We start from the raw sequence: 57,671 nt of genomic DNA on the forward strand, positions 1-57,671 counted from the left end.
TTTACAAGAATATCTCTGTCTGTCAGGCTGTGAATCGTCCTTGCCTTGGCGGGTTATGTCTGAGCTGGCACAGTGTGGGCATTTCACCCCGTCAGGCCAGCGAATCTGGCGTATCTGTTCAAAGCACTTGGCGTTGTCGAGGAGGTCATAAAGTTTCATGACACTTTTGTACAAGAAAACGTCTTCTATTCATAGTCAAATAACTCGTCCTCAACCAGCTCCCCAGAATCCATTAAGAGCCAATATTAAATAGTGGCATCAAGTGCAGGAGGCATGTCATGGCACAAAGTATGGAAGATTTTATGTCCGGTAAGGGGTTGAATATGAAAGCCGGAACCAAGAGCGATCAGGACGCTTTTATCAGGCGTCAGGAAGCTGTTTTCAGTCAGGCTGCAGAGCACTTTTCTTCGGATGAGTTTATTTCAGAAGCACTCAGAAAAAGGTTGGAAAGGTTAGTGGATTCAGGCCTTGGAGAGAGAGGTTTGAAGTCCGGGTTCCGGATTCTGGATGTCGGGGCGGGGTGCGGTGCACTTACAGATGTTTTTCTGGCAAAGAATCCGTCGGCTGATATTACCGCAGTGGATCTATCCGAAAATATGCTGAAAGTGTTGTCCAGTCGTTATCCCTCGGTCAAAATCGTGAGGGAAGATATTCTCAAGTTCTCCTCACCCGTCGATTTTGACAGTGTCTGGTTTAATGCCTGTTTTGGGAATCTGTTTGACCCAGCTCAGGTCCTTCGTCATATCTCTGCACAAATGACTTATGGGGCAAAACTTCATATCAGTCATCCGATGGGCAGGGCCTTTCAGAAAGGGCTGCACAGGAAGTATCCGGATGTCGTGCCGCACTTGTTGCCCGCTAATGAAGAGGAGGCTGTAAAGCTGGTAAAAGGGACAGGGTTAGTAGTGGAGCAAATGGTGGATGAGAAGCAGCTGTATCTTTTGTCATTTCGTTTGGCTTGAAATGAGCGGACTCAGGAACCTGAATAAGAAAGTTATCTCTGAACAGGCTCCTGAGGCTTAATTTGGCGAGTGGGTCAGGCTACGGCTGCCAGCTTGCCGGTATGCATTTCCTGAATTCTTGCGTCCAGCTCAGCGAGTACCTGAGCCATCTTTCTTCTTTCATTTTCCTGAGTTTCGGCGCTACGCTGGGCACGCTGCTTTCTGTGTCGCTCAATCGCTTCGCGAATCCGAAGCTCTTTCGGGCAAATGGGCTCCGCGACAATAATTTCTTTTTCAATAATCGCCGGTTTGGCAACCGCTTCTTCGGGTTGTTGGGGTGGCTCTTCAGCAACAGATTCCTGAACTTCCAGTTGCGACAGGGCGCTGTTATCACCTGCCAAACAAGCGTCTGCTGCTGCAGTGATAGCGGCTAGCTGAGCAGTGATGTCATCGCTCATTTCAATGCTATTCATCTGAACCATTGCATTGGCTCTGGAGCCAGCTTTTTTGGCTGCATCCGGCTTGGGCTGTTCAGTTTCCTGCTCTTGAGCCGCTTCTGCTTTTGCTTCAGCAGTGCTCAGGGCTGCATTGTGTGTGGTGATCTGAGCTGAGGCTGCGTTTATCCCTGCTGTTGACTGGACAGGTGCTACTGCAACAGGTTTGGCTTCAGGTTGTCCCGACTTTTTGGTTGTTTCAGATGTTGCATCACCTGATTTGATAGCCAGGCTGGGTGGTGCGTTGCTATCGCCGTCACTGATTTCTGCAAATATCGAAGCCAGCTCTTTTTCAATGCTGGACTTGCGAGTACGTTTCTTCTTTTTGGGCAGAATTTTAACGGTACTGGTTTTGTGGCCTCTGAGGCTTTCGGCGCCAAAAAAATCTATAGCGTCCTGTTCCAGTTCTGCCAGTTCTTCGCGAGACTCAGCTCGGTCCCACTCTTCTACGGTAAATTCATCTTCACCATGGATGCGGATCTCTCTGTACAGCGGGTAGTCCAAATCCTGGTGTGCAGCTGCCACCATTCTCTCCCACTGGCTTTCAAGGTCATTGCGAGTGGAACCTACATAAATTTGTTTTGTAACTTTGTTGGTGACTGTGAAGATAATCAACGCTGGATGACCTTTCTACTGACGATGACAGGCGCGCAATTATACCTGCCGATTTTCTCCTGTGTAGTGGGTAATTGTGCACTATTCAAAAACTGTTTTGACGAATACCGGACTGAGGCTGCATTGATTTGGCCAAAATGGTAGGAAAATGCCGAAATTCGTAGGATTTATACACTTTTTCATTTGGCTTTGCGGGGAACAGATTTGTTAACTTTTTCATAAGTTATCGTTTTGACAAAGGAGGTGGTTCAGCTAATGTCAAAATATGCACTAAGGATGGTGGCCCGATTATGGAAGGTAGGTGGAATTACAAAAAAGGACAGGTAGTATTTCTCTTCTCTTTATGGATATTTTATCCGCTGTGGGCACTCCCCATTTTTTTCTCGCCAACTTCCCTGTCAGAAGTGCCAGATAATAATCTGATAGTTGAGCGCTTTGCCAACCGTTTCTTTCTTCAGCAGGAAGACAGCCTTGAGCAGGTAAATAGTCTTGATTGTCTTGAGCTGGAAGTTAAGGGCATCGAGTTCAAAACCTGTGTTTCTGTAGATTCAGAGCCAGAAGGGCTTTGCTATCCCAGAAACAGGGTGGTGATTAAGCCCTGCGATGAAACGTCTGAATCTCAGAAGTGGCACTACAACTTTCAGAAGAAAACGGTCCACTACCCGGGCTACTCCACCAGTATGTGCCTTTCCCGAATGATCGAAACACTGGAGGTTTTGCCCTGTATAGAGGCAACCAGTGCTCAACTCTGGCTGTTTGATGAACAAGGGCGAATGTTCAGTGCTGTAGATGGCCAGGAAAAAAAGAGCTTTTTGAGTCTGATCGATAAAAGTGATGATCCTGCGCCTTTGGCTTATCGGTATCTTGAATCCGATATGGGGGAGCGCAGGTGCTATAAAAACTTACACACTGGACAGATTGTTTGTGAATATGAGTCCTCGGAGCCAGACCCTGATACAAAGCCAGAGCCTAAGCCGGAAGAGAGTGAAGCAGATGAAGCTCGAACCGGTGATGAACCGGTAGTTCCTGAGGAAGAAGAGGAAGAGGCTCGGCCAGAAAAGCCAATTCCTCCAGAAGTGATAACACCTCCTGTTGAGGAGGAGCCTGTACTTGGCTGGGAAGATAAGCCTGAAGAAGCTTTTTGGGTGTCAGAGCGAGTGACAGAAGATCTTATTCTGACTCATGATAATCCCAAAGTTTGTATGCAGGTAAAAGGACTGGATAACTGTTTGTCTGAGTCAGTTGATAAAAACAGTTGCTATGCTGCTGCTCCCATAGAGCTCACGACCTGCGATGGACAGGTCGGTCAGATCTGGCGTCATGACCTGCAAACCAAGAGGGTTTTTAATCGTGCTGCGGGTTATCGATTCTGTCTGACCTGGGGGCAGGAAGTACTGTCGCTCTTGCCCTGCTTTCCAGGCGGAAGTCCTTCTCAGAAATGGTATTTTGCTCAAGGGAAGACTCAAGCCTCATTGGAAAGAGGGCAGTTGAGAACCATGCTCAACGGAATTAGGGAGCCATACTCATTTCATCAAGCGTTGAAGTTACCTTCAGTGGATGCAAAGCCTGGAAAAAAGAAAACTCAATCACTTCGGATTCGTTTCGAATGGCTGCAGGGTGGGTGCGGTTGGCACCCTGTAACGGGGTATTGGCAGGGAGAGTGTTAATCAGTAATGCTCAAATCCAGGGCCATCACAATGGCATCTTCCGCTTTGTGGCCTTTTCCAGCCGGGTAGTAATTTTTGCGGCGGCCAATTTCGCTGAACCCGGCTTTCAGGTATAGGTTGAACGCTTTCTGATTGGATTCTCGAACTTCCAGAAACAGTGTGTCTGCCCGTTGGCTTGAGTCTTCAATCAATTGATTCAGGATGGCTACTCCATAACCCTTTCCCTGCTCTGCACGAGCAACAGTAAGAATGAGCAGACTGGCTTCGTTAGCGGCCAGCATGACAACACCCTGCGCTACTATTTTTCCTTCGCACTCAGCCACAGTACACAGGTAGCCAGAATCAATGCTGTCCCTGTAGTGCTTCTGGTTCCATGGGTGAGGACCAGCTTCCTGTTCGATAGCGGCCAGCTGGGGAAGATCCTTGTGGGTCATTGCTCTATACGACAGCATATTATGACGGGTTCAGCTCTTTGATAATGGGGGCAATATCTTGCCAGGCTTCTGATTTAAGGGCGGGAAGTTTCATCAGTTCATTGAGGCCGTGGGTAACCACAAAGTGTTGATCTGAATGAAGGCCTTTCTGCAAGCCTCTAAGATCGCTGAAGGAGCGATTCGGATCTATAACGAAACGGGCGGCCGCCTGGCCAAACAGCAAGACTACTTTTCGTCTGGCAAGGCCGAACTGGTTACTGAGGTAAGCGCAAACAGCATCTGCAGCAGCCGAGTCGTCCTGGCTCAAATGTTCCATCAAACCTATGTTGCCCAAAGGCCAGATGAACTCACTGAATGGAAGAGAGTCGGACTCTGCTGGCATTTTAATGGCACGAAGAATGTCATTGAGCAGGCGCTGGTGGAAACGGGAGAATTGATTAAGGCCTGAGAGGGGCATTTCTGCAACAACCAGACAGTGCTCGTTAGCTGGCAAGGTCACCAATCTGAATTTGCTGGTCTCAACGGGTTTGGCTTCAGCAATGGGTTTTGCTTCTGGCTTCTCTTCTGTTTTCGGTTTAGCCGTTATTCCCGTACTGATACCCAGTAAATCTTTCGCTGTTGAAACCCCTATGTTGCTGGTTTCCGGCAGGCTGCTTGATTCCCCGGGTTCGCTAACACTAACCTGAGTCAGAGACTCCGGCTCTTCTTCCGGGAAGTCAAATTCTCTGGGGGGCAGGGCATTAGGCAGGATCTGCCGGGGAAACCAGGTCTGGATTCCCATGGCATCAAGATAGTTTTGTCTTGTTCTCTCGTTGATCCTGCCTTGCATATTTTCTCCCGCTACCGGCGTTTAAACGTTTCCTGTTTGTGGATTGGTTTTTGGACGATCAGCGTTCAGCAAGTTCAAAGCATTGATGTAAGCTTTGGCTGAAGCTACCACGATATCGGTGTCGGCACCGGAACCGTTGACGATGCGGTCCTGCTTTTCCAGACGTACGCTGACATCACCCTGAGAGTCTGTGCCGCTGGTAATAGCGCTGACATTATACAATGCCAGACGAGCACCGGAATCAGCAATACTTTCTATAGCCTTGAATACAGCATCTACCGGACCGTCACCCGAGCTGCGGACTTCTTTTTCCTCGGAATCCACGGCAATAACCAGCCTGGCTTCAGGTGTCTTGCCTGTGCTGGAGCCGGCTTCCAGTTCAACCAGGCGGTATTTTTCTTCCTCATTGCTGGAGCGAACATCGCTGACCAGAGCCTGAAGGTCGTCATCGAAAATTTCGGATTTCTTGTCGGCCAGAATCTTGAAGCGGTTAAAGGCTTCAGTCAGTTCATCACGGTCAGCAAAAGTAATACCGAGCTCTTCCATACGGGACTTGAAAGCACTGCGACCAGACAGTTTACCCAGGGTCAGGCGGTTGGTGTTCCAGCCAACATCTTCAGCCTTCATGATTTCATAGGTTTCACGGTTTTTCAGAACGCCGTCCTGGTGAATACCAGACTCATGGGCAAAAGCATTGGCACCCACAATGGCTTTGTTGGGTTGAACCGGGAAGCCAGTGATACCGGAAACCAGTCTTGAAGTGGGAACGATGTGCTGGGTATTAATGCCGGTTTCTACCTTGAGATCGTCCTGACGGGTGCGGATAGCCATTACGATTTCTTCAAGGGAGGCATTACCTGCTCGCTCACCCAGACCGTTGATGGTGCATTCCACCTGACGGGCGCCATGAACGACTGCGGACAGAGAGTTTGCAACGGCGAGACCCAGGTCGTTGTGACAATGAACGGAGAAGATGGCTTTGTCAGAGTTCGGAACGCGCTCAATCAGCTGGGAAATCATGTTGCCGTATTGATGTGGCAGAGCGTAACCCACGGTGTCAGGAATATTAATGGTGCGGGCACCCGCGTCAATGACGGCTTCGATCACACGGCACATAAAGTCGATGTCAGAGCGACCGGCGTCTTCACAGGAGAATTCAACGTCATCGATCAGGTTGCGGGCCTGTTTTACAGAAGCAACTGCCTGCTCGAAAACCTGGTCAGGGGTCATGCAGAGCTTGTGTTTCATATGTAAGGGGGATGTTGCAATGAAGGTGTGAATACGACCTCTGGCTGCAGATTTCAATGCTTCAGCAGCTACATCAATATCCTTGGGCAGTGCGCGGGAGAGGCTGCAGACGGTGCTGTCCTTGATGGTTTCAGCAATGCTCTTTACCGCATCGAAGTCGCCTGGGCTGGCAATGGCAAAACCCGCTTCAATAACGTCAACCTTCAGCATTTCCAGAGACTTGGCGATACGGACTTTCTCGTCCTTGGTCATCGCTGCGCCCGGGCTCTGCTCACCGTCTCTCAAAGTGGTGTCGAAAATAATTACCTGATCGTGGTTCATCGCTGTTGCTCCAGCTGTCCTTTCTATGGGCTCAGGGCTGTGATCAGCTCAAGGCCGTTTTCTTAATTAGCTCAAGGCTGTAATAGCTCAAGGCTGTAATAGCTCAAGGCTGTAATAGCTCAAGGCTGTAATAGCTCAAGGCTGTAATAGCTCAAGGCTGTAATAGCTCAAGGCTGCTCATCACTGCTCAAGATCGGTCTGAAAATGCCTGGATGAAGATTCCTGTGTCACGACAGGCAGCATTTTCTGCGCTTGGCAGCTTGGTTTTTTTAATTCGAAAATTGTTTTAACGCCTGGGCGAGGTTAAGAATCACTGCGCTCACGGCTGTTTAAATGTAATTGTTTTTCTGACTTCTTGAGTCAGAGGGCCAGACGGCCGGGGTCGAAGGTGAAATTAAATAGTCTGCTCAAGGCAGTAGGAGTAGTAGGCGGGCAGGGCGAAATATAGACTTTGGTGTGTGCACAACAGTTTCAGGGAAAAGGGATACACTGGCGTTGTTATCGCTTGTGTCAGAGGCCTGGATCGAACCGGGCTGGTGTTTCGTGGCTATATGCATCACGTTCATCGTTCTGAATCAGCGCAAAGTTATTTTATGGATATGTGATCTGCACTATATCCTCAATGAACGGCTTTGCCAAGCCGGTTGATCCGGTTTTCCAGAGTGGATAGGATTCGTATCGAACATAATTTCTTTCGTTATGATTTTCTTCGCTATGGGCATCTCGCCCATCAAAGGATAGCCGGACACATGAAAAAAGCGTCAGTCATATTACTGGGAGCCCTGGCATTGGGTGGGTGTGCATTGAGCCCTCAGGAAGTGGGTGTGAATCCCAGAGTGGCGGTTGAAAAGCCTGTCAAGCAACTACAGGGTACGGTCAGTGTCACCGTTTATGACGAAAGGTTGTCCCGTTCCCTGGGTAGTCGAGGTGGTGTCTACTCCAGTACCAATGCAATCACAACCAATGACCGGTTAACTCTGGCTGTTCGTTCAGCGGTTGAACTGGGCCTGAGAGAGTTAGGGCTGAGAGTGACGGAGTCAGAAGAGGTTCCTCAATTTCAAGTGTATCTGGATGATCTGGAGTACCAGGTACCCGAAGGCAGCTACATCACTCAGGTTGATCTGAAATCGAAAATTCGGGTTCGCATTCTGAATAATGGACAGCGTTTTGAGGGTACTTATTCCAGCGAAATGACTGAGCGTGTACCCAAGGCTCCATCGGATGAGAAGAATGAAGAGTTGATTGATAAAGTCCTGAGTGATGTTTTGAGTCGTGCTTTGGCTGATCCAAGATTGCTGGACTTTTTTAAGCAGGAATAAGCCTAAACCGCGCTAATGCAGAGGGGCGGTGTTTGAGAGGTCTGAGTCTGGCGCGCTTTAGTAAAGGCGCAAGCGCCTGATTTGGTTCGGTCAGAATTTGTCGCTAAAGTTTGGCTGCACAGTTCAAGAGAACTTGTCTGGGAGACAGGAACCATGAGTGTTGAGCCTTCAAACAGAGCCGTTTTTCTTTCGCTATGGGCTCTTGTTTGAATCTCTAAAGCCTTTCTTGTCAAGGCGCTTGCGCCCATTCTTAAGCGTGCCCTGTATAGTTTTACCAAACTTTATTCCTCTAGCTGGGCACGCTTTAGTTCTGAAGAGGGTTCTCAAGCCAGTGGCTGACTACCTTTGCCCAGGCTGGGTGAGTATTCAGGCAGGGGATGAGCTCGAGTGATTCTCCACCCGCAGCGATGAAGTCCTCTTTTGCTTCCATCCCGATCTCTTCCAGCGTTTCCAGGCAGTCTGCAACAAATGCAGGGCAAATCACCAATACCTTTTTTATCCCTTGTTGGGCCAGTGATTCCACCACGCTGCTGGTAGATGGTTCCAGCCATTTGTCCCGCCCCAGTCTTGACTGGAAGGCCACGGTGTATTTATCCACGGGAATATCGGTTTTTTCAACAAAACTGGCAGTGGTTCTGTAGACCTGGTGTCGATAGCAGGTTTTATGAGCCGGTGATGCTTTTTGACAGCAGTCGTCTGACTTCAGGCAGTGGTTGCCCGTACAGTCATCCTTGCGAATATGTCTTTCAGGAACGCCGTGATAACTGAAAACAATGTGGTCGTATTCATCCCTGAGATAATCTTTTGCACTTTCTACCAGAGCGTCGATGTAGGCATCGTGATCGTAGAAAACAGGATGGACTTTCAGTGTGATCGGAAGCTTGTGCGCTTCTATAATGCTTTCCGCTTTCTCTATAACCGTCTTAACCGTAGACATGGCGTAGTGTGGATAGAGCGGGAAAAGCAGAACCTCATTAATCTCCGGTTTGCTGGCCAGCCTTACCAGGGCACCTTCCATGTCGGGCTTGCCATAACGCATGGCCAGTTCAACAGGCATGGAAGTCAGTTTTTGCACCTCTTCCTGCAGACCTTTGCTGATACTGATCAAGGGCGAGCCTTTTTCCGTCCAGACAGAAGCGTAGGCTTTAGCAGATTGGGCCGGTCTTTTGGGAAGTACAAACAGACTGACGATCATGCGACGAATCAGCCAGGGCATGTCGATGACATTGCTGTCCATCAGAAACTCATTCAGATAGCGTCGTACATCTTGTTCGTGCGGGCTATCCGGGGAGCCCAGATTCACCAGCAATGCTCCGGTATTTTTCATCCCTACTTCCTGTTTGAGTGTTTGCGGCTTGGAAGATACGGCAGTATAACCAAACCTTGGCGCATGGGAAATGCAGCTTTCCGGATGGGAAAGCTGCATTCGGATCAAGAGGAAACGGGCTGTTTACCACCGGCTTTGAAAAGGATGAGATAGCCTGTCACGGCCGAGATAAAGGAACCTGCAAGGATGCCAATACGGTCTGTGGTCAAATACTGGGGAACGTCCTCAAAGGCCAGAGAACCAATGAACAGGCTCATGGTAAAGCCAATACCGCAGAGCATGGCAAGCCCGTAAAGCTGGGTCCAGTTGGTGTTGACGGGCATTTTGGCCATGCCGGTTTTGATGGCGATCCAGCAAAAACTGAATACTCCCAGTTGTTTACCTATAAACAGGCCCAGCATGATGCCCAGTGGAATGGGATCGGCGAGGGTGGCAATCTGTTTGGCTGACAATTCCAGTCCGGCATTGGCAAAAGCGAATACAGGCAAAATGAAATAATTTACTTTTCCATGCAGTTGATGCTGCAGCTTTTTCAACGGTGAGCGTCCCCTGCTGTCTCTCAGATCCAGAGGGATCGTCAGTGCCAGGATGACTCCCGCCAGAGTGGCGTGAACACCAGACTTCAGTACGCAGATCCAGAGCAGGGCGCCAATCACCAGGTAAGGGGTGGTTTTAGTGACGCCCATCCTATTCAGAATGACCAGCATGGCGACAAAAATTGAGCCCAGAATCATTGAGGTGATGGACAGGTCGCTGGTGTAAAACAGGGCAATAATGATGATGGCGCCCAGGTCGTCCAGAATGGCCAGTGCCAGCAGGAAGACTTTCAGGGCCGGAGGAACCCGCTTACCCAGCAGAGCCAGAATACCAACAGCAAAGGCAATATCGGTCGCTGCCGGAATAGCCCAGCCTTTTATGGCCTCAGGGTCGGTAAATGTCAGTGCTGCATAAATCAGGGCAGGAACAACCATGCCGCCAACTGCGGCAAAGCCGGGAAGAGCAATCTGGGCAGGAGTGCTCAGGTCACCTTTCATCACTTCATATTTAACTTCCAGTCCGATCAGCAGGAAAAAGATGGCCATCAGACCGTCGTTGATCCACAGAAGCATGGGTTTGTGGATATCCAGGGGGCCCACGGCAAAGCGGACAGGGGTTTGCAAAAACAGGTCGTACAGACTTGCAAGGGGCGAATTGGCTGCAATCATTGCCAATACCGCAGCAATTATCAGCAGCACACCAACGGCATACTCCTGATACAAAAATTGCTGAAACCTTCTTAGGTGCATGGATTCTTCCGAAGAAATTCTAATGGGCGAGCAGACTCTACGTATCCTGAGGGTAGGCGTTCTGTCAGGTTTGAGGTAATTTCATGAGGGAAATTGAACCAGATGGCTTGCTGGAGGATTGATTGAGAGTGGTTGAATGGGCGGCAGCTTATCGAAACTGCATGAAATTCGTCAATCTGGTCATGACTTATTTACAGAATAAGAGTTTCTTATATTGAGTCGGGGTGTTCTTGTCGTAATGTATATTGGCCTTTCTTAAATTATGTCTTTTTTGTAAGACATCTCCCATAAGCTTCGTACTCCATTGCTGTTTTTAATAGCGTTGCATTAAAGGTCACTTGACGTATGGATGGAAAATTCGGTAAAACGGATGCAGCCAAGGTAGGTGATAAAAAAGAATAACAGGAGAGATGTACCGATGGACGATGTACGCAGTTCGGATTCAGCCGTGACCTGCCTGGTGATGCTGGCTCGTTTTCATGGTTTGGCCGCTCAGCCAGAGCAGATCAAACATCAGTTTGGTGATAGCTTTCGAAAAGATGAAGCCGCTGAAGGCTCTCATAAAGCTGAAGGCTCTCATAAAGCTGAAGGCTCTCATAAAGCTGAAGGCTCTCATAAAGCTGAAGGCTCTCATAAAGCTGAAGGCTCTCAATCAATAGAAGCGATAGATATACTCAGGGCTGCCAAGTTTCTGAAGTTGAAGGCTCGCCGTGTCAATGCCTCTGCTGAGAAACTTCAGGATCTCCCTCTACCCGCTATTGCCCGCCATACCGATGGCCACTACTTTATCATTGCCCGTTTTAATGAAGACAAGGCGCTGATTCAGGACCCGCTGAAGAATAAACCGGCAACGGTGACCCTTGATGAGCTGGAAGCTACGTTCACCGGCGAGCTGTTTCTTTTTACCAAGCGTTCGCTTCTGCCCGGCGGTTTGGCAAAGTTTGATTTCAGCTGGTTTATCCCGGCCATTCTCAAACATAAGAAACTGATTTATGAAGTGCTGCTGGCTTCTTTCTTTATCCAGTTGTTTGCCCTGATCACTCCACTTTTCTTTCAGGTCATTATCGACAAGGTTCTTGTGAACCAGGCTTTAACGACACTGGATGTATTGGCCTTCGGGCTTCTGGTGCTGTCTGTATTTGATATTGTGCTCAATGGCCTTCGGAACTATGTGTTTAGCCACACCACCAACCGAGTGGATGTGGTGCTGGGCTCCCGGTTGTTTAACCATTTGTTGCGCTTACCCGTTGCCTTTTTCCATTCCCGCCGGGTAGGGGATACCGTGGCGCGTGTCCGTGAACTGGACACCATCCGGGAGTTTATTACCGGGTCAGCCCTGACGCTCTGTATTGATCTGCTGTTCACCCTTATCTTTTTTGTGGTGATGTATTTTTACAGCCCTACGCTCACCTGGATTGTTCTGGGCTCTATTCCTTTCTATATCATACTCTCTCTCATTGTTACCCCGATTCTGCGTGCCCGTTTGAATGAAAAATTCAAGCGAGGGGCTGAAAACCAGTCTTTCCTGGTGGAATCTGTGACTGGCATGGAAACTATCAAGAGCAGTGCGGTAGAACCCCAGATGCAGCGAGTCTGGGAAGATCAGCTGGCCGCTTATGTTTCTGCCTCTTTCCGAGCTATGAACCTGGGTAATATTGCCAGCCAGACCGCAGGGTTAATCAATAAGGTGGTGACTGTTCTGATCCTGTGGGTAGGGGCTACTTTGGTCATCAATGGTGAGCTTTCTGTAGGCATGCTGATCGCTTTTAATATGATTGCCGGTCGAGTCAGCGCACCGATTCTCAAGCTAGTGCAACTTTGGCAGGACTTTCAACAGGCGGGAATTTCTGTTCAGCGGCTGGGCGATATTCTGAACACCCCTACAGAACCTGGTCACGACCCCAACCGTACCACCCTGCCAGCACTGAACGGCCTGGTGAAATTCGAACATGTCACTTTCCGCTATCAACCCGATCGCCCTGCGGTACTGAACGGTGTTTCACTGGCCGTTAAACCCGGAGAAGTGATTGGTATTGTTGGTCGTTCAGGTTCAGGTAAAAGTACGCTGACCAAACTGGTGCAGAGGTTGTATGTACCAGAGTCTGGACGGGTATTGGTAGACGGTGTGGATCTGGCACTGGTGGAACCGGCCTGGTTAAGACGCCAAGTCGGTGTTGTCCTTCAGGAAAACTTTCTTTTTAACCGCTCCGTAAGGGACAACATTGCCCTGGCTGACCCCGGTGCTTCTATTGAGCGCATTATGGCCTCCGCACAACTGGCTGGCGCTCATGACTTTATTCTTGAGTTACCAGAAGGTTATGACACCCAGGTGGGTGAACAGGGTAGCTCTTTGTCGGGAGGCCAAAAGCAGCGCATTGCCATTGCCCGGGCATTGCTGACCAATCCTAAAATCCTGATCTTTGATGAAGCCACCAGTGCGCTGGATTATGAGTCCGAACATATCATCCAGCAGAATATGAAAAAGATCAGTCAGGGTCGTACTGTTTTCATTATTGCCCATCGCCTTTCAACCGTTCGGGATGCCAGCCGGATCATCGTGATGGACAAAGGTCGTATTGTTGAAGAAGGGAGCCATGAACAACTGGTCAAGCAGGGTGGACACTATGCAAGGCTAAATGCTCATCAGCATGGGCTGAGGGAGGCGGTGTAATGATTAAATCATTCTTCAACAACGCGACCAAAGCTCTACTGAACCAAACAGAAAAGCAGGAAGCTTTGAACAATACCCGGAGGCAGTTTTTACCGGCGGCACTGGAAGTGGAAGAAACACCGGCTAACCCGGCAAGTCGTGCCATAGTCAAAGCAATCGTATTGCTGTTTGTTATTGCTGTGATCTGGGCCTGTGTCGGCAAGATCGATATTGTCGCTACAGCACAGGGCAAAATAGTACCGGGTGAGCGCGTGAAAACCATTCAGCCCATGGTGATTGGTGAGGTTCAGGCTATTCATGTTCGGGAAGGGGATGAAGTTCAGGCGGGTGATCCACTTATTTCACTGGTGGGTACGGTTACGGAAGCCGAGTTAGTCAGACTCCAGAAAGAGTTTACAGCGCTCAGTTTACAATTGGCCAGGCAGCGGGCGTTTGTAGATTTTTTAGACAGCATTGTTTCAGCAAAGGGAGTCGAGCATTCTTTGGAAAGCTATCTTGACGAGATTGAGCAGTCACAGGATAACTTTGAATTTGAAGAGCAACTGTTAACACAGCAAATTGAAGATTATGTCTCTTCCTCTGAAACCTTAAAGAGTCAATTGAAAAGCAAAGCAGCCGAACAGCAAACCATAGAAGCTATTGTCACCAAACTGCAACGGGTGTCGCCTATCATCGAAGAGCGTACAGCTGCACTTGAAGGCTTGTATAAAAAGAACTATGGCTCCAAAGTTCAATACCTCGAACTTGAACAGCAGCGTATTGAACTGGAAGAAGATATCAAAGCTCAAAAGGCCGCCGTTCAGCAGTTGGCTGCCGAGCAGGAAGAAATCCAGAATCAATTGCTCAGCCTCCATGCCCAGAAACGCAGGGAAAGCCTGGATCAACAGGAGCAGCTCCGTCGCCAACTCTCCAGTCTGAAACAAGAAAGCATTAAGGCACAGGAATTGCATGATCAACAGCAGATCGTTTCACCCATAGACGGCACAGTACAACAACTGCAGATTCACACCATCGGTGGTGTCGTCCAACCGGCACAGGCTCTGATGCAGATTGTACCCAAAGAAGCCAGGATGGAAGTAGAAGCCTGGGTGCTGAACAAGGATATTGGCTTTGTGCAGGAAGGTCAGAAGGCAGAAGTTAAGATTGATACGTTTAACTTCACCAAATATGGGTTGATCACAGGTGAGCTGATAAATGTCTCTAACGATGCTGTTCCTGATGAAAAACAGGGGTTGCGTTATCTGGCCAGTGTTGAGATAGAGAAAGACTGGATGCAGGTAGAGAACCGTCGGGTAAATCTATCACCGGGGATGAGTGTGGCAGTGGAAATTAAAACGGGACAGAGGCGGTTGATTGAGKATTTTTTGAGTCCGCTTTTGAGGTTTAAGCAGGAGAGTGCTCGTGAAAGGTAGATTCGGAAAAAACCTTAGAAATGAGTTAAGAAAATGGATAAAGCCAGTTCTTATTGTTAGCTTGATTTTTCTTTTGGATGAGCTCTCTAAAGAATATATATCGAAGAAGAATGAGATTGAAATTGTTGGTTGTATTCGTAGCTCTACAGCTAAGACAGGTAAATCTGGTATTTATGGGATAGTTGTTGAAAGCCAAGGTAAAGAAGAAACATTAGCTACATATGACAAGTTGCTGGCTAAAAAAATGAAAAACAATGTTGGGGAGTGTTTTCATTTTACTGTGTTCAGGCACTCCTTTTGGATTCCTAATATCGGTACAACATGGATAGTTACAGCTAAATAAATAAGAATAAGATAGGAGACTTATTATGGCAAAAACAAACGCTCTTGATGTGTATCAGGCTGCAATTGGCATTCATTCCACGCCTGTTACAATGGCTAATGCAGTGAGTGAGCTTGCTCAAAAAGAACCTGACTATGCAGCAACCGTTATAGGAACACTTCATGAAGAAAGTTACTGATGAAAGAGCAGCTAACTTAATTTTAGGAGTAGTTCTCCTGATATCAGTAGTTAGTTATTTATTTGATGGGTTTGTTGTTCCTAATATATCGCCCTTCCTAAGTAAGGTGATTCCTGGGATAGAGGCTTTTTCTACTTCGACTAAATATTATGTTGAGGCGAAGTCGTTATGGAGCTTGCAATGGTTTCTTTTCCCTTTTTTGTTGGTTTTTATTGTTTTTGTATCTTTTCTAGGTCAGACAAAAGCCAAGATTAATATCTTTTCATTTTTTGTGTTTATCTTGTTTTTTGTATTTTGTTTTTATTTTGCATACACAGGGTTGAATTTTGAGACTGGAAGTGAAAAAGCAGTAGGGAAATTAAGTAAGTTATATGCTTCAAGTTATTTTGGAGTTTATCTATTGAGTGGAGCTGTTTGGGTTGGCATTTATTCAATGCTTTTTCTTAGTTGTAGAGTTCTTCGTTCATTAATTAAAAACTAAACGGTAGGTGAAAATCATGGAAGAGAATAATCAAGAAGATTCGTTATTAGAAGATTATGGTACAAAAGTTCTGGCCGCTGTATTTGAGGCAGTTTCGACTACCGGTGATAAATTAAAAGGTAATGCACTGTCTCAATCAGAAAAAATAAAAATTGTCGTAGAAGACCTTGCTAACACATTTGATGATTTATACGAAACAGCAAGAGAATCAGCAAAAGCAGCTGATTTAAATGGCCTGAATGGAAATGAGGATTATCAAGAGTTTTTTGATAAGAAGGCTTTTGAATATAAGGAGGCTGCGGAACAGCTAAGGAGTCAACTGTCGACAAGTTTAGATGATTTGACGTCAGCTGTTAATAAAGTGGCAGACTCTGAAGTTATTAAAGGCATCGGTGAGCTGGGCGGAGCTGCTGTAGACTTTCTTCAGATTATTGGGGGAGTTATTGAACTAGGGACATCAGGTGATGGTAAAGAGTTATTTGCGAACTCAGTAGGTGCGCTCTTTGGTATTGCTGCAGGTGTATTGATTGTAGGTACAGGGGGATTTGCAATTTCGGCTGTTGGTGTAGCTTTAGTAATTGGCTGGGCCGTTGAGGATTATGCTGGAAAACACTATGACGAGTGGATGACAAAGCTAGGTGATCTAATTGCTGAGTGGGACCCTCTGGGTATCATGCCTGATGTCAACACAGATTTCACCAACGCCCTCAACTGGCAGCCTCGCCGTGACCCGCTTGTTCTTGACCTGGATGGAGACGGTATAGAAACCACCGCTGCAGATGGTTCCGTTCTTTTTGACCATGATGGCGACGGGGTTAAAAACGCCACCGGCTGGATTGCTCCAGACGACGGTATTTTGGTACTGGATCGCAATGGTAATGGCACCATTGACAATGGTCAGGAGCTCTTTGGTGATAACACCTATAAAAGCAATGGTGAAAAGGCGGCTCATGGCTTTGATGCCCTGTCGGACTTTGATGCGAACAAAGACGGGAAAATCGACAGTAATGATGCCGTCTTCTCAGACCTGAAAATCTGGAAAGACCTGAATACCGACGGTATCACTCAGGAGGGTGAGCTTTTCACCTTGTCCGAAGTAGGTGTGAAAAGCATCAGCACCGAGAGTACCCAATCCAATGAAAACGTTGGCAATAACAACGTAGCATCCGCCAAGGGCAGCTTTGAATGGGAATCGGGTAAGGAGGGTACAGCCGGATCTGCAGCTAATCTGGATTTGGCAGAAAACAATTTCTATCGTGAGTTCACCGATAAGCTGGTAATCCCCGAGGATATGCAGGCTCTGCCCGATATGCAAGGGTCGGGAGCTGTGCGTGATCTGAAAGAAGCCGCCACGCTAAGCACCGACTTGAAGAATGTGCTTGAAACATACTCCCAGGCACAGACGAAAGACGAGCAGCTGGCTCAGATTGATAACCTGTTGTCCCACTGGGCTTCAACCAATACAACGATACCGACTCTATCACAACGCATTGAGGGAATGAGTACTGATAGTCTGAACTTTCAGTTCAAGTGGTCATGGGAAGTAGAGACTGGTGTTGGCTCTTCCTCTGGCTCAAGTGGAGACTCTTCTCTTTCTGAAGGAGAGAACAACGGCCCTGATGCAGAAGATCTGGCTCAGAAGCAGTTACTGGAACGAGTTCAGATACTGGAAGTGTTTAATGGGCAGACTTTTTTTAACTTTACGCCTCCAGATTCTGATAATGGGGATCAGTTTGTATTGGGTACTGGTAGTCAGTCTATAAGGCGTTCAGTTCCGCTAGGTGAGACTGTCATAACACTGACAGAGGATAATTTGAATTTGTCTGCAGGTCAGGCTGAATTTATTAATTCCGCTTATGAAGCATTGATGGATTCTCTTTACCAAAGTTTGCTGCTGCAAACTCGTTTAAAGCCGCTTTTAGACAGCGTTGCATTGGAAGTTGTTAATGGTGAGGTTGCTTTTGATTACTCCTCATTGAATGAAAAGCTAAGGAACCTGCGAATAACCTCTAATTTACTTCCCTTCTTGAATCGAGTTCGAAGTAGGACTGAAATCAGAGGTCTCAACCCCTTATTTGTATGATATTTAGCCACTTTCGTGACTTCAGGGCGGACTAACCCTGTGCCCGGATCATTTGATCCAGTCGAACAATATTCGCCAGGGCAAATAAAGTAGACAGTTTATTGTCATTCTTCTTCAAACCTCGATACCTGGCTTTTATAAATCCAAATTGACACTTAATGATTCTGAAGGGGTGTTCGACTGCTGCTCTCAGACTGGCCTTGGTAAATTCCAGTTTGATGGGCACCTTATTTTTTCGGGGATGCTTCTTCAGCTCTTTCAAGATGCTGGGCTTTTCAGCTATGAMCCACTCAGCTTCACAGGMCTCCAACTCTTTCCGATTCTCGGCCCCGCGATAGCCGGCATCTGCAAAGATAAATTGCTCATCCCCGTGCAGCAGCTGCCCTGCCTGATTCAGGTCATGTTCGTTAGCTGKGGTGGTCGTCAAGCTGTGTGTAAAMCCTGTTCTTGCATCAACACCTATATGGGCTTTCATGCCAAAGTGCCATTGGTTGCCTTTCTTGGTTTGATGCATATCCGGATCTCTTTTTCGGGCAGTATTCTTGGTAGACGTCGGCGCTTCAATAATAGTGGCGTCAACCAAGGTACCTTCMCTGAGAATAATACCCGCATCGGTTAACCAGCTATTGATCTCCTGAAAAATAGCTCGAMCCAGATGATGTTTTTCCAAAAGATGKCGAAAGTTCATGATTGTTGTGCGATCGGGTATAGGTTTGTCCAGAGTTAATCGGGCAAACAATCTCATGGAAGCTATTTCATACAAACCGTCTTCCATACCTTCATCGCTGAGGTTATACCATTGCTGGAGMCAGTGAATTCGCAGCATAGTGGGTAGAKGATAAGGAGGKCTTCCGTTGCCACGCTTAGGGKAATAGGGCKCGATTACGGMCTCTAAGCGTTTCCATGGAATCAGAMCCTCCATTCTTTCAAGAAAAATTTCCCTACGAGTTCTGCGTCGCTTCTGGCTGAATTCACTGTCGGAAAAAGMGAGTTGTTGGTCCATGACTACCTCTGATCAAGCTGCTGAGATTATTATCTCATGATCAGGGACTTATTCGCAGGTTCCCTAAGCCTCTTTCTGGAGCATCTTTTTTCTAATGGCATATCCTCAGGCGCTAATAATTCAGTAGCTTCTTCCAGGTCTTTTTTCATTGGTGGTAATGAGATTCTGCTATCTGCATCACGATGCATGGCAGGAAAAACAATTCTTTCTATCACTCTCCGTGCGACCTGATTTTCTTTTTCAGAAAATGTTTGACACTTGTCATGTAACTCCTGTGGTGAGAACACATCAGTAATCATCGGTTTCTGGTGGCTCGGCCCTTGAACACTTGCGCGCTCAGCCTGGTCAAAATAAGACTGGAATTGTTTGAACAGCCAATCCAAATCAGGATGATGATGGTCTGACGCTTTTTTACTGTTCATCCAGATATAGGGGATGATCTGACCGGTTGCCATCTCGAGCATAATCAAACCGGCTGAACAGACATCGGTAGACTCACTCATCAGATCACGCTGATCGCAGGTCAACTCCTGAGTCATGTAATAGCAGGGAGGTTCACTGTGCAATGATCTGGGATTATCCATTCTTGAGGTCAGACTGAAATCAATAATCTTGGGGACACTGTCTTGGTCCAGCAGAACGTTACCCGATTTCAAATCCCCATGAATTAACTTCAAAACGTTATGAAGATAATCCAGCCCTTCCAGAATGCCTCTTTCAATATTAAGCCGGTTTAAGAAGGGAGTAAGTAGAGCAGGCATTGGCTTTTGATTTAAAAGACTGGAGAGCACATAAGGCTCTTTCTCCATCACCAGCAGCATAGGCATGCCGGTATGAAAACCAATAGCACTGGCAATATTGGGATGATTCATAGCAATCTGGGTATGTATTTCCCTGAGTGCAGAGCGTTTCATTGAATCGGAAGCATCACAACCCACCTTGAATTCTTTCAGAGCCAATGCCCTTCCTGACTGAAACTGCTCTGACTGCACGGAATATACCCGGCCAAAGGAGCCTTCTCCCAGCAACGTTTTCTGATCTGTTAATGCCTTGATTTCATCAGCCCCCAACGCTCTAGCCCCCCTATTCCTCCCGGGAGTCAGCAGATAACTCGTCTTGGGCGTTTTCGCAAGCTGCACTTTTCGCTTTGTACCCAAGATCTGGTCCATATTGATTGAGTGCTCACTTTCCTTGGGTAATTGACTGCCAAATGCCCATGCCAGTACTTGATCGGAATCAATATCCACCATTTCATCCTGCTTTTTCTCGTCTGTCTTTTTTTGAGTTGAGAGGTTGGATGAACTTGACTCAGGTGATCGACTCTCTGACTGGAAACCAGACTCTTCAGGCTGGGTTAGATGATTTTTTACTGGATCAGACGGTGATAGAGTGATCGAGCCACTCCCTGACGTTTCTAAAGAGCCATGCCCACTGGAAGAGCGACTGCCAGAGCAACTATTGGCCGAAGCTTGAGATAAATCTTCAGACAAGACCTTACGACGGGGCTTTGAATCCGTGGCTGGATCCACATAATTTAGGCTTGGCGAAAGCCCAGTCATAGACTGCATTGCTATTCCTCCATGAATAATCGTTGCATTAAAGCAGAGTTTTCATGAGGTCGAGGTAACAAAAGGGTTAGCCACACTAACATTCAGAGTATTTGAAAGGCGCGCATTATAAATTCCATTCATGACGATGATCCGAGCCCCTAAGCACCAACTGCTATATTAAATCTGATATTTTAAATAATGAGCCTTCATCAATGGTGCACCTGTCAGGTTTTTCTTTTCTCTTACTCGCCATCATTTCTTATAAGCTGGGCCGATGGATTACCTCCCGGGTTTACTTACTGCATCACTACCACATTCCTTCACCTGTAACTGGCGGTCTGCTGTTCAGTGTTCTATTTGCCCTGCTGGATACTCTCTTCGGTTTCAAGGTGGAATGGGATTTCAGCCTCAGAAATGACCTGCTGTTGATTTTCTTCTGTACCGTTGGCCTGAATGCTCGCTTTAGACTCCTGGTTTCCGGGGGTAAAACACTGGTTGTCCTGTTTTTTGTCATCTTCGGTTTTTTGATTCTGCAGAATTCAGTAGGGGTTCTGACGGCTATTACCATAGGAGACCAGCCCATACACGGGCTTCTGGCTGGCACCATATCCATGGCCGGAGGACACGGCACAGCCATCAGCTGGGGAGCCTTTCTGGAGTCACAAGGCTATCAACAGGCCACAGAGTTCGGATTGATGGCGGCCACTATGGGACTGATTATGGGAGGTCTGCTCGGTGGCCCTATCGCTCATACTCTGATTAAAAATAAAAACCTCTGCCCTTCCCAGGCGGATGTTAAAGGCTTTGCGATTCCAGAAAGTGTCGAGACCCGTCAGATCAAACTCTGCATGCAACAAATACTGAATGTCATTCTTTTGATCGCTTCCTGCATCATCCTCGGCAAATGGCTCAATACCTACCTGAGGGCAGAGGGTATTGTGATGCCTGATTATTTGCCGGTTCTTTTAATCGCCATTGTCTGCATCAATGTCTCAGACTTGGTGAACTACTCCTTCAACGAACAGTTCATCAACCTGTTTGGTGACATCTGCCTGGAAATGTTCATAACCATGAGTTTGATGTCCCTGAACCTTATACAGCTAGCACACAGTGCTCTGCCCGCTTTTATTATCGTCATGGTTCAGTCATTGGTGATTTGTGTTTTTGCCTATTGGATTATGTTTCGGGCAGCCGGGAAAGACTACGATGCCAGCCTTATTTCAGCCGGCTTTATTGGCCTTGGTCTGGGCGCAACACCAGTAGGACTGGCGAATGTCAGCGCTCTGGCTCATCGTTTTGGACCCTCACCCAAAGCTTATCTGATCGTTCCGCTACTCGGATCTGTTTTTACCGACACTTTGAATGCCGTCATTTTACAGGGCTTTCTCAGCCTCCCTATTTTTCAATAAATCCGCTCTACTGCATGACCTAATTGGTAATTCACACGACAGAAAACTGTCATATTCCTGTGGACAATATTCTGGTTATTGACCACAGGAATTCAGAAGAATATGACTACGCACACTCCTTCCACCAGGAGAGTTGTCTTTTCTGCGGTACTTTCACTGTCAGTTGCTTTGACAGGTTGTGCCACCCAGGATGAACAGGCAGGCTATGATCCCAACAAAACCTATTCCCTGACTGTACTGCACACCAACGATCATCATGGACGCTTCTGGCAGAATGAAGACGGTGAATGGGGGATGGCTGCACGCAAGACCCTGATTGATGACATCCGTGAAGAAGTAGAGAGCAAGGGCGGAGATGTCCTTCTGCTTTCCGGTGGTGATATCAACACAGGAGTACCTGAGTCAGACCTGCAGGATGCCGTACCGGACTTCTCCGGCATGAACATGATCGGTTATGACGCCATGGCCGTGGGCAACCATGAATTTGATAATTCCATTGAAACCCTGCGGATGCAGGAACAACTGGCTGACTTCCCATTCCTCTCTGCCAATATTTATGAAACAGAGTCCGATGAACGCCTGTTCAAGCCTTATAAAATCTTTCAGGTAAATGACCTGAAAGTAGCGGTACTGGGCCTGACCACTGACGATACCGCAAAAGTAGCTCTGGCAGATAATATTGAAGGGATTGAATTCCGCAGCCCGATTGAAGAAGCCGAAGAGCTGGTTCCTGAGCTCAAGGACAAAGCTGACATCATCATTGCCTCTACCCATATGGGCCACTACCAGAACGCCCGGCACGGTGCCAATGCGCCTGGTGATGTCACTCTGGCCAGGGAAGTTGATGACATTGATCTGATCGTAGGTGGGCATTCCCAAAACCCGTTATTCAAACCTGATCAGCAGAATGACACCTAGATTGTTCAGGCCTATGAATGGGGCAAATTTGTGGGTCGTGCAGACTTTGAGTTCAAGAATGGCGAACTGGATCTGGTGAATTACGAGCTGATTCCGGTCAACCACAAAGGTGACAAAGAGAAAATAGCCCAGGATCCTCAAATGCTGGCGCTTCTGGAACCTTTCCAATCGGCTGGAGCCAGTATGATCAATGAAAAGATTGGCCAGGTGGATGAACGTCTTGAAGGCGAGAGAAACGAAGTTCGCTTTCGCTATACCAACCTGGGTACCCTGATGGTTAAAGCCCAACAGGAAAAAGCCAGTGCCGATTTTGGTCTGATTAATTCTGGTGGCATTCGTGCCAGCATCCCGGCAGGAGAAATCACCTACAAGGATGTCCTGATTGTTCAACCTTTCGGAAATTCTCTGGCCTACGTTGAGCTGACAGGCAAGGAAGTTAAGGAATACCTTTCTGTGGTCGCCACCATGCCAACCAACAGCGGTGCCTTTGCCCATTTTGCAGGCATAGAAATGACCGTGAAAGGTGACAAGGTTTCAAATATCCGTATCCAGGGAGAACCTCTGAAAATGGATAAGACGTACCGTATGTCGTTTAATAACTTCTCAGCAGGTGGCGGCGACGGTTATCCAAAACTGGATAACCACCCAACTTATGTCGACACCGGCTATAAAGATGCCGACGTATTGAAAGAGTTCATCGAAAATAACAGTCCGATTAAGGCAGAAGCTTTCATACCTGAAGGCATTACCAGAATGTGATCTTTTCAAGGGAAAAGCTTTGCTTTTCCCTTCATTTCCCTCAAATTTTTCTACAAAAGACTTATCCACCCCATTATTTATTAATAAGACAATCAACTGAAAATTGGAACAAGCGCACAAAATTTCATATCATGGCCCGTGCTGATCCATCCATTAGAAGAAGTAAATGCCTCTGGCGTAAAAAAATTACCTGTCCCCTTTTATACGCACCTAGTTGGGCCGACAGTTTTTCGCACGCCAGTGCACTGGATTACCGGGACCAAGAATAACGATGAGCGAGCAAGCCATACCCGCCAAATACGCACGACTGCTGCTCAAGGTAGCGGCAGAAAACGGCCACAGAGTTGAACAGATCGTGGAAGAGATGGGGTTCTCTTTCAATCCAATGGATCTGTCCACTGACCAACAACTGGAACAGGACATCACGGCACAGGAATTCAGCCGACTCTACAGCCGGGTGTCAGAACTGCTAAAAGATGAATGCTTTGGCATCACTCGCACTAAGGTGCCCATGGGCACCTTCAGAATGTTCTGTTACAGCGTCATTCACAGCCCGACTTTACGTATAGCCCTGCAAAGAAGTGTGGACTTCTACGCTATGCTCTACGAAGCCAAGGGCTTGCCTATCAACAAAGAGAAACCCTATTACCTGTCAGAAGATGGCGAATACACAACGCTGGTTCACCGGACTTTCCGGGTAGAGCCCAGAAATGACATGGATCTGCAAAAACAACTGACCATTATCAACTATATGTCCATGTGGCACCGTTTCTGCTGTTGGCTGATCGGTACCTATATCCCGATCAAAGAGGTAAAAGTCACCGGTCCGGAAATTCTCAGCAATAGCGGCTACCGCTTCTATTTCGACTGCCCGATCCATTTTCAGCAGCAGGAAAATGCCTTTACCTTTAAAGCTCATTTTCTTGATGCGCCTCTGGTACACACAGAAGAGTCCCTGCATCAATTTCTGAAGACTGCGCCTCTGGAACTGTTCACTATCGTGAATGAAGACGAGAGCATTATTAAAAAGATTCGGTCGCTGATTGGCAGTAACTTTACTCGAAAGATCCCCAGCTTTGACGAAGTGGCAGAGATGCTCAATATCTCTTCCAGAACACTTCGCCGCAGGTTGGAAAAAGAAGGCACTTCTTACCAAAGAGTCAAAGACGATTGCCGAAGAGACGCGGCCATTGACTATTTGACGCGGTCAGACATGAGTATAAATTCAGTAGCCTCTATGATGGGCTTTGATGAACCCAGTGCTTTCCACCGCTCATTCAAAAAGTGGACAAGTATTACTCCAGGTGAATTCAGGAAGAGAAACTGCGTGAAGGAAGCAGAAGCTGTTGAGTGAGGGATAAAATCAAAAGGTTTTGAGGAAGAGCAGGAGCATCCAGCACAACCGGATGCTCCAATTAACTTAGGACTGGTCTGAAACTCTCAAAATCCGTTCGGGCTGAGCCTGTCAAAGCCCAATACCACTACCCTTCGACAAGCTCAGGGTGAACGGAATCCGTGTAAAAATCGGGAAGCTATTTCGAGGCAAATCCTTAGCGGGCAGCTCTGCGCATTCCCAGACCGAACATGGCCACAAGCTCACGCTGAACCTCGTTCACACCACCACCAAAGGTATTGATCTGGCATTTACGATACTCTTCTTCCAGTTCGCCCTGAATAATCGCAGCAGGACTATTACGCTTAACCAGGCCAGCCGGTCCTACAATATCCAGCAACAGGCGGTAAACATCAATGACACACTCGGTACTGTAAACCTTGATGCCGGAAGCAAAAGCCGGATTCAGCTCATTTCTTTCCAGCTCCCAAGCCATACGGGCATTTTTAACCTTCATGGCTTCCAGCAGAGTGTAAGCTTCTGCCAGGGCACTTTGTACCCAGGGTTCATCAATCACACGCTGACCGTTTGGCTGTTCCTCACGGGCCCAGTCCAGAACTTTCTGATAGTTACCAATGGCATTAATACCAATAGCCGCCAAGCCAACGCGCTCATGATTCAGCTGGGAAGTAATTAATTTCCAGCCACCGTTTAGCTCACCCACAATCATGGAAGCAGGCACACGAACATTTTCGTAGTAGGTCATGTTGGTTCGAACATCACCCACTGTGTAAATCGGTGCAACCGAGAATCCTGGCAGTTTGGTGTCTACCATAAACAGGGTAATGCCACCGTGCTTGGATTCTTTGTCTGTTCTGGCAGCCAGCCAGATGTAGTCAGCCCCTTCAGCACTACTAGTGAATACTTTGGTGCCGTTGATGATGTAGTCATCACCGTCTTTAATCGCGCTGGTACTCAGAGAAGCCAGGTCAGTACCGGCACCGGGCTCGGTGTAACCAATGGCAAAGTGCACTTCACCTTTAGCAATTTTGGGCAGGAATTCTTTTTTGTGTTCTTCTGAACCATGATCCATCAGAGCTGGACCTACGGTGTTCAAGGTCACGAACGGGATGGGAGCACCGGCCAGTTCAGCTTCTTCGAAAAAGATAAGCTGTTCACTGGTAGAACGGCCCTGGCCGCCGTATTCTTTCGGCCAGCCCAGCGCCAGCCAGCCGTCTTCGCCCATCTGACGAATAACGCTCATATAGGTGTCGCCACTCTCATTTCCGTGGCAGGCTTCCTTGACTTCAGGCGTGATCAGTTTGGAGAAATACTCGCGCAGTTCGCGACGAAGCTCTTTCTGTTCAGCAGTGTTTTCAATATACATGATCGTGTCCTTCACCAGGCTTTAAATGCCACATGGCTGGAGCCGGATTATTCTTCTTTTCACATCAGCAAAATTACACCCCAGCCACGGCTTCTCCAATAGCAAAAGCGGACAAGACGAACTCACAAATTCTACAAACAGATGAATCTGTGCTAATTTCTGGCTGAGTTGTTCAAGAAAACAACTTCTCCTCTTTAGTCTCTATTCCTTAGCGATTTGTCATTTCTTTCTCCTTTACAGGAGGCTCCAATGAAACACCTTCCACGATTCTTTTTCTTCATACTTCTGACTGCAGGGTTTTCACAGGTCGTCCTTTCTGACGACAATACAGCGGAACAGCCTACGATCGTTCAAGCTGCCTCTTTGGTGACGACCAGCTATTCCTGTCAGGACATCTACACGGGAAAAAACTATGTGGTCAGCTTTTTAAACATGGAAGGTGCTTCAACGCCGGAGCTTGCCTCAAAGGCACTGCAAGAACGGCATTACATAGAGGGCTCAAAATGCCAATCTACAGCAGACCTTGCCAAGCAGGCTAACCAGTCGGGAGAAACTGTTGATCTCAGTGACGCCAATATCGTAAATAAAGTCGGTATCAAGCTTCAGAAAATGGAAGCTGCAGCTGAGACTGGCGGGCTTACACAGGCAGGTTACTCTCGAAGTGAAGCGCTCGGACGTGACGTCTATGTCTCTGAAATAGAAGCTGACATGGGGAATGCTTCAGCCAAGCTCAAGTCCGCACAGGTGCTTGTCTGGACATTGGCTCTCAGCGCTGCCGGGCTAGCCTTCTTTGGGACTTCTCTGATACCTGCCGTCATTACGATCACCGTTGCGGCGGGCACTGGTCTTCTGGTTATGGCTCTAGACTCGCATTTTGGCGCAACAAAAGCCTTTGCAATGGCCGGACTGAAACTGGGTCATGACTACCTTCTGCAACCAGTCTATAGCCGTGCCTGGTCATATCTAGTAAAACCAGGGCTCTACTATGGTCTCTCAGGCATATTCTGGGTATTGCATTGGTTCGCCCCTGAGGGGATTCAAACTGTTCAGGATTTCATTCTTCCCAAACTGGCACCTGCTGCAAAAGTGGTTGCCAAAGTAAATTAACACATAATGAAAAACGGCGTACCTGCTTCCAGATACGCCGTTTTTTACGTCGTTAACGAATTAACGTACGCCAATCTTACGCAGATTGGACGGTGTGAAGTAAGACACCTGTTTTGGATCCTGGTTCACAATAGGCTGAACAGGTTCTTTGTTGAACAGATCAGCCGCCAGGTACTCACGGGATACCAGATCATAGTAAAGTACTGAACGACGCTCAATGCCTGGCATATCATACATATTGATCGTATTTACCAGCGTTGTGCGCCACAGCACGTCACGGTTATCGTACTGGTCCACCTGCATCACCATCCAGCTGTCTTCATCCAGGAAGAACTCACGTGTTTTGTAAACGTGACGCTCACCGTCCTTCAGCTCAGCACGTACAACCCATACACGGTGCAGCTCATAGCGCATGTAGTCCGGGTTGGCATGACCTTTAGGCAGCAGTTCTTTGTAGTCGACGTCCTTATTTTCAAACATGTAGTTGTTGTAAGGAACATACATTTCCTTCTTGCCAACCAGAGACCAGTTGTACTTGTCAGGAGAACCGTTGTAGCCGTAAGAACCATCGGTGGTTCTCAGCTTGCCCAGACCCTGCGGTGTATCGTAGGAAACGGTAGGCGCACGACGTACACGACGAACTCCTGGTGTATAGGACCAGGCAGCACGAGGCTGATCTTTTGGATTGATGTACTCATGCACCAGAGCCGCCTTACCTTTCTCACGGGTAGGCGCCAGTGTCTGAACAGTCTGGTACAGACGAGGCAGTTTTTGCTCCTGGAATGCATTCAGAGTCATCGCTGGATCATAGTAAGGAGACAGACGAGTAGTCGTTTGTCTACCGGTTCTCTGTGAACCATTACGATAAACCACTACATCTGTTGCCGTAGCTTCCCAGTAGTGCGAACCACTCTTGAGCAGCATATTCCAGATGGCTTCCACACCACTCTGAGGAATCGGGAAGGGAGGTCCACCAAAGGCATTGATCACACCATCACCGCCGTCTACTACCTCAGCACGGGTAGCATTGGCAATCACATTTTTCTCGGCAAATTCAGAGAAACGGCCATCCCGGTGAGAAGGATAGATGTTCATCTTGAACGTTTCAGGGTAAAGCTTGAACATTTCAAGTGAACCCGGAGCCAACTTGTCCTTATATTGAGCCACATTCTCAGCAGTAATAGTGAATAATGGCTTATCATCGGCATAAGGATCCACGTAGCGATTGCCTGTACCTTTAAAAGCTTCAGGAATCTTGAAATCCGGGTTCCAGGCAGGAATAGTGCCTTCCTTGTTGCCTGCCCATTCAGCCCCCATGGGGGTCAGGGTTTTACCCAGCTTAGCAGCCTCTTCAGGCGAAACTTTGGCCTGGGCTGTAGCCGCTATCAGAGCAAGGCTCGTCAGACTGGCAGTGAGAAGGGATTTTGTTTTTATCATAATTATCTGTCCTTAACGACTGGCTCAGAAGCTGTACTTCGCATTGAACGAGACATAATCACGATCTGTGATCGCGTTATCCTCGTAATCACCAAAGAAAGCGGAATAGTTGAAGGCAAATTCCAGCCCACCCTGATAAATAAACTTGGCGCCTATGCTGGCACGGTCAGAATTGTTACCGGTTGAGGTAAAGTTTCCTGCTTTGGAATGACCTTTGATGTTATGACGGAAGCTGATAGGCACTTCCATGTCCACACCGGGTAAAACGCTGTTGTAACTTAATGTCATCAGGGCTGCAATGCCTGCACCTTCAGACTCTTCGCCTGGTTTTACTTTTGCGCCAACCAGCCTGTTGTATCCAGCTTCACCACTGAGAATCAGATCATCAGAGAAAGGTGTCACACCCAGGGAATGTGTAAACGAGACTTGTGCCTGAATCGTATCATCCCGAGCATCAAGATCGTTTGTGTTAAGAGCAACTGCGCCTTTACGATAGGCAATTTCAGCCCCCACATTGGTTTCACCAATCAAAGTACCCGCACTGGCTCCAATCAGCTTCACATTCTCCAGATAATCCAGATAGTAGGCTGTAGGGACAACTGATCCTGCTCTTGGATTAAAGACAAAATCCGTCATAACCAATGCAGGTGCTTTATCATGATAATTCAGATAATAGAGACCAAACTCAGTGCCACTTCCGACATTTTCTGCATAATAATTCAGGGCAACACCCCATTGACCACTGTCGCCAGGATCATTGTCCTGCTTTCTTCCCAGAGGGGATAAATCCTTGCCCGCTTCATCCAGCAAATCATTGGTACTGAAATAGCTTCCTGCTTCATTCAATTCAGTTTTCGACCACTCCCACTGGGAATAAGCAGCCAATGCCAAGTTATCTGTCAGATCAATCTGAGCAAAAACCTGCCCTACCGGGAGCAGAATATCTTTGACTTCTATTCCAGGAATATTGGACTTGGTACCATCAGCAGGACTCATTGAGCTACTGATACCGGAGATAAACAGGCTCTCCCCCCAGCTAACAACCTGACGGCCTACTCGTACGTTCAGATTTCTGTCCAGAACATCGAAATTGCCATAAACGAAGGCGTCTAAAAGACGAGCATCCTTTGCATGTGCATCCTGCGTTTTATCACTAAAACCTGGATTTCCGAGCACATCATTATCGGTCTCTCCGAAATAAGCATCATCGTAGAAAGCACTGCCACGAATGAAGGCTCCATAATCTCGATACTGCACGCTGACTTCTGACAGAATCGATGCCCTGTTAGTAATCATGGCATTCTTATCAAAATTCAGATTACCGGTATTCTGACCTGCATCTTTATCCGGGCTTTCAGCTCTCCAGGCCGCAGAATAGGTAAGAGTATTATCCCAATCCACCATAACTTCCCCAAACTCATAGGAAAGAGCATGGGTATTCGGGGACATGGATGACACAGCAGAGGCGACGGCAATCGTCAGCAGGGACTTGGGCACACCGACAGAACGGGCAAGGCGTGCGTCTTGAGTAGTGTGCGTTTTTCTTATTTTATACTTCATTACAACATCCTTGAGCGTAAGCCTGTCGGCAGGGGACAACCGCTCTTTTGAACAGCATTACAACCAACGTCAACGGCGAATAGTTTTTTATTATTCTGACACCCTGAAAATACCCACTATCCCTGATGCGCTCAATGACAAAATTGGCCAAAACAACAGAACACTTTTTGACACAGCGCAAAAAAGGGGCGTCCTGCGCCCCTTATGGTTACTACTATGACTGATTAGCTATGAAGCTCAGCGAACACCAAGCTTGCGAAGAGTACCCGGCTTGAAATACGCAACATCCTTGACGTCGGTATTCAATGGCTGCTGCGAGTCAATGTAGTTACTAAGGGTATCCACCAGGTACTCTCGGGACAGCAGATCATGGTACATGGACGTTCTTCTCTTCACCCCAGGCAAGTCAAACATATTGATAGAGTTCAGCATGGTCACACGCCAGAGCACATCACGACCATCGAATAGATCAACAACAGAAGGCACCCAACTGTCTTCATCAACATAAAGCACACGCTTCTTGAAGACATTGCGCTCATCTTCTTTCAGTGAGGCTTCAACCTTCCAGACCCGGTGCAACTCATACCTCATCAGATCAGGATTCACATGACCCGCTGTAAGCAGTTGATCCATAGGCTGATCAGCATTTTCAAACTTGTAGGAGTTATACGGAATATAGAGTTCCGTTTTACCTATCAGTTTCCAGTCATACTTATCGGTAGCACCATTGAAACCATAGGAACTGTCGACAGGGTTAAAATTACCCAATCCCTGTGGAGAATCATAAGCTACTGTGGGAGCCCTCCTTACACGACGAACACCTGGCGTATAGGACCATGCCGAACGCGGGTTAACAGACTGGTCTACAGGCTCGTGTACCAGAATGGATTTTCCCTTATCACGGGATGGTAGAAAACGCTCTACGATCTGATAGAGTCGAGGCGCTTTACTGGCCTGAAACTCTTCAATGCTGCTCTTGGTGTCAAAATAGGGTGCTCTGCTGGTCACTTTTCTCTTTCCAACCAAATGAGAACCGTTTCGATAGACCACAACAGTATTGGTTGTAAGGACATCAAAAAATGCCGACCCCCCCTGATTCAGATTCCAGGCTACCTGCTCACCATTGGCAGGTATAGGGAATGGAGCACCACCAAAAGCATTTCTGACGCCATTACCACCATCAGCAAGGGTCGCTCTGGTAGCGTTCAGCATGGTATTTTTCTGAACAAAGTCTGAATAGCCACCGTCTCTGTGTGAGGGATAGACATGCATTTTAAAAGTTTCCGGATAGGTCTCAAACAGTTTGACCTGCCCCGGTGAAAGCTTGTCCTTATGCTCCTGCACATTGGCTGCAGTGATGGTAAAGAGCGGCTTCTCATCCGCATAAGGATCCGGATATTCAGAACCGCTGCCCTTATAACTTGCAGGTGGCTTGAAGTCAGGATTCCAGGCTGGAATAGTCCCCTCGGCATTGCCCGCTCTTGTGGCACCAACAGGAGTTAACTCCTTGCCCAGCTTCGCGGCTTCCTCAGGTGGGACTTTTGCAGATAGACCCGTTGCAGTGATTAATGCTCCTACAATACTACCGGCCAGAAGAGATTTTTTTATTATCATTTTTTCTTTCCTTGGCTTTTCATGCGCTATAGGCACTTGAACCGCAACACATCGCCTCCCTCTCAGACACAAGAGGAGTAGGACGGATGGTTTTCTCCGACTGCGGCATTCGGTAAAGCAGAGACGATCACGGTACTGAGCGATTCAGACTCAGACAGATTCCTGAAATTTTCAGGAGGAGGCAAGGCTTCCGTGATTGTACGTTTATTGCCTTTGACGGTGATGGCAGCCCCATCAGATAGATAGAATGGCTGATCCCGTTCACAATTCTTTATTGTTATTATTATTTTCATAAGCCTCGAGTGGCATGACTGGAAATTGTCGAACACCCTCAATAACAGCTTTCACGTACAATTTCTAAGACAGAGACTGTTAAATTAAATACTCCATTTCACATACGTTTTAATCAAAAACTATCTTCTAGCAGTAACCTCCTCAATATCATTTCCGGCCATTTCTTAATAACATTTAACACCCAATTTAAAACAACAGGATTGAGTTTAAATAAACCCAATCCTGCAGATTAATTAACGAACGCCTAACTTACGTAAAGTACTTGGAGTAAAGTAACTCACATCTTTAATGTCAGTATTGATCGGCTTGTTTTTACTCTGGTTATAAACCTCACCTGCCATGTACTCTCTGGAAATCAGATCCTGATAAATAGAAGTACGTCTGGCAATGCCCGGCATGTCATAACGGTTGATAGAGTTCACGAAGGTCACACGCCAGAGATTGTCACGGCCATCATACATATCGACAACCGCAGGAATCCAGCCATCTTCCTCTACGTGAAGTACTCTCTTCTTGAAGACATTCCGTTCATCATCTTTAAGGTTGGCTTCCACCACCCAGACTCGATGCAGTTCATAACGCATGTATTCAGGGTTAGGGTGACCAGCAGGGAACATCTCTTCAAATTCAAGTGAAGAATCTTCAAATTTATAAGCATTATAGGGAATATAAAGCTCTTTCTTGCCCAACAATTTCCACTCGTATTTATCGGTTGCACCGTTAAAGCCAAATGAACTGTCTACAGGTACAAAGTTACCCAGCCCCTGAGGGGAGTCATAATTGACCGTAGGAGCTCGCCTTACACGCCGCACTCCCGGAGTATAGGACCAGGCAGCACGAGCCATCGCACTCTGATCCAAGGGTTCATGAACAACAATGGCCTTACCCTTGTCACGAGTTGGCGCATGCCTCTGTACCAATTGATAGAGCTTTGGATAATTCTTGGTCTGAAACTCTTCCATATTACTGTTGGGATCAAAATAAGGAGCCAGACGTGTTGTCGTTGCTGACCCCACCAAGTGCGTACCATCTCGATAGACTACGATATTACTTGCTGTTTCACTGTAGAAATAGGGTGTGCCGGCCTGGTTGGCATTCCAGATTATCTGCTCACCCGTTGTTGGTATGGGGAAAGGTGCTCCACCGAAAGAGTTTACAACACCATTACCTCCCGCCGCCATTGTCGCACGGGTGGCGTTTAGCATAGTGTTCTTTTCAATAAAGTCAGAATACTTACCATCCCTGTGGGAGGGGTAAATATGCATCTTGAACGTTTCAGGATAGGTCGCAAACATTTTGATCGTACCTGGGGACAGCTTGTCCTTATACTGATCAACATTTTTAGCAGTAATGGTAAACAGTGGCTTTTCACCCTCGTAAGGATCAACATAAACACTGCCACTGCCTTTATAGTTAGCAGGCACTTTGAAATCCGGATTCCAGGCAGGAATGGTTCCGTCGGCATTACCGACTCTTTCCGCACCGACCGGTGTTAATTCCTTGCCGAGTTTAGCGGCTTCTTCCGGGGAAACTTTGGCATAAACCGACATTGCGGTCATGGAGGCTAACAAACTAACAACGGGGGCTGCCAATAGTGTGTTTTTTATTTTTATTTTCATAGTCATTGTATCGTTTCAGTCAGAGATTCAATGCTTTGGCAAACAGTGCGTTATCACAGCTTATACAAAAATAACCCGCTTTTTCCTGAGTGATCTTTAGGGGGCATTGACAATTAATCATGGGCTCAGTACTGCCGTAAAGGGGTCAGGTACAAGAAAGACTTTCGCTGGTGTAGTTTCTCTACATCAAGAAAGCTCTGACGCAGTAGATGGCCCCTTTACGGAGTACCCGGAGGGCTCTTTCAGGAGCATCCATTGCAGCGTTCCAACAGATTGAAAGATGTTGAATATTCCTGCACTGTTGCGCCTTGCACTGAACGCTCCTGAAAAGAGCTGAGCTCCATGATTAATTGTCAACGCCCCCTATTAACGATCACTGCATTCTGTCTGATCCTCGTTTTGTTAAATGGGGCCGATGAATGCCCCTGTTCAAATTAACGTACACCCAGTTTTCTAAGTGTACCCGGCTTAAAGTAAGAGACCTGTTTTGCATTTTCATTAACAGGCTTCTGCTTTTCCCTGTTGTAGACTTCACTCGCCAGATATTCTCTGGAAATCAGGTCAAAATAGAACATGGTTCTTCTTTGGACACCGGGTAAGTCATACATATTGATGGCATTTTGCAAACTGGTGCGCCAGAGTGTTCCGCGATTATCATATTGATCGACAAGTACTGGCAGCCAGGTGTCTTCATCTATAAAGAACTGACGCTTTTTATAAACATTCCGTTCACCCTTTTTCAGGTTGGCTTCCAATACCAGAACACGATGCAGTTCATAACGCATGTACTCTGGATTAGGATGCCCCTTTGGCAACAGTTCTTTGAACTCAACACCTTCCTGTTCAAACTTGTAACTGTTGTAAGGAATATACATCTCTTTCTTGCCTACAAGCGTCCAGTCATACTTGTCGACATTACCGTTAAAGCCATAGGAGCTGTCAGTAGTACGGATCTTGCCAAGCCCCTGTGGTGTGTCATAAGAGACGGTGGGAGCACGGCGCACCCGGCGAACACCCGGCGTGTAAGACCAGGCCGCCCGGGGACTTTCATCCCGATCCAGGAACTCATGAACCAGAGTACTTTTCCCTTTGTCACGAGTGGGTGCATGGGTGAGGTTTATCTGCAAAAGTCGAGGCATTTCCTGCTCTTCGTAACTTTCCAGATCCAGCTCAGGATTGAAATAGGGTGTCAGCCTGACAATGGTATTTCGACCCAATAGTTGTCGACCATTGCGATAAACCATCACATCATGAGTAGTCGACTCACGATAAAGAGGCCCCGCAGCAACCGTCATATTCCAGACCACCTCCAAACCATTTTGAGGAATGGGGAAGGGACTGCCACCAAAAGCGTGTTTGATACCATTGCCACTGTTTATTAGTTCCGCACGAGTGGCGTTCAACCGAGTATTTTTAATAATAAAGTCAGAATAACCACCATCCCGGTGAGAAGGGTAGATATGCATTTTGAATGACCTGGGATACATTTTGAACATCGCCGCCATACCGGGTGACAATTTGTCCATATGCTCCCGATAATTTTCTTTGGTCAGGGTAAGAATCGGCTTCTCATCCTTATAAGGATCAGGGTAGCGATCGCCGGGTGTATAACCTTCAGGTGGTTTAAAGTCAGGATTCCAGGCGGGAATAGTGCCAGCCTCATTTCCTGCTCTAATGGCCCCCATGGGCGTTAATTCGGAATCCAGCCTTTTGGCTTCTTCGGGTGAAACTTTGGCGTTGGCACCCAGGGCGAATGCTGCGAAACCCAATACAGCCAACTTAGAAACAGACAGAATGTTTTTTCTTATTATCATAATCACTCTACTCCTTGTACTGAAAACACAGCCCACTGCTTATCAGACAGGCTGCATTCTCATACTCAGGCCCAGTTCAGGACCCGCTCACTCAAACGTCGTATCAGAACAGATACTTAACATTCAGAGCGACATAATCCCTGTCGGTTACCGCATTATCTTTGGCACTGCCAAAGAAGGCGTTATAAGAGAGGCCAGCTTCCCATTGATCCTGATAGAACACATTAGCGCCAATACTCATACGGTCAGTATTGTTTGCTGTACGGGTAAAGGTGCCTGCAGCAGAGTGGCCATCAATGTTATGACGGAAACTGATGGGAATTTCCAGATTTGTCGCTGGAAGGACGTTGTTGTACTTCAGGGTGAATCTTGCGGCAATACCCGAGCCATATTTCTTGGTTCTTTCTCCAGTAAACGCGTCAATAGCTAAATCATCTTCTTTAACACCCTGGACCCTGTTATAACCAATCTCACCGGCAAACAAAAAATCGTCCGCTAAACGAGTCACACCAAATGAATGAATCATTGATAGTTGTGCCTGAATGGTATTCTTTCTTGCCAAGCCCGTCGCCAAACGAACTGGCGTGCCTTTGCGATAAGAAATTTCACCACCCACATTAGTATCACCAATGAGTGTTCCAAAGCTGGCACCGATGAGCTTGGTGTTTTCCATATACTCGATATGATAATTAGTTAATGCTGCAACATTTGGTATCTGAGCAGAATTATTAATCAAGCCTGGCACAGCCGCATTCGCCCCTTGAAGAAGCGGATTAGCAGCTATAGATGCTGCAGAGTATGGCTGATACAACCCTGAAGTAACAATTTGTACGGGGTTTTTTTCATGATAGTTAATATAATAAAGTCCTAGCTCTGTACCATTACCAAGGTTTTCAGCAAAGTAATTAAAAGCTACACCCCACTGACCATGATCATCAGCCTCGACATCCTTCCCTCTTCTTATACCAACATGATTATCAAAAGGTGTCGTGCTAACTGCATTCTTTACAATTGCTGGCAATGGAACTTGAGGATTAAAAATAATATTTTGACGTAAACCCGCTTCAATCAGAGCAGCTTGCTCTGGAGGAATTAAATTCTCACCACCTTCATCAAGGATATCTGAAATGCTGAAATAGCTCCCAACAGCATTTATCTCCGTCTTTTGCCATTCCCACTGATAGAATGCAGCAACGTTAAAATTATCTGTCAAATCAAGCTGAGCAAAAACCTGACCAGTCGGAAGCAGGATATCTTTAACCTCTACACCCGCTACATTCGACTTTGTCGCATCCGCTGGATTCAAACCATTATTAATACCGCCACTAATGAAGAGTCCTTCCCCCCAATTGACCACCTGACGACCTACACGCAGATTCAGATTACGCTCACCCAGCTCGAAGTTCCCATAGACGAAAGCATCCAGCAAGCGAGCCTTTCTGCCATGTGCATCCTGAGTTTCTTTTGTGAACTCATTGTATGCTACTGAGCTGTTGTTTGAAGTTAGCGGACTATCATTATCATTCTTTCCAAAATATGCACCATCATAGAAAGCACTGCCACGAACAAATGCCCCCAAGTTCTGATAGCGAATATCTACTTCACTTAAAACCGAAATTCGATTATTGATCATGGAACCTTTGTCAAAGTTTCGATTTCCATCATCACCCGCTACATTTGCCAGCAAATCATCATTAGCATCACTCATCCGCCAGGCAGCGGTATAGTTTAGAGAAGTATCCCAATCAATTGAGACTTCATCAGTAGGTTGGAAAGAAAGCGACCAGGCAGGGGCAGACATACTGGCTACCACGGTGGCGATAGCCACTGGAAGCAGTTTGATGCGGTTGTTGCTTGTGTGAGAAACAGCGTCCTGCTTAACAGTCTTTATTGTTTTATTTTTCATAAGAGGCCCCGAAGAGGAGGCTGAGATGCTTGCAGAAAACTCCTTTACTGCTTTATGACGCATGCTCTACTACCAGCCTTGTGTGTTATTTTTCTTATATGTTGGCTGGAGATAACACTATTCGGAGTGCCTAGATTGGACAATAACAATACTGGCCATTTGTTTTTACATATTCTACCTAAAAGCTAAATAGCGAATTCTTATAATTGAATCACTGCTTCCCGAAACCCTCACTTCTTGAATTTTAAGGCATTATTGCCTCATTAAACCGCTCTCATCAACAGTAACAACAAGAACAGCCCTGTGACGCCATCTTGTTAACAAGCTTATGATTTTCCAAAACTTTTTAAATTTATCCTGACGATCAAGCCGGTTTTTCCCGATAGGCTGATACCGGCATCGTGTCTTTCGCAGATCGCTTTGACCAGACTAAGCCCCAATCCATTGCCCTGGGTTCCCCGATACTGCTCGAGACGATAGAAACGCTTGAAGACACTTTCTCTTTCATGAAAGGGAATACCGGCCCCAGTATCGGTAATCTCTATAGAAGACTCTTCAGAAGAAAAGCTAACGGTTATTCTTCCTCCCTAGGGTGTGTACTTGATGGCATTATCAAGAAGGTTGGTTATTGCCTGACTCCATAATGCTGGATCACCCTCCTGCCAGACTGATAACTCTGACAGCTGCATATCGAATGCAATGTTCTTTTCTTCTATAGAAGGCCTGTAGAGTTCTTCAATGTTAGTCAGCACTTCCTTCATATCGAACTTCACGAGGCTCTGTGCCGCAGCACCACTTTCCAGCCTGGATATTCTCAACAACGACTGAAGTAAGCGCTCTAACCTGTCGACCTCACCAATAACATGCTCAATGTTCTCAGGCTGCTTTTCACGACTGATCTGAATCAGCTCCAGCTGACTTCTGATACGGGTGATAGGCGTTCTCAGATCATGGGCAACATTATCGGTCACCTGTTGCACTTCATGAAACAGACCGTGAATACGATCCAGCATCGCATTTATGTTCTGGGCGAGAAGATCAAAATCATCCCCTGCCCCGGTATAAGGAATCCTTCGGGACAGTTTTCCTGCTGTAATCTCCAGACAGGCATCGTTAATACTTTTTATCTGGGCAAATGTCCTTCGTGAAGCCAGTACACTGATGAGCAAGGACAGGAAAAAGATCAGAATCAATCCAATAATCAGGGCATTGAGTAATGCATGGACTACATCATTGATCAAGCCGACATTCTGAGTCACCCTCAGATGACCCCCATTGCCGAGAATAAACTCGCGACTGAATTCATCCCCCTTCAGGAATTCCTCATTGAGCATCTCTTCGGACAACTCTTCACCCTCCGGAATAAAGAACTCATAGTCCATTTCCGGATCCATCTCGGAGTCATACTCAATCAGTCGCTTTAACTCTTTAGGCGGCATTTCAGCCGATACGTCCTCATAAAATGTGGCCATACCTTCGAGATCCATATCGACCTCATTCCAGATAGAAGACAACAGCAATTTATAGAGCACAAAAAGCAATAGACTGAAGGCTCCCCAGGATAATAAAAAGTTTCTGAATAGCTTTCTATTAAGCCTCAATGGCATACCCCGCTCCACGAACTGTTCTTATCAACTTCACTTCATAACCCTGATCGACTTTCTGACGTAATCGGCTGATGTGCACATCCACGACATTGGTTTGCGGATCAAAGTGTATATCCCAGACATGCTCCAATCGTCTTCTATGATCAGGACATTCAAAATCTGGACCATCCATTTTTATAGTTTTTATCAGGAAAGGCCCTGATCAAAAATTCTTTTGAAAAAGGCTCACTCATCATGGCAACAGATTATTCAACAACCATGTCCATCACTATAAGCAATTTATTCATGACAGATGATTACCCAATGCTCATGTTCAGGAAACCCTCCGGTAACCCCAATCCCTCTAAAGTTTTCATCACTGACAAAACAAAAATGGACTACCACGATGGAACAACTTATCTGGAGCACTTCAATGATCATGGCTATGATGGTCGCCCTGATCTTTAATCCTGACAGAGCGACAGCCTACGAAACCATCCAGGAGGAACCTCTGATGGCATACACAGCTGAGATGAATGAAGAATATTGCAGCGGGTGTGATCTTTTTCATAACCCCGCACAAAATCTTTATTCACTGATTCGACTGAAAGACAATCTGAATTTAACCAAAGACCAGATAACCCAGCTGGAGAAACTGGCAAAAATGATTGATGGAACCCTGCTTGAATTTGAGGAGAATGCGCTTTTGAGTGAAGCCCCTCAACCTTTGAGCAAATGGCTGGAGAGAGAAATACTGTTACAGGAAAGAAGCCTGAGACTGTCCAGAAAAGTTCTGCATCAGTTGGAAACATTTACCCAGTCACTGAGCAAGGAAACCCGTAACAAGATTGATAAGGATTTGTCTCAAAATAACTTCCCGGTTTACATAGGATTCCGTTCACCCTGAGCTTGTCGAAGGGTCGTGGCATTGGGCTTCGACAGGCTCAGCCCGAACGGGTTTGAGAAGGGTTCCACAAGGAAATTATTTCAGGACTATTCCTAAGCTGGGTCTGGAGTTATAAATAGTTAGAGAAGGTATAAACATCTTGACTATACCTTCTATTCAGAAGCATTGATCAAACTGACATGATACCTGGAAAAGATACTATCAACACTGAGCAACTCGAGCCCCTCAAGCTGTGACTGAGCAATCAGCAAACGATCAAATGGATCTTTATGAATAAGCGGTAACTGACCCGATAACTCAGCATGAAAAGTCGTTATGAACAAGGGCAAGAAACCTTCCGTTTCAATGATCTCAGCCATATGATCGGGGGCATCCAGCTTTCCAAGCTGCTTCTTTATGGCTACTTCAAGAGTAGAAGCTGAACTGACATAAACATCATTCTCAGGATTCTGTATAAGGTGCCGACTCCTTACTCCCAGCTTTGGGCTTTCCATTAGCCACCATAGAAAAACATGCGTATCGAGCAGAAGGCGCCTATTACTCATGCATTCCCTTCAAATGCATCAATCACATCATCAGGAGTATCATCAAAATCATCCGACATTCTGATCTTCCCCTTATAATTTCCTGGCTTTCTGGGTTTACGCTCCTTGTATGGAATAAGCTCCAGATAAGGTTTACCCGCCCGCGAAATAATAACTCGCTCGCCTTTCCATGCAGCCTCTCCCAACTGTGAAAGACGAGACTTTGCTTCATGCATATTAATCGTCTGATTTTGATGTTCAGGAAGGGTAGCCATGACACTCTCCTCTTGATGCTTAGCTAAGCATAGCTAAGAGGAGGGCATCAGGCAAAACGGAAGGGATAAAGTTATTCAACAATGGCAGGATGAGCCTGTACAGGAGGTCCTAACATATCGCGGTAGCTGGGCTTTTTATTTCCATCCACATCCACAATGCCGTATTCATCGGCCTGTTCAGCAACAACGAGCACTTTGCCACTCAGAGACATCCTTTCAGAATCATCATGGATAGCGTTTACAACCATACCGGTCAGCTGAGGGCTCTCGGCAACCGGCATAAAGTCTTTGTACTGTTCCGGATTTTCTTCCCAGACCTTTTCGGTACGTTCTGTTCTCAACGGTCCCATCCAGAGAGAAACAGTCGTGACATTGTGATCACGGAGATCAACGCCCATATCCTTGGCGAACTTATCCACTCCTACTTTCTGGGCACCGTATGCCGGACCGTGCATATAACAACTACTGCCAAAGGATGAGGTAAAGGCGATCACGCCACTTTTCTGCTCCACCATCATCTGAGCTGCATAGTAGCTGACGATATAGGCAGAACGCAGACCTACATCAAGAATGTTCACCAGATCCAGGGACTTGGTCCAGAAGCCGCCAGGTTGAATCAGCTGATCATGAATATTGGTGGCATTGTTGACCACGATATCCAGACGACCAAAATCCTTCTTGATGGTATCGAACAACGCTCGTACATCATTATCGTTAGAATGATCAACAGCGACCGCTACACCACGCCCACCGGCTTCATCAATTTCTTTTGCTGTCTGATAAATAGTACCCGGCAGGGGCGCTGCGCCTTCCTGTTTTGTACGACCTGTCACTATCACGGCCGCACCGCTTTTGGCCAGAGCCAGTGCAATCCCTTTACCAGCCCCCCGGCTGGCACCTGTCACCAGACAAATTTTCTCAGTGGTCATATTATCCCTTCTCTTTTTTTATGCTCATGGCTGCATTTTCGCTCATGGCTGCATTTTCGCTCATGGCTACTTATTATTGTGAATATGATTCGACAGTCAAACCCACTTATTTGATCATTTGCAAACTTACACCTTGTGCAGTAGAGCCAGGCATAAACTCATAGTTAAATCGATACTGACACCACTGATTTTGTCTGTATCAGGCGCGGCTCAATAATGATTTTGCCTGAGTCCGGACTGCTTTCTATATCTCGGTCACAAAGTCTCATAGCCATCCCCGGATTTATCCTGGGTTCATCATACAAAACCAGGGCAATAATCCAGTACATTGCTAATCTTTTAAGAGAGCTAACTGATGGATCAGACAATGGCAATAGAATCTCTGAGCAAGGCACTCTACACGCTTCATACAAAACTGGCAGAAGCATTGAACAGACTGGTGTCCTACTTTCTTAACCGCAAGGTTGAAGTAATGAGAGACGTGGATATCCAAACCCCCAGGGGCGGCCCTGCCAGCCCGGTATCCGACACAACAATAAACAGTCGCAAAAGCCAGAAAAGAACCGAGATCTCGCCCAAAGTTCCCAGACCGGTAGTAGAGCAAGACCAACGAGAACGACCGCTGCTCGACGGTTATTCGCCGGGAGGTGAAGGATTTCAGAAAGCCATGACCCAGGCAAAAATACCAGACTCTTCCGTGATGGATAATGACACACTGGCTGAGCCTCTGGACATTAGCCCAAATCCGATGATAACAGACCATCTGAAACAGCAGGACAAACAGTATGACGAACTTTCTAACGCTACCAGGAGCGCAGCCAAATCCAAACTTTCTACCAAACAGAAACGTAACGAGCTGATACCTCATGATAAGACCCTGAGCCCTCAACTGGCCTCCCTTGACTGGCTGCATGCGAACCAAAAAACGGTAAGGGTCGCCCTTGAAAGCCAGCTGCCCACGATGGCAGAACAGTCCAGCCGTACTCGAAACCAGTACAAAGGTAACTCCCGACACTTAGTAGAGACAGCACATGCTTACTGTGCTAATGGGGATCTGCAAGGATTCATGAACTATGTCAGGAATCTTTCGGATAACCTGATCACGCCTTTCAGCGCTGAAATTATGGCAGAAATTGAGATACGGCTTTTTCAGACAGACCTGATCGAAATGCTGAAGATACAAAAACAGAATAACCCCGAGCAAAGTGACAACTACCAGTCACTGATCAATGCAACCCAAGCCGGAGACTGGAATACCCTGGCAACCACCATGCGCTTCAATAAAGCACTGACTATCCCCACGATCTGTTTCAGAAGGCTGGAAAAAGTCATTCCTGGGTTTGAAGCCAAAGAAATGCCGGAAGTCGCCCCCCCCTCTTTCTCGGTCACTTTACAACCCGCTCTTTATCGACCACCTGAAGAGCAGTTTGCCGCACTGGAAAACAATGCTCTTGCACCGGTCACCCTGCAGGATATTGCAGCAAAGGTTGTTCAACCTGGGGCAAGTGCCTTGGGAGCAGATGGCAAAACGGCTTTTGAAAAACTTAAGTTAAGCCTTGAGAGTGAAGACTTTAACAGTGTCGCCGAAAGCATTTGTTACCTGATAGACGATCAAAACTACTCCGTCGTAGACAAATACACCTACAAAGCCATCCGATACCGGGAGCTCAAAGAAAGACTTCAAGACGAACTTTATCGGCTGGCAGCAACAGAACCATCGTATGAAATAAAAGCAGCTCTGAATGCGTCTATTGAGCACATCAAAAGCGACCGGTTGCGACACCTGAGCCAACTGGACTCGGACTTTCACAAAAAGTACGGAAAAAGCGTATTCTCCCCTTATTTTCTGGATCAGATTAAAAGCTATAACCGGCTGGCAATTCAGTAACCTCACCCAAACATCGGGAAATTGACTCAAACAGCCATTAGCCGGAAATGCCGCTCACCCCAGAATAAGAAAATGACTACAGTACCTGATAGAGCTGTATTTTCAGAATAAAGAGGCTTCCCCTGATCAGGGGAAGGACTTCAGATAAAAAGCAACGCGGTCTTTAATAACCTCTTTAAAAACCACTCAATGTCGCATATCGATCGTAATGGAAGCGCTCATCACCCAGCAGAATTTGTGAGAGTCTTGCACGCTTCAGGAACAAACCAATATCCAGCTCGTCCGTTACACCAATACCACCATGGAGCTGTACGGCTTCGTTACTAACCAGCTCAGCTACTTCAGAAATTTTGGCCTTGGCGCCACTGATCAGTGCAGGCGCATTATCATCCTGGGACTCCAGAGCATTCAGCGCATCCATCAGAATGGTCTTGCACACCTGAACCTCGGTGTACATATGAGCCGCTCTGTGTTGCAGCGCCTGGAATGTACCAATCAGAACACCAAACTGTTTTCTTTCCTTGAAGTACTCAACAGTGCGCTCAGAAGCTTCCTGAATACCGCCAAACATTTCTGCAGCAAGGCAGATACGAGCTACATCCAGAGCTTTATCCAGAGGAGCAAAACCCTGACCTTCTTCTCCCAGCAAAGCATCCTGCGCCACGATCACGTCGCTGAATTCGACACGGGCATAATTGCGACTGTCAGTCAGTGTCGTCCGCTGAACTTCAACGCCTTGAGCTTTAGGATCAACCAGGAACAGACTGATTCCGTCTTGTTCACCTGCCTGCTCTGAAGTTCTGGCAACAACCAGCAGCAGATCGGCCACATGACCATCCATTACCAGCGTTTTCTTACCGTTCAGCTTGTACCCATCAGCAACTTTTTCAGCCGACAAGGCCACTCCCTGAGGGTTATGTCTGGAGCTTTCTTCCAAAGCGACAGACACCAGCTTCTCGCCCATGGCAATGGCAGGCAACCATTGATTTTTCTGCGCTTCGTTGCCCGCTTCCAGAATCAGTGATCCGGACAGAGCCACAGAAGACAACAGAGGAGAAACCGTCAATGTACGGCCAAACTCTTCCATGCAGCCAGCCAGACCTTTGACACCGAAGTCAAAACCGCCATAGGCTTCCGGAAAAATTACGCCACCAAAACCAAGCTCAACCATTTGGGCCCAGTGCTCTTTGGAATACCCCTGTTCATCCTGAGAATCCCGCAGCTTTCGCAGAGCTTCTACCGGTGTATTGTCATTGGCAAAATCTCTGGCGGTATCTTTCAGAGAGCGTTGCTCTTCATTAAAGGCTAAAGACATGACTTACTTCTCCGGCAGGCCAAGGGCACGCTTGGCAATGATATTGAGCTGAATTTCCGAAGTACCTCCGGCAATACTGTGGGTTTTGGCCCCCATCCAGTCCTTGGTCATCTGGATTTCATTTTCGGTATAGCCTTCTCCCCAGCCAAGGCTGTACTCACCGGCCATCTTGACCATCAGTTCGTACTTACTCTTCTCTTCTTCCGTGCCTACGTACTTGAAGATCATGGCTACTCTTGGATCACCCACACCCTGCATGTATTCATCAATCATGCGCTGCTGGGACATTTCAAGACCACGACGCTGGACTTCATGTCTGGCAATGGCCTGACGGAAGACTTCATCGGTCACGCGACCTTCGTCGTCTCCAAGAAACTTCTGACCAATACTGCGTGGGGATTGACCGGAGTTTACCGCCGTAGATTCCATGTCTGACATCATGTCGCGTTCAAACTCCAGAACACGCTTGGCCACAGTCCAGCCTTTATTCTCTTCACCCAGAGCATTCTTTTTCGGTACACGGACATTGTCGAAGAAAGTCTGGCAGAAGTGTGTCTCACCTGTGATCAACTCAATCGGTTTGGCTTCAACACCTTCACTGGCCATATCAAACAGCAGAAAAGTAATACCATTATGTTTAGGCGCATCGCTGTCTGTTCTTACCAGACAGTAAATCCAGTCAGAATGGTCGGCATAGGAAGTCCAGATTTTGGAACCGTTGATGACGTACTCATCGCCATCAGACTCAGCCTTACATTGCAAACCGGCAAGGTCAGAACCGGCACCTGGCTCTGAATACCCTTGGCACCAGCGGATTTCACCCCGGGCAATTTTCGGCAGATGTTCACGCTTCTGCTCTTCAGTACCAAACTCCAGAATGGCAGGACCCGCCATCCAGATCCCCAGGTTCACCTGAGGTGGCCGACAATTCAGGCGAGCCATTTCCTGTTGAAAGATTCTTGTCTGCTTCTGATCAAAACCGGCACCACCGTATTCTTTCGGCCAGTCCGGTACACAGTAGCCTTTTTCAACACAACGCTCGAACCAGACGCGAGCATCTTCGGAAGGAAACTGGATATTTCGACCGCCCCAAACCTGCTCTTCCGGCTTGGCCTTGGTTCGCATCGATTCGGGACAATTTTCTTCCAGCCAGGTTCTAATCTCCTGGCGAAATGCTTTGGAATCAGACATTCATGAATTCTCTTGATTTACTTCTTCTTTTTGTTCAGCCAGTGCAGTCACCTGCTGGTAACCTTCACTCTCAATACTCAGGGTTAAAAAAGCAGCGTCCGCTTGCACCAGAACCTTATCGCCCTGCTTCAGCTCTGCTTTCATAAAAGACTTTCTGCCCTCACGCCGAATCACGCGGGCTTCGTAATGCAACTCTGTATAAAGTGGCGTCGGGCGCAGATATCGGATATCCAAACCAATGGTCATGCTGGGCTTTCCGGCTGCGTGCTCAATCACACCAAACAACTCATCAAACAGAGCAGCAACGAAGCCACCATGAACCAGCCCCGGACCACCTTCAAACGCCTTACTGTATTTAACGACAGCGGTTGCTACACCCTGTTCTGGATCACTGAAATAAGTAACATCCGGCGAAAGTGCATTACACCGACCACTGACCGGCGTATATAAACTGCGGAGACTCTGATATTCGGACTTAACCAGATAATCAGCGACCTCTTCTTTATGAGGCACAAGACATCTATCGGGAAAATGCTCGAGTGATTCAGCTAATTCGGCCAGCTGTGCTCGAGTCTGGGACAAAGTGGTATCGGGAATGTCGGAACTGACCAGGAGGCCATTGATTCGTTTGAGCAGGGCAACCACTTCCTGCTTGTGCATTTCACCATCGGTAGGTAAAGGTGTCTTGGCCATGAAGTGGATTCCTTATCAGCTCCCAAGCCTCGCAAAGTCACCTGTGAGCTACATCATCACTCACAGGAACTTTACGGGCCTGTATCTTACTGAGGCATGATGGCAAACCCGTCACGAATCGGGGTCTGGCTGGCAAAATGTTCGCCCATGGCAGCCTGCAGTGAATCAGGGGTCCAGGCTTCACCGTTCTTGAAATTAACTTCCATTGACGGGCTGTGAACCAGACTCACTTCCTTACCCCAGACAACAAAGACTTCACCGGAAACATTGGCAGCCTGCTCAGAAGCCAGGAAGCCCACCAGAGGAGCAACGTTTTCTGGTGCAAAGGTATCAAAACCTTCTTCCGGCTTGGCAAACATCTGGGCAGTAACACCCTGATTGGTCATGTCGGTACGGGCACGAGGACAGATAACATTAGCTGTCACACCGTAGTTGTACATAATTTGTGCAGCACCCATGGTCATAGCAACGATACCTGCCTTGGCAGCAGCGTAGTTAGGCTGACCGGCAGAGCCGTACAGGAATGCTTCAGAAGAAGTGCTGACCAGGCGACCAAACACGGGCTTGCCTTCAGTCTTGCACTTGTTACGCCAGTAACTGGTGGCGTGACGCATATTGACGAAGTGACCTTTCAGGTGCACACGCACAACGGAGTCAAACTCATCTTCGGTCATATTGAAGATGGCCTTGTCACGGCAGAAGCCAGCATTGTTCACCAGGATATTCAGATCACCCCAGGTATCAATAGCAGCCTTGAACACAGCTTCGGAATCATTCCAGTCGGCACAGTCGCCAAACTGGGCAATGGCTTCACCGCCAAAACCCTTGATCTCTTCCACTACACTCATGGCCGCTTCTTCAGCAGCCGCATTACCGCCAAGATCATTAACAATGACTCGAGCGCCCTGTTTCGCCAGTTGAATCGCTTCCGCACGACCCAAACCACGACCCGCACCGGTAACGATGGCTACTTTACCTTCCAGGTTACTCATTTATACGTCTCCTGAATAATTGTTATTCTGCAACCTGATAACATGCTGCCAGAACCCGGGCGTGCAAACCTCATACATTTGAACTAGGCAACACCGATTGCCAGCCATAAAAAAACTCCTGGGCAAGGCGCAGGAGTTTTCTTCAGACTCAGAATCAGGCGATCAGATTCTTTCGATAATGGTACCCGTACCCACCGAAGCACCACAGCACATGGTAATCAGGGCAGTAGACTTATCGGTACGCTCCAACTCATGAAGAGCGGTAGTAATCAGTCGTGCACCGGTACTGCCTACTGGGTGACCCAGAGAAATAGCACCACCATTTACGTTAACCTTATCCATATCAGGCTTGTGTACCTGAGCCCAGGACAGAACAACGGCGGCAAAAGCTTCGTTCACTTCAAACAGATCAATGTCGTTCATGCTCATGCCGCTTTTCTTCAACAACGCATGGGTGGCATCGACAGGACCATCCAGCAGGTAGTATGGATCAGTACCCACAACAACATCGGTGATGATTCGGGCACGAGGCTTGAGACCACGGGCAATGGCTTCTTCCTTGCTCATCCACAACACGGCTGCGGAACCGTCAGAAATCTGGGAAGAGTTACCCGGAGTATGGATACCCCCTTCAGCAACAGCCTTCAGCTGACCCAGGCCATCCATGGTTGTTTCACGCAGACCCTGATCACGGGTGACTTTTTTAGTCTCGCCTGTGGGTTTACCATCGTCACCCACCACCGGAGCTTCGACTTCAAAAATCTCGCGATCAAAGCGACCTTCTGCCCAGGCTCTGGCGGCTTTCTGCTGAGAAGCCAAAGCAAATTCATCGGCATGGGCACGAGTGATACCACGGTTTTTGGCAATACGCTCAGCACTGGCAAACTGGTCTGGCGTGCTGTCCCATGGCCATTCTTTTGGCAGGAAGAAGCCAGGACCGTTATAAACGTTCATACCCAGGCCGACACGACTCATGGCTTCCACACCACAGGCCACACCAATATCGATGGAACCACTGTTGATCATGGCTGAAATCATGTGGTTGGCCTGTTGAGCAGAACCACACTGGGCGTCTACTGTGGTGGCACCGGCCTTCCAGGTATTGCCCATGGACAACCAGGCATTACGACAGAGGTTACCCGCCTGCTCACCTGCCTGGGTTACACAACCACCTACCAGCTGTTCAATGTCTTCATAATCCAGGCCGGCTTTTTCCACCACCGCTTTCATCGACTGCGCCAGCAGTTGGGTGGCATGAAAACCATGAAGATCGCCAACAATCGGCTTACCACGGGCAATCGGTGTACGTAACGCTTCTACAATGACAGCTTCGGCCATGGGTCACTCCTCAACTCTAACGGGCAATCAGGCGATGTCAGATAATCCGGTGATTGCTGTGGTTATTGTTTTTCTATCAAGTCAATTGACTCAGCTGCAGCGGTTATATCCCGCCTCCCTCGTGCACGACAACCTATTAAAGGACTAGTCAACATGAAATGGCAGATTCTGACCATGCAGAATGGTCAAAACTGGCCACTTCTGACCTCAAATAAAGTAGGGTAAGCTCTCCAGCGACAATAAAATTGCTAGTACAGCCAAGCGTTAAAGGTCATACATACCCCGTTCATCCTGAGCTTGTCGAAGGATGCTGGTAATACACTTCGACAGGCTCAGTGCGAACGGTATGGGGATAGCGCTTAGCTGCACTAGAAAGCCATGAGCGAATGAAAGTTTTTCTGATAAAAACTTTCACAATAAAAAAGAAAACGGGGAGATGTCGCCATGAAACAATATCAATTTGATGATATTGAAACACTGCAGGAGCTGGTATCTAACGAATTTGGGGCCTGGAGTGAAGAAGTAACCATCAATCAGGAACTGATTGATCTATTTGCTGAACTGTCCGGTGATGACTACTGGCTGCACACCAATCCTGAGAAGTGCGCTCAGTACAGCCCATTCAAAACCACCATTGCCCACGGATTTCTGACACTGGTTCTGCTGTCAAAGATGCGTAACGAACCCACCCACGAAGTCGTTGGCTTTAAAAATATGATGAATGCCGGCTCCAACAAGCTGCGCTTCACTGGTGTCGTTCCTGTAGGCAGCAAAATACACTGCCGCAGCCGTATCAAGAGTGTAACAGGCTCACCCAAGGGCACCACCGTCACCATGGAACAGAATGTACATGTAGTGGGTGAAGAGCGTCCTGCCCTGGTTTACGAAATGATGTTTATGTATATGTAAGTGCCAGAAGCCTTACAGAGCACCTCCGGGCTACTTTCAGCAGCCCGGCCTTCCTCCCTCTCAGCCAAGTTAAGTCGGCCATCTGTATTTTCACCTACAAACAGTGCACAATGTCGCCCAAGAACGAATAAAAAAACACCCATGCACTGACGGCAAAACGTCGATCATGGAGAGAAGAAGGTGTACTGACTGTGGCGATTGATTGGTTTAGCATTGCGTTAATCTCTGCAATATCCCAAGGTTTTCTACTCTGTGTTGTTATTCTCAGTCTGAACACAGGACAGAGAACGGCCAACCTGCTACTGGCAACGTCAGTGGCTCTGAATACCATCCCTATTGCGATCTATTCTTTTATCCGGGCTGATATTGCGCTTCACACCCTGGTCTATGGATCACTGCTGCTCACCATTTTGAAGGCCCCCGCTCTTTATCTCTATGTGAGATCACTGACAGAAGCGGACTTCAGGCTAAGTAAAGACTTACTTAAACACCTTCTGGTCATGGTACCCTCAACCACCATTTTTCTTTACCTGTTATCGGGTACCGACCTGAACGAGAGCATGTCGCTCTACGAGTTTTTCGGCCAATTGAGATTACCCCTGTTTAATCTCTACGTTAACTTGGTAATCATGGCTTACAGCATCACCTCCCTGATCAAGCTTGAACGCCATACACGACTGATTGAGAGTGCAGTATCCGCTACCGACTCCATCAACCTGAACTGGCTGAAGGGGTTGATCATTTTCATGATCGTTATCTGCTCCTTCCACTTTGGGCTGGATATCAGCCACCTGTTAGGCCTGAGTCCCATTGAACCAAAATCCATCGTCGTATTGGTGCTGAACCTTGGCTTTATCTACTTCATCTCTTTTGGCGGCATGCGTCAGCCCATCATCTTTACTGAAAAACTTCAGTCGATTCTGACCGTATCAGCACCCGAAGTATTGATTGAAACACCTTCAGAAACAGAGACTCAAAAGCCTGATAACAAATACCAGAAATCAGGCATGGAACCGGACAGACTGGAAAAAGTCTGGAGCCAGCTTACCCACCTTCTGGAATCCGATCGTCCCTACCTGAACGATGAGTTGACTCTGCCTCAGCTGGCCGAACAGCTGGGAGAAAAACCCCATGATCTCAGCCAGGTCATCAACAGTCAGTCCGGTAACAACTTTTATGAGCTGATCAATGGCTTCAGGGTTAAAGAAGCTATGGAGCTGTTAGGCAACCCTGAACACCAGAGAAGGAAGATGCTGGATATCGCCACAGAGGTCGGGTTTAAAAGCCAGTCTACCTTCTATAACCAGTTCAAAAAGCATGCGGGTATGACGCCCAAGCAGTACAAGGATCAAAAGTTGAGTGAGTCCATGCCTTTGGCTAATGAATCCTCCTGAAGCTTTCATCACCATCAGGGTCAGGTAGCCCATCAGTATCACCTGACCTTGATTCAGATCGGAAACATCCTCTTCATAGAGTTGTCAGTTAGAATTTATCTTGAAACAACTTCCCTACTTACACACGGACTCCGTTCACTCTGGGCTTGTGTAAGGATGGTGGCATTGGGCTTCGACAGGCTCAGCCCGAACGGTTTTTTCAGACAAGCCTTAAAGCCCAGAAGGGTTATGCCGTCCTATCTATTTGATCTATTCGATCAAGAACATTCTAATAATGTGGCTGGCTGGAGAAGTGTGAAAGGGAAAGTTTCAGGAAGGTAAAAAAATACGGCAGGATCAGTTCCTGCCGTATTTTTTTAGATCAATTATTTTTTGTACAGAAGCCCATCAACCAGGGGTTAGGAGTGCAGTCGTAAATCAGACGACCAGCATCACCATAGGTACGATCAAGCATCCGCTTAACACGCTCTGGAGGCATGCCACGCGCTTCAGTGGCCTGCAGCCTGTCCATTGGGATTGGATAATGCGCCCAGTCCTTAGGTGCTCTCCAACCTGGAGGCGGCACAACGTTGGAACGGGTACCGTTCAGAGGATGCAACAGTCTCCACTCACGAATGGCTTCAGCCATTTCCGCTACCAGCTTGGGATTGTTGGCTGCCAGGTTATTGTGCTCGTATGGGTCTTTATTGATATCGAACAGATAGTTAGTCACATCAATAGACGTCAGAGACTGATCAACCTGCTGAACCAGCTTGTACTGATCATTGAAAGCAGTGATGCTGAAGTGGTTTCTGACCGGAGTTTCGGAAACGAAGAAGACATAATCTTCCCTGGCCAGCTTCTTATCACCTTTCATAGCCTCAATCATATTGCGGCCATCCAGCTTGTATGTGGTTTCAGGCGTAAATCCTGCAGCAGCGGCCATGGTTGGAAAAACATCCATCATAGTCATGATACTGTCGACCTTGGTACCAGCGGGAATGCCTTCAGGCCAGCGCGCTACGGAAGGTACACGAATACCCCCTTCAAAAGTATTACCTTTACCACCCCTAAGTGGGTAGTTATACGCTCCGGCTCCACCATACACAGGACCACCGTTGTCACTGAAGAACATAACAATGGTATTGTCGGCAATACCTTCATCTTCCAGTGTTTTCAGGATCCGGCCAATGGCCTGGTCCATAGCATCAACCATCGCGGCATACACAGGACGAGCATCAGAACCAGTCAACTTGGCAAGTCTTCTCAGACTTTCGGTTCCGGTACGAGAACTTTCAGTGTCATCGTCCAGATCCTTGTACTTCTCGATCAGCTCAGCTGGTGCCTGCAACGGTGTATGTGGTGCCAGGAAAGGCACATAGGCAAAGAATGGCTTCTTCTTGTCACGCTCTTTAATCCAACGACTGGCATCATCAGCCAACAGATAAGTAGCATAACCTTCAGTATCAGCCGCTACAGAAACACCATTCCTCTGAAGATCCGCTCCACCCTGATTCTTGTAGGGAGGGAAATAATCCACTTCAGTGTTGAGGTGTCCATAGAAGTAATCAAAACCGCGCATATTAGGTACATAGCTTTCCTGGGACATACCCAGATGCCACTTTCCAAACATGGCTGTCTGATAACCGTTGCTCTTGAATGATTGCGGCATCAGGGTTTCGCTGGGGTTAATACCATTATTAGACCATGGCATTACAGTCGCATAAGCGATACCCAGACGCATGGGATCACGACCGGTCATAAGACCTGCACGAGTGGGAGAACAGGTCGGCGCTACATAGAAACGTTCCAGAGTGGCACCTTCAGCCGCCAGGCTGTCGATATTGGGTGTTTCAATCTTTGAACCGTTAATGCCTACGTCAGCCCACCCCAGATCGTCGGCCATAATCACCAGAACATTGGGCTGTTCAGGCTTACTGACCGGTGCACTGGATGCCAGAACCGGCAGGGCCATTGCAGACATCAGGGCACCTGCAATCAAGCTTCTTTTTTTCATATTATTATTCTCACTTCTTATCTCCTGGCTGACTGGGCAAAACCACTGATGAACTCCCCTCTCATCATTTGCACAACCAGCTCAGGTACCTGAAGCTCCCACCACCGCCTTGGGCGACAGTAGGAACAGTGATGCTTTAACTATTAGCCAGAATTTCTTCTGTCGCTGCGATTCTATTTTTCAGCCACATGGTTTCACTGAAGTTACTGCCGTTGTTATAGGCTTCTCTCAGCAACTGTTGCAGAGCTTCCAGCTTGGCTTGATAAGCCACCTTGTCATCAGGGTTCTTGGACAGAGCCATCTCTACATAATGCAGAGCCTGTACTGGACGTTTAGCAGCTAACTTCTCATTTGCCTTGCCGATCAGAATCTCGGATCCACCCGCCAGATCAGCCAGTTCAGAGTAAAGCGTGTTCACAGGTACAGGATAAAGTTCAGTGGTGGACTCAAAACGGAACCAGGTGCTGTAGAACTCCCAGATACTGCGCACGTTCCAGGATACTTTACCGTGCCCCTGACTCAGACCCAGCTCTTCAGGAAGCTGGATTTCCTGCATCAGCTCCCAAAGAGTTTTACCAGCATTCATACCCGCAATGGTTTCGTCGTGAATATAACGAGTGCCTTCACGCATACGCTTGAGGTCATTGTCGATCTGCTCTGCACCCAGAACAGGTTCAAAGTGACTGGGCAGAATCATATCAGGCTTTAGGGCAATCATGGTGTCCAGTGACTTAATGTAATCAATCGGATCACGGAATCTCTCACCACGCAGCGTGAAGAGGTTCGGCACCATGGGGAACAGCGGACCAAATACGTCACCGGTAAACAGAGCCTTCTTCTCAGGCATCCACATCACCAGATTGTCATCACCTTCTGCACCGGGTGTAGGAATGATTACAAACTCCTGACCACCGAGTTCAATGCGATATTCAGTACCATCCTGAACAGTAATGTCAGGTTCATGACGCTGGAATCCAAACGTAGAATCTTCAGCCGGCGGTTGCTCTGGCATAAAGGTATAGAGCATCCGGTTACGATCCCAGAAGTAAGGCTCAAGATCTTTCAGATATTGTTCAGCAGGATCAAATCGGGAGTGGGTGACAATCTTGGCCTCTGGATATTCGGCCTTCCAGAAACGAGCGCCGCCGGTATGATCCTGATGGGAGTGAGACAGTACGATATATTTAACATCGTCAGGTGCTACTTCCTGCAGCATACGCTTATGGGCTGCACCCTGTAATGGCAGGCCAGTATCAAACAGAATATTCCCTTCTGATGTCTTCACGAGGTAAGTGTTACCCACACCTGTCGCCAGAAAGATATTCTCTTTGTAGGTTTTCACTTCCATGGGAATGTGATGGAGAGTGGAAACGGTTTTTACGGTAGCATTGGGATCAGCCGGAGCCACCTTACTGGCAATTGCTTTACTGGCAAGAGTGCCAAGTGCTTCAGCCTTCCTCTCGTTAATAATCCGGCTCGTCTTATCTGAACTGAGCAACATGCCGGCACCAATACCCACAGCCACCGAAATCGAAACGGTCAGACCGAGTTTGAGGAACTTCCTGGACATAGAAGACACCTTCTTATTGTTCTTATTTTTTGTTTTGCCTGAGACTGTGATCAACTCAATGAGCGCAGCCCGGGCTTTTCTTCCCGCTCATACCCGTTTCTGAAAACAGGCAACTCCATCGCGGTGCTTCTTAGGCTCCATTAGAGCGCAGAGCCTGATTTCAAGCCTCTTCGCCGATAGAAATGGATAAAATTCTTACTCTGACCGGATAGATTGGGAAAATACCTGCCGCTGAAATGCACAAAAATTGCGCACTTTCTTTTTTCTGAATTTTCAGTCTTTTTTCACTTAACATAGTCTTCATTGATTAGAGACTTTCTGAGTGCTTTAGGAGATAGTCCCTAGAGCTGTGAAAAATCTGTTTCCTAAACTGGCATGAAAACTGCCTGACCTATATCTGAGATCAAATCAGACTTTCAGTCTTTGGTTGAAAGACGTTATTAGTAAACAATAAAGAAAAAGGACCCGACTCATGATGAAGTACTACTCACGCCGTGTAGTAAAACCCGGAGATCTGAACCCGGCCAATCGGTTGTTTGGTGGTTATCTGCTCAGCTGGATTGACGAAGAGGCTGGTATTTTTGCTTCCTGTCAGATGGACTACAGTAGAAATCTTGTCACTAAATACATGTCGGAGATCAATTTTGTTGGCTCCGCATTCAACGGTGACGTCATCGAGTTTGGTATGGAAGTGGCCAGTGTAGGCACCACTTCATTTACCGTTCGATGCGAAGTCCGCAATAAAATCACCAAACAGGTGATTATACAGGTTGATAAAATCGTCTTTGTTGCCATCAACGATGAAGGACAGCCTGTACCCCATTCAATGAGTCAGGAAGAGCTGGCAGATGCCGCTGTTTAATCCAGGAAAGATAGACAGGCCATCACTCTTGAGGGCAGTATTAAATTAGAGCGGTCAATTCCGCTCTATACACCTCATCAGGAACAGGGAAAGGTTATGAGAAAATTAAGCCAATGGATGGGCTTCTTTCTAATTGCCACGCTCTTTTCAGGGCACTCATTTGCTGACTGGATACTGGACAATAACAGCTCCACCATCAGCTTTGTCACCACCAAAGCCAATACTGTTGCGGAAGTTCATACTTTTAGCTCCGCTGCCGGCACAATTTCTGACAAAGGTCAGGCTACGATCAGCATTGAATTGGCCAGCGTCGATACCCGCATTCCTATCCGGGACGAAAGGATGAAGTCCATGCTGTTTAAGGTTGCCCAGTTTCCCGAAGCGTTGATAACTGCCAGTCTTGAATCCCACCTCATTCATGACTTCAAGCCAGGCACAATGCAAACTATCGAGCTACCCATAGTCCTTTCACTGCATGGGAAACAAGTTGAGATGAATGCGACTTTGTCAGTCAATTATCTCAGTGCGTCTACAGTGCAGGTTTCTTCTCTGAAACCTTTGATTGCCAACGCCTCAACTTTTGAATTACTGGCTGGTGTAGAAAAACTGAGAACCGTTGCCGGCTTGCCATCCATCAGCCCGGCTGTACCTGTCTATTTTCAGCTGACCTTCCACAAGAATTGATTGACTGAAAAGGGTTCAGACTCTGTGAACACAATGTGTTTTCAGGATGACAGCATCATTTCTGAACCTTTTTCACGCCACTTTTTCTTATAGCCACCCTCTCGAATGATACACCCCCAATAATCCCTGTCATTGAAGATTAAGGTCCTTTACTTGAAGATAAAAAACAAACATTATAACATAACATTTAATTAAAATAATAAATCTTACCAACATTATTGCTACTCATCTCCCTGACATAGTCAGTAATGCAAATAAGCCATTAAGCGTAAGTTTTATTGATTTAATTCTGACAGTTTACGGATATCTGTCGTGTATGCTTACTGAGGCTTCATGAGGCTCTGAATTCCTTAAGGATTGCATTGAACAGGCATTCATAGTGCAAAACACTTCAGTACTGGAGCACCTCGATGAAAACCCTGCTGACTTATACCGATAAAGCGGCTATAACCCTGTCTTTCCTCTGCCTCTTGCATTGCCTTTCACTGCCGGTCTTATTGGCGATACTGCCCAGCGTAACTGCGCTGAATTTAGAAAACGAAATGTACCACATTGCCATGGTGCTTATCGTTATTCCAACGAGCCTCTACGCACTGACGCTGGGCTGCAAACAACATCAACACTATCGTTTGCTTAAAATTGGACTGACCGGGCTGGCATTTCTGGTGGCTGCGATTCTGGGCGAGGAACTGATCGGCGAAATGGGCGAGAAAATTCTGACAGTTATTGGCTCAACCTTGATTGCTTATGGACACTACCGCAATTACCGGCTTTGCCAACATGCTGAAGACTGCTCCTGCGAGAGTGAGTTAATTAATGAGTAATGGCTGCGGCTCGAAGCATAGTGCTAGCTTCGAGCCTTGTACGTGATTACTTGTCAAAAAAATCAAATTCGTTATTTTTGACACCTTTGACAAAAGCACTCCATTCATCACTGTTGAAGATCAACAGTCCTCTATCCGGATCTTTATCATCCCTTATAGCAACCTCATCACCAATACAGGCGACTTCGACAGAAATTGCCCACTTGGTAAAAGAACTGCGAATAAACTCTGCATCAGCCCATTTGGAACGAACACTGACATGATCACTCTGAGCCATGTTTACCACCCTATTTCAGTGTTTAAAGCCCTCTTCTGAGGGCATTACAACAAAAACATTGCTTAATCGCGCAGCCTAGTACAGAACAGTATCCCCTGCCATTGATAACGACCACACCGTCAAATTCACTCTGGAATCTCTGACACTAAAAACACCTC

Annotated in this window: 52 protein-coding genes; 22 read left to right on the forward strand and 30 right to left on the reverse strand. The window is 47.2% G+C overall.

What is annotated here, in order from left to right; translation table 11 throughout:
* Positions 1-159: transposase (locus WG89_RS32860; RefSeq protein ID WP_172806691.1), on the reverse strand; the 159-nt coding region annotated here is incomplete at its 3' end.
* 119 nt (positions 160-278) lie between these two features.
* Here WG89_RS32860 and WG89_RS04675 point away from each other — a divergent pair.
* Positions 279-962 (forward strand): class I SAM-dependent methyltransferase, encoded by a 684-nt coding sequence (locus WG89_RS04675; RefSeq protein WP_062262021.1) that lies wholly within the window; start codon positions 279-281, stop codon positions 960-962.
* Between the two features lie 74 nt (positions 963-1,036).
* Here the strand turns inward: WG89_RS04675 and WG89_RS04680 are convergent, their stop codons facing one another.
* Entirely contained in the window at positions 1,037-2,050 is a 1,014-nt protein-coding gene (locus WG89_RS04680; protein WP_062262024.1) for a GIY-YIG nuclease family protein, read from the reverse strand.
* Positions 2,051-2,340: 290 nt separating this feature from the next.
* Between WG89_RS04680 and WG89_RS04685 the strand changes: the two genes are divergently transcribed.
* Complete coding sequence (locus tag WG89_RS04685) at positions 2,341-3,717, forward strand: hypothetical protein (RefSeq protein WP_062262027.1); 1,377 nt, start codon at positions 2,341-2,343, stop codon at positions 3,715-3,717.
* Here the strand turns inward: WG89_RS04685 and rimI are convergent.
* From rimI to WG89_RS04700, 3 genes are read right to left on the reverse strand one after another with little or no spacing between them, the layout of a single operon-like run.
* Positions 3,714-4,169 carry a ribosomal protein S18-alanine N-acetyltransferase gene (rimI, locus tag WG89_RS04690; protein WP_079253658.1) on the reverse strand — a complete coding sequence of 152 codons (456 nt, stop codon included), beginning with the start codon at positions 4,167-4,169 and terminating at the stop codon, positions 3,714-3,716. The two genes, WG89_RS04685 and rimI, sit on opposite strands and share 4 nt — an antisense overlap.
* A 1-nt stretch (position 4,170) precedes the next feature.
* Positions 4,171-4,980 (reverse strand): uracil-DNA glycosylase family protein, encoded by an 810-nt coding sequence (locus tag WG89_RS04695; RefSeq protein ID WP_062262033.1) that lies wholly within the window; start codon positions 4,978-4,980, stop codon positions 4,171-4,173.
* Between the two features lie 21 nt (positions 4,981-5,001).
* Positions 5,002-6,549 (reverse strand): 2-isopropylmalate synthase, encoded by a 1,548-nt coding sequence (locus WG89_RS04700; RefSeq protein WP_062262036.1) that lies wholly within the window; start codon positions 6,547-6,549, stop codon positions 5,002-5,004.
* Between the two features lie 749 nt (positions 6,550-7,298).
* On the opposite strand from WG89_RS04700, the gene WG89_RS04705 reads away from it, so the two are divergent.
* Positions 7,299-7,868: a YajG family lipoprotein gene (locus WG89_RS04705; protein WP_062262039.1), complete on the forward strand. Its 570-nt coding sequence runs from the start codon at positions 7,299-7,301 to the stop codon at positions 7,866-7,868.
* A 304-nt stretch (positions 7,869-8,172) separates the two neighbouring features.
* On the opposite strand, the gene hemH is transcribed toward WG89_RS04705, so the two are convergent.
* Positions 8,173-9,195: a ferrochelatase gene (hemH, locus tag WG89_RS04710; protein WP_062262042.1), complete on the reverse strand. Its 1,023-nt coding sequence runs from the start codon at positions 9,193-9,195 to the stop codon at positions 8,173-8,175.
* Between the two features lie 104 nt (positions 9,196-9,299).
* A complete protein-coding gene (nhaA, locus tag WG89_RS04715) occupies positions 9,300-10,481 on the reverse strand; it encodes a Na+/H+ antiporter NhaA (RefSeq protein WP_062262044.1) in 1,182 nt (393 codons plus the stop codon).
* A gap of 418 nt (positions 10,482-10,899) precedes the next feature.
* On the opposite strand from nhaA, the gene WG89_RS04720 reads away from it, so the two are divergent.
* Genes WG89_RS04720 through WG89_RS04740 form a run of 6 tightly spaced genes read left to right on the forward strand, consistent with a single transcriptional unit; the run spans position 10,900 to position 17,649 of the window.
* Complete coding sequence (locus WG89_RS04720; protein ID WP_245662875.1) at positions 10,900-13,152, forward strand: type I secretion system permease/ATPase; 2,253 nt, start codon at positions 10,900-10,902, stop codon at positions 13,150-13,152.
* Positions 13,152-14,564, forward strand: a complete 1,413-nt coding sequence (locus WG89_RS04725) for an HlyD family type I secretion periplasmic adaptor subunit (protein WP_062262047.1) — start codon at positions 13,152-13,154, stop codon at positions 14,562-14,564. Before WG89_RS04720 ends, WG89_RS04725 begins: the two co-directional genes overlap by 1 nt.
* Positions 14,554-14,907: a hypothetical protein gene (locus WG89_RS04730; RefSeq protein ID WP_062262052.1), complete on the forward strand. Its 354-nt coding sequence runs from the start codon at positions 14,554-14,556 to the stop codon at positions 14,905-14,907. The genes WG89_RS04725 and WG89_RS04730 overlap by 11 nt, the downstream gene beginning before the upstream one ends.
* A gap of 25 nt (positions 14,908-14,932) precedes the next feature.
* Entirely contained in the window at positions 14,933-15,085 is a 153-nt protein-coding gene (locus tag WG89_RS30205) for a hypothetical protein (protein WP_153301431.1), read from the forward strand.
* Entirely contained in the window at positions 15,069-15,566 is a 498-nt protein-coding gene (locus WG89_RS04735) for a hypothetical protein (protein ID WP_062262055.1), read from the forward strand. The genes WG89_RS30205 and WG89_RS04735 overlap by 17 nt, the downstream gene beginning before the upstream one ends.
* A 16-nt stretch (positions 15,567-15,582) precedes the next feature.
* Entirely contained in the window at positions 15,583-17,649 is a 2,067-nt protein-coding gene (locus tag WG89_RS04740) for a hypothetical protein (RefSeq protein ID WP_062262058.1), read from the forward strand.
* Positions 17,650-17,680: 31 nt separating this feature from the next.
* On the opposite strand, the gene WG89_RS04745 is transcribed toward WG89_RS04740, so the two are convergent.
* Together WG89_RS04745 and WG89_RS04750 are read right to left on the reverse strand one after the other, a co-directional pair.
* The gene (locus tag WG89_RS04745) at positions 17,681-18,652 is read right to left on the reverse strand and encodes an IS5 family transposase (RefSeq protein WP_062262061.1); all 972 of its coding nucleotides are present in this window, start codon (positions 18,650-18,652) and stop codon (positions 17,681-17,683) included.
* Between the two features lie 29 nt (positions 18,653-18,681).
* Positions 18,682-20,220 carry a protein kinase domain-containing protein gene (locus WG89_RS04750; RefSeq protein ID WP_062262064.1) on the reverse strand — a complete coding sequence of 513 codons (1,539 nt, stop codon included), beginning with the start codon at positions 20,218-20,220 and terminating at the stop codon, positions 18,682-18,684.
* Positions 20,221-20,414: 194 nt separating this feature from the next.
* Between WG89_RS04750 and gltS the strand changes: the two genes are divergently transcribed.
* The 4 genes from gltS (at position 20,415) to WG89_RS04765 (ending at position 24,642) form a co-directional block, all read left to right on the forward strand.
* Complete coding sequence (gene gltS / locus WG89_RS04755) at positions 20,415-21,611, forward strand: sodium/glutamate symporter (RefSeq protein WP_062262068.1); 1,197 nt, start codon at positions 20,415-20,417, stop codon at positions 21,609-21,611.
* A gap of 102 nt (positions 21,612-21,713) precedes the next feature.
* Complete coding sequence (locus tag WG89_RS31975) at positions 21,714-22,529, forward strand: metallophosphoesterase (protein WP_245662876.1); 816 nt, start codon at positions 21,714-21,716, stop codon at positions 22,527-22,529.
* 30 nt (positions 22,530-22,559) lie between these two features.
* Entirely contained in the window at positions 22,560-23,288 is a 729-nt protein-coding gene (locus WG89_RS31980) for a 5'-nucleotidase C-terminal domain-containing protein (protein ID WP_245662877.1), read from the forward strand.
* A 271-nt stretch (positions 23,289-23,559) separates the two neighbouring features.
* Complete coding sequence (locus tag WG89_RS04765) at positions 23,560-24,642, forward strand: AraC family transcriptional regulator (protein ID WP_062262071.1); 1,083 nt, start codon at positions 23,560-23,562, stop codon at positions 24,640-24,642.
* 196 nt (positions 24,643-24,838) lie between these two features.
* On the opposite strand, the gene WG89_RS04770 is transcribed toward WG89_RS04765, so the two are convergent.
* Positions 24,839-26,008: an acyl-CoA dehydrogenase family protein gene (locus tag WG89_RS04770; protein ID WP_062262074.1), complete on the reverse strand. Its 1,170-nt coding sequence runs from the start codon at positions 26,006-26,008 to the stop codon at positions 24,839-24,841.
* 249 nt (positions 26,009-26,257) lie between these two features.
* Here WG89_RS04770 and WG89_RS04775 point away from each other — a divergent pair, with 249 nt between their 5' ends.
* The gene (locus WG89_RS04775; protein ID WP_062262077.1) at positions 26,258-27,115 is read left to right on the forward strand and encodes a hypothetical protein; all 858 of its coding nucleotides are present in this window, start codon (positions 26,258-26,260) and stop codon (positions 27,113-27,115) included.
* Positions 27,116-27,175: 60 nt separating this feature from the next.
* On the opposite strand, the gene WG89_RS04780 is transcribed toward WG89_RS04775, so the two are convergent.
* The 9 genes from WG89_RS04780 to WG89_RS04815 form a co-directional block, all read right to left on the reverse strand.
* A complete protein-coding gene (locus WG89_RS04780; RefSeq protein WP_062262079.1) occupies positions 27,176-28,552 on the reverse strand; it encodes a DUF1329 domain-containing protein in 1,377 nt (458 codons plus the stop codon).
* 24 nt (positions 28,553-28,576) lie between these two features.
* Complete coding sequence (locus tag WG89_RS04785; protein ID WP_062262082.1) at positions 28,577-30,112, reverse strand: DUF1302 domain-containing protein; 1,536 nt, start codon at positions 30,110-30,112, stop codon at positions 28,577-28,579.
* Positions 30,113-30,349: 237 nt separating this feature from the next.
* The gene (locus WG89_RS04790; RefSeq protein WP_062262084.1) at positions 30,350-31,726 is read right to left on the reverse strand and encodes a DUF1329 domain-containing protein; all 1,377 of its coding nucleotides are present in this window, start codon (positions 31,724-31,726) and stop codon (positions 30,350-30,352) included.
* A 527-nt stretch (positions 31,727-32,253) separates the two neighbouring features.
* Complete coding sequence (locus WG89_RS04795; protein ID WP_062262087.1) at positions 32,254-33,645, reverse strand: DUF1329 domain-containing protein; 1,392 nt, start codon at positions 33,643-33,645, stop codon at positions 32,254-32,256.
* Between the two features lie 428 nt (positions 33,646-34,073).
* Positions 34,074-35,453, reverse strand: coding sequence for a DUF1329 domain-containing protein (locus WG89_RS04800; protein ID WP_062262089.1), 1,380 nt, complete (start codon positions 35,451-35,453; stop codon positions 34,074-34,076).
* 103 nt (positions 35,454-35,556) lie between these two features.
* Positions 35,557-37,422 carry a DUF1302 domain-containing protein gene (locus WG89_RS04805; RefSeq protein WP_062262092.1) on the reverse strand — a complete coding sequence of 622 codons (1,866 nt, stop codon included), beginning with the start codon at positions 37,420-37,422 and terminating at the stop codon, positions 35,557-35,559.
* Positions 37,423-37,685: 263 nt separating this feature from the next.
* Entirely contained in the window at positions 37,686-37,937 is a 252-nt protein-coding gene (locus WG89_RS32865; protein WP_079253659.1) for an ATP-binding protein, read from the reverse strand.
* A gap of 9 nt (positions 37,938-37,946) precedes the next feature.
* The gene (locus tag WG89_RS04810) at positions 37,947-38,966 is read right to left on the reverse strand and encodes a sensor histidine kinase (protein WP_079253660.1); all 1,020 of its coding nucleotides are present in this window, start codon (positions 38,964-38,966) and stop codon (positions 37,947-37,949) included.
* Positions 38,950-39,138 carry a winged helix-turn-helix domain-containing protein gene (locus WG89_RS04815; RefSeq protein WP_062262098.1) on the reverse strand — a complete coding sequence of 63 codons (189 nt, stop codon included), beginning with the start codon at positions 39,136-39,138 and terminating at the stop codon, positions 38,950-38,952. Before WG89_RS04815 ends, WG89_RS04810 begins: the two co-directional genes overlap by 17 nt.
* Before the next feature lie 62 nt (positions 39,139-39,200).
* Here WG89_RS04815 and WG89_RS31075 point away from each other — a divergent pair, with 62 nt between their 5' ends.
* Entirely contained in the window at positions 39,201-39,413 is a 213-nt protein-coding gene (locus WG89_RS31075; RefSeq protein ID WP_062262100.1) for a hypothetical protein, read from the forward strand.
* Complete coding sequence (locus WG89_RS04825; protein ID WP_062262103.1) at positions 39,379-39,852, forward strand: hypothetical protein; 474 nt, start codon at positions 39,379-39,381, stop codon at positions 39,850-39,852. Before WG89_RS31075 ends, WG89_RS04825 begins: the two co-directional genes overlap by 35 nt.
* Positions 39,853-40,004: 152 nt before the next feature.
* On the opposite strand, the gene WG89_RS04830 is transcribed toward WG89_RS04825, so the two are convergent.
* The 3 genes from WG89_RS04830 to WG89_RS04840 form a co-directional block, all read right to left on the reverse strand.
* Entirely contained in the window at positions 40,005-40,397 is a 393-nt protein-coding gene (locus WG89_RS04830; RefSeq protein WP_062262106.1) for a type II toxin-antitoxin system VapC family toxin, read from the reverse strand.
* Positions 40,394-40,651, reverse strand: coding sequence for a type II toxin-antitoxin system Phd/YefM family antitoxin (locus WG89_RS04835; RefSeq protein WP_062262109.1), 258 nt, complete (start codon positions 40,649-40,651; stop codon positions 40,394-40,396). Before WG89_RS04835 ends, WG89_RS04830 begins: the two co-directional genes overlap by 4 nt.
* Positions 40,652-40,722: 71 nt before the next feature.
* Positions 40,723-41,580, reverse strand: coding sequence for an SDR family NAD(P)-dependent oxidoreductase (locus WG89_RS04840; RefSeq protein WP_062262112.1), 858 nt, complete (start codon positions 41,578-41,580; stop codon positions 40,723-40,725).
* Positions 41,581-41,947: 367 nt separating this feature from the next.
* On the opposite strand from WG89_RS04840, the gene WG89_RS04845 reads away from it, so the two are divergent.
* Positions 41,948-43,468 carry a hypothetical protein gene (locus WG89_RS04845; protein WP_172806715.1) on the forward strand — a complete coding sequence of 507 codons (1,521 nt, stop codon included), beginning with the start codon at positions 41,948-41,950 and terminating at the stop codon, positions 43,466-43,468.
* Between the two features lie 175 nt (positions 43,469-43,643).
* Here the strand turns inward: WG89_RS04845 and WG89_RS04850 are convergent, their stop codons facing one another.
* From WG89_RS04850 to WG89_RS04870, 5 genes are all read right to left on the reverse strand, one after another.
* Positions 43,644-44,783, reverse strand: coding sequence for an acyl-CoA dehydrogenase family protein (locus WG89_RS04850; protein ID WP_062262119.1), 1,140 nt, complete (start codon positions 44,781-44,783; stop codon positions 43,644-43,646).
* 3 nt (positions 44,784-44,786) lie between these two features.
* Positions 44,787-45,974, reverse strand: a complete 1,188-nt coding sequence (locus tag WG89_RS04855; protein WP_062262123.1) for an acyl-CoA dehydrogenase family protein — start codon at positions 45,972-45,974, stop codon at positions 44,787-44,789.
* Positions 45,975-46,667 carry a PaaI family thioesterase gene (locus tag WG89_RS04860; protein ID WP_062262126.1) on the reverse strand — a complete coding sequence of 231 codons (693 nt, stop codon included), beginning with the start codon at positions 46,665-46,667 and terminating at the stop codon, positions 45,975-45,977.
* Positions 46,668-46,753: 86 nt separating this feature from the next.
* On the reverse strand, positions 46,754-47,659 hold the full coding sequence (locus tag WG89_RS04865; protein ID WP_062262128.1) for an SDR family NAD(P)-dependent oxidoreductase: 906 nt from the start codon (positions 47,657-47,659) through the stop codon (positions 46,754-46,756).
* A gap of 162 nt (positions 47,660-47,821) precedes the next feature.
* A complete protein-coding gene (locus WG89_RS04870) occupies positions 47,822-48,997 on the reverse strand; it encodes a steroid 3-ketoacyl-CoA thiolase (protein ID WP_062262131.1) in 1,176 nt (391 codons plus the stop codon).
* 444 nt (positions 48,998-49,441) lie between these two features.
* On the opposite strand from WG89_RS04870, the gene WG89_RS04875 reads away from it, so the two are divergent.
* A complete protein-coding gene (locus tag WG89_RS04875) occupies positions 49,442-49,906 on the forward strand; it encodes a MaoC family dehydratase (protein ID WP_062262134.1) in 465 nt (154 codons plus the stop codon).
* Positions 49,907-50,097: 191 nt separating this feature from the next.
* Positions 50,098-51,300 carry a helix-turn-helix domain-containing protein gene (locus WG89_RS04880; protein ID WP_062262137.1) on the forward strand — a complete coding sequence of 401 codons (1,203 nt, stop codon included), beginning with the start codon at positions 50,098-50,100 and terminating at the stop codon, positions 51,298-51,300.
* 361 nt (positions 51,301-51,661) lie between these two features.
* Here the strand turns inward: WG89_RS04880 and WG89_RS04885 are convergent, their stop codons facing one another.
* Both WG89_RS04885 and WG89_RS04890 read right to left on the reverse strand, forming a co-directional pair.
* A complete protein-coding gene (locus tag WG89_RS04885; protein ID WP_062262140.1) occupies positions 51,662-53,296 on the reverse strand; it encodes a sulfatase-like hydrolase/transferase in 1,635 nt (544 codons plus the stop codon).
* A gap of 136 nt (positions 53,297-53,432) precedes the next feature.
* Positions 53,433-54,866: an MBL fold metallo-hydrolase gene (locus WG89_RS04890; protein WP_062262143.1), complete on the reverse strand. Its 1,434-nt coding sequence runs from the start codon at positions 54,864-54,866 to the stop codon at positions 53,433-53,435.
* Positions 54,867-55,338: 472 nt separating this feature from the next.
* On the opposite strand from WG89_RS04890, the gene WG89_RS04895 reads away from it, so the two are divergent.
* The 3 genes from WG89_RS04895 (at position 55,339) to WG89_RS04905 (ending at position 57,236) form a co-directional block, all read left to right on the forward strand.
* Positions 55,339-55,728 carry an acyl-CoA thioesterase gene (locus tag WG89_RS04895; protein ID WP_245662878.1) on the forward strand — a complete coding sequence of 130 codons (390 nt, stop codon included), beginning with the start codon at positions 55,339-55,341 and terminating at the stop codon, positions 55,726-55,728.
* 96 nt (positions 55,729-55,824) lie between these two features.
* The gene (locus WG89_RS04900) at positions 55,825-56,412 is read left to right on the forward strand and encodes a YceI family protein (protein ID WP_079253661.1); all 588 of its coding nucleotides are present in this window, start codon (positions 55,825-55,827) and stop codon (positions 56,410-56,412) included.
* Positions 56,413-56,822: 410 nt separating this feature from the next.
* A complete protein-coding gene (locus WG89_RS04905) occupies positions 56,823-57,236 on the forward strand; it encodes a MerC domain-containing protein (protein ID WP_062262149.1) in 414 nt (137 codons plus the stop codon).
* Between the two features lie 46 nt (positions 57,237-57,282).
* Here WG89_RS04905 and WG89_RS04910 read toward each other — a convergent pair whose 3' ends face one another.
* Positions 57,283-57,513, reverse strand: coding sequence for a DUF397 domain-containing protein (locus tag WG89_RS04910; RefSeq protein WP_062262152.1), 231 nt, complete (start codon positions 57,511-57,513; stop codon positions 57,283-57,285).
* Between the last annotated feature and the right edge of the window lie 158 nt (positions 57,514-57,671).

This window comes from Endozoicomonas arenosclerae (assembly GCF_001562015.1).
Taxonomy (GTDB): domain Bacteria; phylum Pseudomonadota; class Gammaproteobacteria; order Pseudomonadales; family Endozoicomonadaceae; genus Endozoicomonas_A; species Endozoicomonas_A arenosclerae.

Coding starts and splice junctions, on each gene's coding strand:
- WG89_RS04675 (WP_062262021.1), top strand. CDS start 279: ATGGCACAAAGTATGGAAGATTTTATGTCCGGTAAGGGGTTGAATATG.
- WG89_RS04685 (WP_062262027.1), top strand. CDS start 2,341: ATGGAAGGTAGGTGGAATTACAAAAAAGGACAGGTAGTATTTCTCTTC.
- rimI (WP_079253658.1), bottom strand. CDS start 4,169: ATGCTGTCGTATAGAGCAATGACCCACAAGGATCTTCCCCAGCTGGCC.
- WG89_RS04695 (WP_062262033.1), bottom strand. CDS start 4,980: ATGCAAGGCAGGATCAACGAGAGAACAAGACAAAACTATCTTGATGCC.
- WG89_RS04700 (WP_062262036.1), bottom strand. CDS start 6,549: ATGAACCACGATCAGGTAATTATTTTCGACACCACTTTGAGAGACGGT.
- WG89_RS04705 (WP_062262039.1), top strand. CDS start 7,299: ATGAAAAAAGCGTCAGTCATATTACTGGGAGCCCTGGCATTGGGTGGG.
- hemH (WP_062262042.1), bottom strand. CDS start 9,195: ATGAAAAATACCGGAGCATTGCTGGTGAATCTGGGCTCCCCGGATAGC.
- nhaA (WP_062262044.1), bottom strand. CDS start 10,481: ATGCACCTAAGAAGGTTTCAGCAATTTTTGTATCAGGAGTATGCCGTT.
- WG89_RS04720 (WP_245662875.1), top strand. CDS start 10,900: ATGGACGATGTACGCAGTTCGGATTCAGCCGTGACCTGCCTGGTGATG.
- WG89_RS30205 (WP_153301431.1), top strand. CDS start 14,933: ATGGCAAAAACAAACGCTCTTGATGTGTATCAGGCTGCAATTGGCATT.
- WG89_RS04735 (WP_062262055.1), top strand. CDS start 15,069: ATGAAGAAAGTTACTGATGAAAGAGCAGCTAACTTAATTTTAGGAGTA.
- WG89_RS04740 (WP_062262058.1), top strand. CDS start 15,583: ATGGAAGAGAATAATCAAGAAGATTCGTTATTAGAAGATTATGGTACA.
- WG89_RS04750 (WP_062262064.1), bottom strand. CDS start 20,220: ATGCAGTCTATGACTGGGCTTTCGCCAAGCCTAAATTATGTGGATCCA.
- gltS (WP_062262068.1), top strand. CDS start 20,415: ATGGTGCACCTGTCAGGTTTTTCTTTTCTCTTACTCGCCATCATTTCT.
- WG89_RS31975 (WP_245662876.1), top strand. CDS start 21,714: ATGACTACGCACACTCCTTCCACCAGGAGAGTTGTCTTTTCTGCGGTA.
- WG89_RS04765 (WP_062262071.1), top strand. CDS start 23,560: ATGAGCGAGCAAGCCATACCCGCCAAATACGCACGACTGCTGCTCAAG.
- WG89_RS04770 (WP_062262074.1), bottom strand. CDS start 26,008: ATGTATATTGAAAACACTGCTGAACAGAAAGAGCTTCGTCGCGAACTG.
- WG89_RS04775 (WP_062262077.1), top strand. CDS start 26,258: ATGAAACACCTTCCACGATTCTTTTTCTTCATACTTCTGACTGCAGGG.
- WG89_RS04780 (WP_062262079.1), bottom strand. CDS start 28,552: ATGATAAAAACAAAATCCCTTCTCACTGCCAGTCTGACGAGCCTTGCT.
- WG89_RS04785 (WP_062262082.1), bottom strand. CDS start 30,112: ATGAAGTATAAAATAAGAAAAACGCACACTACTCAAGACGCACGCCTT.
- WG89_RS04790 (WP_062262084.1), bottom strand. CDS start 31,726: ATGATAATAAAAAAATCTCTTCTGGCCGGTAGTATTGTAGGAGCATTA.
- WG89_RS04795 (WP_062262087.1), bottom strand. CDS start 33,645: ATGACTATGAAAATAAAAATAAAAAACACACTATTGGCAGCCCCCGTT.
- WG89_RS04800 (WP_062262089.1), bottom strand. CDS start 35,453: ATGATAATAAGAAAAAACATTCTGTCTGTTTCTAAGTTGGCTGTATTG.
- WG89_RS04805 (WP_062262092.1), bottom strand. CDS start 37,422: ATGCGTCATAAAGCAGTAAAGGAGTTTTCTGCAAGCATCTCAGCCTCC.
- WG89_RS04810 (WP_079253660.1), bottom strand. CDS start 38,966: ATGCCATTGAGGCTTAATAGAAAGCTATTCAGAAACTTTTTATTATCC.
- WG89_RS04815 (WP_062262098.1), bottom strand. CDS start 39,138: ATGGATGGTCCAGATTTTGAATGTCCTGATCATAGAAGACGATTGGAG.
- WG89_RS31075 (WP_062262100.1), top strand. CDS start 39,201: ATGGCAACAGATTATTCAACAACCATGTCCATCACTATAAGCAATTTA.
- WG89_RS04825 (WP_062262103.1), top strand. CDS start 39,379: ATGATCATGGCTATGATGGTCGCCCTGATCTTTAATCCTGACAGAGCG.
- WG89_RS04830 (WP_062262106.1), bottom strand. CDS start 40,397: ATGAGTAATAGGCGCCTTCTGCTCGATACGCATGTTTTTCTATGGTGG.
- WG89_RS04835 (WP_062262109.1), bottom strand. CDS start 40,651: ATGGCTACCCTTCCTGAACATCAAAATCAGACGATTAATATGCATGAA.
- WG89_RS04840 (WP_062262112.1), bottom strand. CDS start 41,580: ATGACCACTGAGAAAATTTGTCTGGTGACAGGTGCCAGCCGGGGGGCT.
- WG89_RS04845 (WP_172806715.1), top strand. CDS start 41,948: ATGGCAATAGAATCTCTGAGCAAGGCACTCTACACGCTTCATACAAAA.
- WG89_RS04850 (WP_062262119.1), bottom strand. CDS start 44,783: ATGTCTTTAGCCTTTAATGAAGAGCAACGCTCTCTGAAAGATACCGCC.
- WG89_RS04855 (WP_062262123.1), bottom strand. CDS start 45,974: ATGTCTGATTCCAAAGCATTTCGCCAGGAGATTAGAACCTGGCTGGAA.
- WG89_RS04860 (WP_062262126.1), bottom strand. CDS start 46,667: ATGGCCAAGACACCTTTACCTACCGATGGTGAAATGCACAAGCAGGAA.
- WG89_RS04865 (WP_062262128.1), bottom strand. CDS start 47,659: ATGAGTAACCTGGAAGGTAAAGTAGCCATCGTTACCGGTGCGGGTCGT.
- WG89_RS04870 (WP_062262131.1), bottom strand. CDS start 48,997: ATGGCCGAAGCTGTCATTGTAGAAGCGTTACGTACACCGATTGCCCGT.
- WG89_RS04875 (WP_062262134.1), top strand. CDS start 49,442: ATGAAACAATATCAATTTGATGATATTGAAACACTGCAGGAGCTGGTA.
- WG89_RS04885 (WP_062262140.1), bottom strand. CDS start 53,296: ATGAAAAAAAGAAGCTTGATTGCAGGTGCCCTGATGTCTGCAATGGCC.
- WG89_RS04890 (WP_062262143.1), bottom strand. CDS start 54,866: ATGTCCAGGAAGTTCCTCAAACTCGGTCTGACCGTTTCGATTTCGGTG.
- WG89_RS04895 (WP_245662878.1), top strand. CDS start 55,339: ATGATGAAGTACTACTCACGCCGTGTAGTAAAACCCGGAGATCTGAAC.
- WG89_RS04900 (WP_079253661.1), top strand. CDS start 55,825: ATGAGAAAATTAAGCCAATGGATGGGCTTCTTTCTAATTGCCACGCTC.
- WG89_RS04905 (WP_062262149.1), top strand. CDS start 56,823: ATGAAAACCCTGCTGACTTATACCGATAAAGCGGCTATAACCCTGTCT.
- WG89_RS04910 (WP_062262152.1), bottom strand. CDS start 57,513: ATGGCTCAGAGTGATCATGTCAGTGTTCGTTCCAAATGGGCTGATGCA.